This window comes from Picosynechococcus sp. NKBG15041c (genome assembly GCF_055380235.1).
The window spans coordinates 1,433,056-1,490,363 of the sequence record NZ_AP040363.1; the positions used below are offsets into that span (position 1 = coordinate 1,433,056).

Genomic DNA, 57,308 nt, shown 5'->3' on the forward strand with positions numbered 1-57,308 from the left:
GTTCATGGCGAATATCACCTATGTTCCGGCAAATAAGGACGTGATTGCGGCAGATGGTGCCAATTTACGGGAGAAAGCGCTGCAAAACGGCGTCGATCTGTATACTTTCGGCGGAAAGCTGATGAATTGCGGTGGTGTTGGCCAATGCGGAACTTGCATTGTCGAGATTATCGAAGGCATGGAAAATCTTTCGCCAAAAACGCCTTTTGAGGAGCGTCGTCTCAAGCGCAAGCCCCCCAGTTACCGCCTGGCTTGTCAAACCCTAGCCCATGGGGATGTGGTCGTCAAAACGAAGCCTTAGGGACTAATTCTGGAACAAAAAAATATGTTTGGGATTCAGAAGAAAAGGCGATCGCCCCTGGAAACGAGCCAGAGGTGATATTCTTGATATCATTATGATCTAGCTCAGTGAAGAGGCGATTATTTAATGCAAGTTAACGATCTCGGTTTCATTGCAACGATTCTTTTTGTACTCGTTCCCACCGTTTTTTTGTTGATTCTTTATATCCAGACCAACAAAACGGCTTCCTAAAACATTTTTTTTTAAGAAAATCCGATAAAAAAATAGGGGTCTGATCCTTGGCGATCGCCCCTTTTTTATGGCTATTGCTCCCTATGCTGCTCCAATGCAACGCAATGGCGCTAATTTGAGCCTCAAAAGCCTAGTTGCTTTCAGTCCGCGCCAGAAGAACTGGACAAGGGGCATTGACCCGCACATAGTCAGACAGGGAAGTTCCGAGAAGTCGGTCGAGGTCAGGCATACTTTTGGCGATCGAGGGCCGGCGATCGGGGGAACCTAAAACCAGCAGATCGACATTTTGTTCCTCAGCGACGCTACAGATGGTTGCCCCAGGGCGTCCCCCTGTAACCAAAGTTTTAAAGGGAATACCCATTTGTTTTGCCCGCTGTACAGCAGGAGCGAGGGCGGGGTTCGCATCCATTTCTGCTTGGGAAAGAGACAAGTTGGCGGGGAGATCCGGGTTTACCCGCAGTAGCAGTAGTTCGCAGCCGCTGTAATCGCGCATCATCTGGAGGGCGAGATCGAGGCCGTACATCGCCGCTTCGGACTTGTCGATCGCCACCATCACTTTTTTAACGGTGCGCACATAAATGTCATCCTTGACCAGGAGCATCGGGCGGTTAGTGAGCTGGAAGACATACTGGCTCACGGAATTACCGAGGATGGACTGGAGGCGCTTGAGGCCGCGAGAACCCATCAAAATTAAATCTGCATCGATTTCATCGGCCACTTTGCAGACGACATCTTTAGGATCCCCTTGACGCAGGATCGTGTTCACATTGCCGGGGTCGAGCTTCAGGTCTTGGAGCGCCTGGGCGAGGAGTTTACCGCCAGTCTCGTAGCCTTCTTGTTCGGAGTCTGGGGTTAATTCTTTTTTGACAACGTGGAGAATATTAATACTGGTGTCTTTGAACGCAGGGAGCTTGAGCAAGTTTTTCAACATGTCCTGGACTTGCCCGGTACCAGAATCAGCAAAGAGAATTTTTCTAATCATGGGACGACTATTAACGGGGGTTTTTATCTGGGCGTTGATCCCTACAATCCAGCATACTCCCTTCTGAGGGCGGGAAATTTTAAGGCTTATTACATAATAGAGGGTGGCTTTTTTACGGAATTTTCACCACGATGGATTTAATGCGATCGCTGCCCCTTGGGTTGTACCTCGAACAGCCCCAAACTTGGCTCCACAGGCTAGATCCTCGGGTAAAGTTGGCTTGGTTGATGACGTTTTTGTTTGGGCCAATCCTGGCCAATAACCTCTGGCGGGTGGGCCTGGTGGGACTGTTGATCGCCATTACCCTGACGGCCTTGATTCCGCTGCGAGTCTGGAAACAGCAGATGGGCCTGTTGTTATTGTTTTGTTTTGCGCTGTTTGTTGTAACCCTGATTGCCCCCGATGGTCTGGTACTGAGTCACCAACCAAGGCTCCCAGCGGAGGATCTCGACATTCCCCAGAGTTATAACTACGTGGTGTGGCAGTTTCGCTTCATTTCGATTACCCGCCTCAAATTAGACCTCGGAATTAAGCTCAGCACCCAGATTTTTACCCTCCTCTACAGCACCAATCTTTACCTGCTCACCACGGCAGCAGAGGAAATTACCACGGGCTTGGAATTTATTTTTTCTCCCCTGCGGCGCTGGCGAATTCCTGTCACGGAAATTCTCCTCACCCTGACCCTCTCGCTCCGGTTTATCCCCCTCGTGCTGGAAGAAATTCAAAATCTCACCCGTTCTGTACGCACCCGGGCGATCGCCTGGAAGACCTTAGGCTTTAAACAGAGCGCTCAACTGTGGCTGATGGTCTCCGAAAAGTTGCTGGAAAATCTCCTGATGCGGGCCGAACAAATTGCCACTGCCATGGATATTCGCGGGTTCACCAGCCCTAATCGCCACCGGGTCCGTTGGCATCAACTGCGTTTTCATCCTTGGGATTGGTTGATTCTCATCCTGCTCATTCCCTTCTGGTCCCTCCGTTTTCTCTGGGGTTAATAGCGGATTCGGGGGTCGATCAGGGCATTGATAATATCAATTACCAAACTCATCACCACCACGATCGCCCCAAAAAACACCATAATCCCCTGCACCGTCGGGTAATCGCGGAGGGAAATCGCCTCGTACAAGCGATTCCCCAGACCGGGCCAAGAAAAAGTCACCTCTGTCAATACTGCACCGCCCAATAAAGCCGCAAAGGTGAGTCCCAAAACCGTCACCACCGGGATCATCGCATTTTTCAGGGCGTGGTTCCAGAGAATTTTTCGTTCAGGGATTCCCCTCGCTCTGGCTGCTTCCACATAGTCCGACTGCAAAGTCTGCCGTAGGTTGACCCGGACAATCCGCTCAAAAATACCACTCAAGAGAACCCCTAACGTCGTACAGGGCAGCACCAGGTAATACAACGCCACTCTAAGCTGCAAAAAATTCCCCGTCAGTAAACTGTCGAGGGTGTAGAGCCCAGAAATTGCTGGGGGCGGCGGCACATCTACCGGAAAGCGCGTCCCTAGGGGAAACCAACCTAACTGCACTGCAAAAATGAGCTGGACCACCATTCCCATCCAGAACAACGGCAGGGCATAGGTGACAATCCCGAACAGCCGGCCGCCCACATCCCACCAAGTGCCCTGGCGAGAAGCCGCAAACATACCGACCCCAGCCCCCACAACCACCGCGACCAACATCCCAAAAAAGGTCAGCTCCACCGTGGCCGGAAAATGCTGTTGGATCACTTCCCACACGGGCAAGCCACGACTGGTGAGGGAGGTACCGAGATCAAACTGCAGCAAATTCCCTAGATAGCGAAAATATTGTAGCCAGAGGGGCAGATCCAAGCCCAACTGTTCTCGGAGTGCTGTCTTGGCCGCTTCGGGGGCACGATTCCCCAGGATGGCATCGGCTGGATCCCCCGGGGTGGCCCGTAACAGAAGAAACACCACGGTGACAATAGTCAACAACATCAGCGGTGCCAGGAGCAAACGCACAAAAATATAGTACTGGAGAGCTTTACTGCGGGAGGCCATGGATAATTTGGGGGAAAGAAGGAATTGCGACGGACTGGAAAAATTATAAAGAACTGTGCGATCGCCTCAGTATAAAACGCGAATCTCGGGTAACCCTGCGTCATCACATCGAAGCGATCGCCTTGGTAATAATCCCTAGGGGAAAGGCGGTGGAGTTAGGGAACTGAGATACAATACAGTTTCAAAAATTTTTACTTCATCCTTCTTTCAACCAGACCTATGGGCAACAGCTTCGGACATTTATTTCGGATTACAACCTATGGTGAATCCCATGGGGGCGGCGTTGGTGTGGTGATCGATGGTTGCCCGCCCCTCGTCAAAATTTCTGAAGCGGAAATCCAAGCCGAGCTCGATCGCCGTCGCCCTGGCCAAAGCCGGATCACCACCCCCCGCAATGAAGCCGATCGCTGTGAAATTATGTCCGGGGTCTTCGAAGGCAAAACCACAGGTACGCCCATTTCGATCCTGGTACGCAACCAAGACCAGCGCTCCAAGGATTATTCCGAGATGAAGGAGAAATATCGTCCTTCCCATGCAGATTTTACCTATGATGCGAAATACGGCATCCGCAACTATGAGGGGGGAGGCCGTTCCTCCGCTCGGGAAACTATTGGTCGGGTCGCCGCCGGGGCGATCGCCAAAAAAATCCTCCAGCAGGTGGCTGGGGTAGAAATCATCGGTTACGTCAAGCAAATCAAAGACTGTGCCGCCACCGACATTGACCCCAATACCGTCACCCTAGCCCAGGTAGAGAGCAATATTGTCCGCTGTCCCGATGCTGCCGCTGCCGAAAAAATGATCGAGCTCATCGATGAGATTCGTAAACAAAAGGATTCCATCGGCGGGATCGTTGAATGTGTGGCCCGCAATGTACCCGTTGGCTTAGGCATGCCCGTATTTGACAAACTCGAAGCTGACCTCGCCAAAGGAGCCATGTCCCTGCCAGCGAGTAAAGGCTTTGAAATTGGCTCTGGTTTTGCGGGGACGCTCCTCACCGGCCAAGAGCATAATGATGAATTTGCCATTGATGACCAAGGCCAGATCCGCACCAAAACGAACCGTTCCGGCGGGATCCAGGGGGGCATCTCCAACGGCGAAAATATTGTCCTGCGGGTCGCCTTTAAGCCCACCGCCACAATCGGCAAAGAACAACATACCGCTACCCGCTCCGGGGAAGAAACGACCCTCGCCGCCAAAGGCCGCCATGATCCCTGCGTGCTGCCCCGGGCTGTGCCGATGGTGGAAGCAATGGTCGCCCTTGTCCTCTGTGATCACCTATTGCGCCATCAGGGCCAATGCAAAGTTCTCGGCTAAACCCGGAACCACAGTAACCAAATGGGCAGGGTTCCCAGGAGTAGTAAGGTGCCGCTGGCCAGGGAACTGACAGCTAACTGGCGATCAAGGGCGTAGGTTTCGCTGACGATCAAGGTGGCAAAGGCCGGCGGCATCGCGATCTGCAGCACCAGCACCAGGCAAATCACGTTGGGCAGATTGAAAAAGGGCAAAACTAAGCCAAACAGGAGCGGGGCGATCGCCATTTTGATCAACAGACTACCCCCCACTGCGGTGAACTTGTGGCCCGGTTCTAGTTCTCCTAGGCGCATTCCAATCAAGACGATCGCCAAGCCGATCACTGCCCAGGAGGCGATTTCTAAACCCCACTCCAGCGGCGCAGGGAAAACCAGCGGCTTACACAGTAATCCCAACACCAAACTCCAGAGGGAGGGATTGATCCCCACCTGGATGCCCATATTTTTCAGGCGCATCAGCCAGGTTTTATTTTCCCCCTGACCGTAGTAGGTGGCCACCATTACCCCCACGCCATAGCCCCAGAGCAAGCTGCCGAGTAAATCATAAAAAAGTGCCCAGGCAAAGGTTTCTGGTCCGGCGATCGCCAAACTGATCGGATAGCCCAGATAACCTGTGTTGCCGATGCTCGATACCAAAAGAAAACTCCCTTGGGAGGAACGCGACAACCCTTTCGCCCGATAACGCAACCAGAGCCAAGCCGCCCCAAAACAGAGCCCCATCGCCAGCCAAGCCACAACGGGTGCTAGCCATAAAGCGCCTGTCAAATCCACCTGACGCACGAAACCAAACACACTCAGGGGAATCCCAAACCAAAATAATCCTTTCCCCAAACTTTCCCCCAGGCGAGGAGGAAAATATTTTCCCAGGAGCCAACCGCCCCCGATGCCCAGGCCCAATTTGCCATAGATTAGTGCCAATTGCAGTAGCAATTCCGCCATCGCTTTTTTCGCTGTATATTCTTGCCTGAAGCTAACATCAAACCATGATTTTGCTGGATAACTTTCCTATTCTCAGGAAAGCAACTTAAGATAGAACCACGAAATATCTAGGGAGTACAGCGGTAGGAATTGAGCGTGTCCGAAGAACTTAACGACCTTTCCGTCTTGGACGAAATGGACATTCCCGAGGTGCTACGGGATGAACATCCAGACTTCAGTAAAAAGCCGAAAATCAAACCAACAACCAAGCGACTCCTATTCCGTTTGGGGGCATTTTTGTTCGGACTGGTTGCATTTGTGATTCTGGGCCTTGGGGCGATCGCCACCCGTCAAATGTTTACCGCTGCCCCGGAACCAACGGCCCGAGAGGCCATTTCTCCCCCTGAGACCACTGGTAATGGTGCTGCCCCCGAAGCGCAAATTTTAGGCCATTTTCTCTACCCTGAAGCAGCTCCCAGTGATCTAGTGCCGGTCAGTGCCGATGGTCGCTTTCAGTTACGGCCCGCCGCCGCCGAGAAATTCTTGCAGATGCAGGCCGATGCCAGCTCCGCTGGTATTAACTTGGTTTTGATTTCCGCCTTCCGTAGCATCGAGGAACAGCGGCATTTATTTTTTGATGTGAAAGAGCAACGAGCCCAGGATACTAGCCAGAGGGCCGAGGTGAGTGCCCCCCCCAACTACAGCGAACATCACACAGGCTATGCGATCGATATTGGGGATGGCAATGCGCCCGACACGCATCTACAGGAAAATTTTGAGGATACAGCTGCGTTCCAGTGGCTCCAGGCCAATGCAGCCCGCTACAGCTTTGAGCTTTCTTTTCCGCGCAATAATCTCCAGGGTATCGCCTATGAACCTTGGCATTGGCGGTTTGTCGGCGATCAAGATAGCCTCGAAACGTTCTATCGTGCGCGCAACTTTAATCAATAATTTCTTGTTTTTGCGGAACCGGGGAGAGTAGGTAAGGAACAATGCTTGACACAATAGATCAACAGCGCTGGTGGGTACAACGGTGGTTAGAGCTCCTGGATTCTTACCGTTTTAAAAAACGTCTAGAACGGGCCAGGAATTATGCAAAAGCAGGCCATGTTTTGCAAATTGATTTTATTGAAGCCCAGGCGATCGCCCTTGTGCAGGGGACAGAGCCAGAGCCTTACCGGGTGTCTTTAAACCTGGAGCCCTTTAGTGATGAAGCCTGGGGCTATGTGGTGGAAAGCTTGGCTCAGAAGGCGATCTTTTCGGCACAACTCTTGGCGGGAGAAATGCCAGCGGCCATTGAACAGGTCTTTACTGAAAATGGCCTGAATCTCTTTCCTTTTACTCTGACAGATATTCACTCCCACTGCACCTGTCCGGATAAGGCCAATCCCTGTAAACATATCGGCGCGGTTTACTATCAACTGGGCGATCGCTTCAATGAAGATCCCTTTGTGATTTTTCAATTGCGGGGCCGCACGAAAACCCAAATCCTAGAAGCACTCCAAGACTACCGCCGCCAGCATTGCGATGCAGAAACCGCTACTCGCCCCAATGTGGATCTATCAACAGGTCCTGAGGCGCCCACAAGCTCAAAAAAAACCATTGATCTCGAGCAATTCTGGCATTACGATCAGCCCTTGGATCCTGATTTGGTCGTATTGACGCCACCAACTGACGGAAAAACCAGTCTAGATTTATTGGGGGCGATCGCCTTAAATCCCGAAGATGCCCAAGTGTTCCAAAATTACCTGAACTATGTCTATGGCAACGCCAGTCAGCAAGGTTTGATGCAGGCGCTCCAGGGGCTAAATGGCACCTAGTAAGGTCTGAAGAATTTTCCCAGAAATCTAAAAACGACTCCCCAGATGGATGCAAAACAAGCCACAATGGATCTGCTTTTTAGCAATTTTGCGCGGAGGATACTGCAATTATGGTCCCTACTATTATCTCTTTTGTGATTGGTTGTGCTGTCGGTGCCGGCGGCTTTTATTTAGCGAAAAAAGACGACCTTAATCGCCTCAGCACATTAGAAACAGAATTGAGTCAACTGCGACGCGATCTCCAAAATAGCGAAACCCAGCATGAGCAACGGCTGCGGGAGGCGATCGCCCAACTCGAAAAAGATTACCAAGGAAAAATCACGAGTCTTGAAGCAAAACTAGTTAGCCCTGAACCGGCTCCCCAAGAGCTTTCTGCCCCTGCTATTCCGGTTGCTGTTACCTTACCGGATACCATGGAACCACCGATCCTTGCAGCAGAGATCAAATGTGGCGATCGCCCGACTCTCACGTTAAGTAACCCCAGTGGACAAGCTTGCGTACCCCCGATCTTGGCCCAGGGAATCACTGCCACACCTGCTGTCACAGTTACAGTCACCTTTGAGCCGCCGATCCTTGCCGCTGACATCCGCTGTCGTGCCGGAGCGCCTACCCTGAATCTGGCCACCCCCAGCGGCAAAATTTGTGTGCCGCCCATTTTGGCCCAGGCTTAATCTCTATTTGTTTCAATGGCTCTCTGGTTGTTCGGCAAAAATCTAACTCCAGAGGGCATTAAGCCTTGTGAAAAATGGTGACTCCCACAAGGCGATCGCCCCAGGCCAATGTAGAAAACAATAGCCCCCTACCGCAAAGCTCCCGAGACCTAGACCAGTGAGGATTATAAATACTTGCCAAAGCCTTGCCCCCCGGAGTTGTAAATCAAGGTGACAAAGCATTCCCGCCGACAATAAAACAAAAAAACGAATAAATTCTTCTAGCCAAGAGATCAATAAAACCGCTACAAAAGCCCAAGTCAACACCGAAACAAAAGCATTCGCATCCGATCGCAACCAACTACCAAACAATAAGTGCATTAAATGCAGAGGGGCCACCAAAATCAGCATGAGTAGCAACACCGCAAGGCCACCTAAGCCCCAGGCCATCCCAGAGGCGATCGCCGGATTAATCGGCCAAAAAAAGAACGCACGATGATCGAGAATCCAGCTTTCCCATGTCGGTACCATACTGCCGACAAGCCAACCAAACACCCCATAGGCCAGGCAAAAAAGCCCCAAAGAGAGCCAGGGCAAGCCCTGATTTTGAGTTTTGGAAGCGGCCATCTACTTAACTGATTTTTGAATACATGCTACTTCTTAGGATACCCAACAACTATTCTCCCTTGGGAGAGCTGCTGTCAGGTTCCCTTGTTTCGAGAAGGTAGAGGAGAGTGAATCCCTCACCCTAGGCGTTACTTGATATCCATAGAAAAACAACAAAAAATCAGGGCGTCCATACAAACCACCCTGACCTCAGACAAAATAATTAAACCCAAAAAGACCCAGGGTACCTAGGCCATTGACTGGGTAATAAAATCAAAATAAGGTGCAGCGATACTTGCTTCTTCTGCATCAAGCACACCCAAGGCGGCATCTTTCAGGCAGCGGATAGCGTCAATCATCCCTGGTACCGGTACACCAAGGGCGTTGTACATTTCTTTAACACCGATTAGACCGATCCGTTCAATCGGATCTTTGTCTCCGGCGAGGATACCGTAGGTCACCAAACGGAGATACCAACCGTAGTCCCGCAGGCATTGGTTATATTGCTTGGTGGTGGCTGCATTGCCACCGGCTGTCCGGTATTCAGGGTGAATACTAAACAGCTGTTTTTGGGCTTGATCGACGATCTTCTTTTCATTGTCGGCAAGGGTTTCGGCTACGCGAATCCGCACTGCTCCAGTGGCTAAAAAGTTGGCGATCCCCGAGAGTTCACCGCTGCTGGGATAGCGGAGTTCGTCATCGGCTCTCAGGATAACTTGACTAACGACGCTCATATTATTGCTGTTTTAATAAATGGATTCTTGTTTAGTTTAATAGCTTAGACTATTGTCTCACAAGGCATTCAGGCTTTCATGATTGCCTGGTAATTTTAAGAAAAGTAAACTTTCCTGGGAAAGTTCTTCCCAAGTATAGGGGGAAATTCGCCCCTAGGCCCACCGAATTAAGCGCGGCTCGGTGGCATCGGCCAGGTGGGGATGATGGGGCAAAATACGGAGGGCCATCCCTTGGTAGCCACTTTTTTGATATTTGACGACATGTTCATAGATCGCTTTGTGATCAGGGGTCATGCCCTGGAAGACCATGGTGGTGCTTTCGCCGTCTATGAGTTCATCTTTGTCATTGATTGTGCCGAGGTAAATTTGCACAGCGAGATCATCTGGGGTAAGACCGACGAGGTCAAGGATGGCTTGAACATGAATAGGCTGTTGAATATCGATCGCCATCGATTCTGTCACCTCAAAAGCTTCTATGCGGATGTTATACCAAGCCTTAAATAATTCGGATTTCCAGTCAGCTAGGGCTTGGACAGCTTGGTAGTTATCCTGGCTGAGTTCAAAGTGGCGATCGCTCAATTTAAAATAAGCCTGTTGGGCATAATCTCGCAGCATCCGCGAAGTATTAAACATCGGGCAGTTGAGGCGAATCGCCTCCTTCATTTTGTTCACCCAGCCCTCCGGCACATCGAAGCTGTTACGGGTATAGAACAAGGGCACAATTTCCTTTTCGAGCAGTTCGTAAAGAGCGCTGGCTTCCACCCGGTCTTGATAGTCTGGGTCGTCATATATTTCTCCATTGCCGATCGCCCAACCCGTGCGAATATAATCTGCCTCATCCCACCAACCGTCGAGGATGCTCAAATTTGGCAAGCCATTCATCGCCGCTTTCATCCCCGAAGTGCCTGAGGCTTCCCGGGGTCGCCTGGGGGTATTAAGCCATACATCGCAACCAGAAACCATCTTGCGGGCGATGTGGATATTGTAGTTCGGCAAAAACACCACATAATCTTCAATGCCCTCCTCACGAATGGTATGGATAATCTGCCGAATTAACTCCTTGCCAGGGATATCTTCAGGGTGTGCTTTGCCGGCGATCACGAACTGCACCCGTCGCTCAGGATCGGCCAGGATAATTTTTTTGATCCGCTCAATGTCATAGAGAAAGAGGTTGGCCCGTTTGTAGGTGGCAAAGCGCCGGGCAAAACCAATGGTTAAAAAATTTGGCTTGAGGACTTGTCTGGCCTTTTCGATCGCCGCCTCTGTGGCCCCCTGCTGTTGGAGCTGGCTGACGAGATGTTGACGAATATAAACCACCAGATCGGAGCGTTGTCGCTCGTGGTTGCGCCAGAGTTCTTCGTTGGGAATGGTAGCAACTTTCTGCCAAATCGGACTATTGGCCGGGGCTTCGTCCCAGTTGGGGGCTAGGTAGCGGTCATAGAGGTCTTGGGTGGCGGGGGCGGTGACACTCCGGGCATGGACACCATTCGTAATAGCAGTAATCCCCACTTCGGCTAGGGGGAAATCAGGCCAGAGGCTGTGAAACATCTCCCGGGAAACATGGCCATGGAGTTGACTGACGCCATTGATAAAGGCACTGTGTTTGAGGGCAAAGATTGCCATGTTGAAAGGAGCTTCAAAGTCACCGGTATTTTCTCGACCGAGCCCGAGAAAGCGATCGCGGGAGAGGCCAAATTTTTCGGCGTAGTGACCCACATAATGGAGCGTCTGCTCTGGGGAAAACAGGTCAAACCCAGCAGAAACCGGGGTGTGGGTTGTGAACATTTGGGTAGAGAGGGCAAATTGTTTTGCGTGGCGGAAAGTCAAGCCGTCTTCTTGCATCAGCTTCCGGATCCGCTCCAGAATTAAAAAGGCGCTATGGCCTTCATTCATGTGGTAAACCGTTGGTGTATAGCCTAGTTTTTCCAACATCCGCACCCCCCCAATCCCCAAGAGCATTTCTTGGTGGAGCCGCAAATTGCGATCGCCTCCGTAGAGTTTGTCGGTGATGTCGTGGTCGTAGGGGTTCGTATTTTGCTCAATATTGGTATCCAGTAGATAGAGGGGCACATTGCCCACATCGATGCGCCAAACCCTTGCATAAACCAATCGCCCGGGAAATTCCACCTCAATGACCAGCTCATTACCCTGGTCGTCTTTCTCCAGGTGGAGGGGCATATTATAAAAATCATTGATCGGGTATTCTTCTTGCTGCCAGCCGTCGTGGTTGAAATATTGGGCGAAATAACCCTCTTGATAGAGTAAACCCACGGCCACCAGTGGTAATCCTAAATCACTGGCCGATTTGAGGTGATCGCCCGCCAGAATGCCTAAACCCCCTGAATAAATCGGCAGGCAATAGCTCAGGCCATATTCAGCGCAAAAATAGGCATAGCATTCTTTCCCTTTGGTTTCGCCCCGGCTTTTGTGATACCAGGTGTGCTGCTGTAAGTAGTCGTCTAGTTGCTCGATCGCCCGTTCCATGTGGGCAATAAAACCATCATCCTGGGCCAACTCATCGAGGCGGCTTTGGTCCACCTGACCCAACATGGCGACCGGGTTATGGCAGGTCTGTTGCCACAGATCTGGGTCAAGACGCACAAAGAGACTCTTTGCCGCCACATTCCAATCCCAGTGGATGTTGTGGGCAAGGCGGCGCAGGGGTTCCAGGATTGTCGGTAAGATGGGCTTGACCTGGAACTTATAGGTGGGTTTCATAGGGAAATCTTGGGGGACAACAGAGGATATCTGTCTCTAATACATAGCGAATTTCTGGCAAATTTCAGGCGATCGCCAGGGGGGAATTTATATAAATTATTGATAGAATCCCAGCGTGCCCATGGGTCAAATGCAAAAATCCTCCAGGGTTTGTTCAAGATCACTGGAGGGCTGCTTTTTGTTTAATTATTTAGAACGGAGAGAGAGGGATTCGAACCCTCGGAGCCGCGTACACGACTCGGCACATTAGCAATGTGCTGCTTTCGACCACTCAGCCATCTCTCCAGGCTTCGACGATAAATGATTGTAGCAGACCTCCCTAAAAAAAGCTAACCTAAAGTCAGCAATTGTCAGGACGGCGGAACTATGGGCTTTTTCAATGAAGTGGGGCAATTTTTTGAGACGCGTTTGGAAGAATTTCTCAAGGCCCATCCCCAATTGGAACTACAGGCGATCGCCGAACAACTCCAGGAGCAGGAACGGGAAGCAAGTCGTCTCACCCAAGAATTGCAGCGGCAACTGATCCAGGTGGAGCAGCAAATTACCCAGGTTGCTCAGGATATTCAGCATTGGCACAAGCGGGTGCAACAGGCCGAAGCTGGGGGCCGAACTGATCTCGCCAGGGCCGCCCAAGCACGGGAAGCTGCGCTCCTCCGCCAGGGCAATCAACTGTGGGGCAAGATGCAGGGCACAAAAAAACGTCTCGAACAGGCCCAAGCGCTTTTGGTACAACTCCAGCAGAAGCGCCAGGAAGTGAAACAAAAAATGGATGAATTGCAGGCTTCCCAAAAGGTGGAGGATGCTTACAGTAGCAGTTGGGAAAGTTTCACGGGCACAACAGGCGATCGCCAAACCTACAACAGTGCCACCGATCCCCTCGAAGCCCAGTTCCAAAAGTGGGAAATGGACGAACAGATCCGTCAGATGAAGCAAAAAATGGGTCGCTAGTTTTTCGCCAAGCAACTCAGCTTAGATTGAGGAAAATAACGATGATTGCAACACCTCAGTTTCCAGAAAAAATGACTGCTGCGGAATATCTCCAGTGGGAAGAACGACAGGAACTTCGCTATGAATATATTGATGGTGAAGTTATTGCGATGACTGGAGGAACATTGCCCCACAATGATATTGCTATCAATCTATTAGTTGCTTTAAGAGCGCACCTTAAGCCCAGAGGTTGTCGGGTAAATATGTCTGATGTGAAAGTGCAAGGGAAAGCAAATCGGCGTTATTTTTATCCGGATCTGGTAGTAAGTTGTCATCGTGAAGATCTCAAAGCGCGTAAATGGATTCAGTATCCGAAAGTAATTGTTGAAGTTTTATCGCCAAGCACTTCAAGTTATGACAGCAAAGAAAAGTTGAAATATTATCGACAAATTCCTAGCCTAGAGGAATATATTTTGCTTGATTCTGAGCATATTTATGCAGAACTCTATCAACGGCAAACAGGGGAAATGTGGGGCTATCGAGATTTCGGGGTTGACGATACGCTGGTTATTCCAAGTCTCAATTTTGAATGTGCGGTGGCGGATATTTATGCTGATGTGATTTTGGCAGCAGGGGATGATGAATAATTAGGCGATCGCCGCATTGATTAATACACAAAAAAATCCTCCACATGCTTGGAGGATTAATCGTTTTGAGTGTGGGAATTCACTAAAGAACGCGGAGAATACTTGGCACTTCTTTAATTGCCTCTAACCCTTCAATTTCCCGCAGCGCTTCCCGGAAGTTCGCTTCATGGACATCATGGGTGACGACAACAATCTCTGCACAATCATCCTGGAGGCCAATCTGCACCACTGACTCCAAGCTCACTTGGTGCTGCCCGAAACAGGTACCCAGATCGCCGATGACACCGGGTAAATCTTGGGACAAGAAACGTGCATAGAAGCGGGTTTTTAGGGTATCAATGGGCAAAATTTTACTGTAATGCTCGTGGGTGCAGCCGAGGAGAGGGTTGAGTTTTTGGATCACTTGATCCGAATGCAGCAGACCTACCACATGAACAATATCCGAAACCACTGCGCTGGCCGTCGCCCCAGCCCCAGCCCCAGGACCATAGAACATCACCTGACCAAGGGGTTCCCCTTCCACGAGGATCGCATTGAAGACCCCATTGACGCTGGCGAGGGGATGATTTGCGGGAACCAAAGTCGGATGAACCCGCAATTGCAGGGCATCTTCTTCGAGGTCGGGCCGTTCGGCGATCGCCAACAGTTTAATCACAAAGCCGAGCTTGGTCGCAAAACTAATATCCGCTGCGCTGACCGTACGAATTCCTTCGCAGTACACGTGGTCCCGGTTAATCCTGCCGCCAAAGGCCAGGGAGGCGAGAATTGCAATTTTATCGGCAGCATCACCCCCATCCACATCGGCGCTGGGGTCTGCTTCGGCGTAGCCCAATTGCTGCGCTTCAGCCAACACTTCCCCAAAGTCTGCGCCATGTTGGGCCATCTGGGTGAGGATGTAGTTCGTGGTGCCGTTGATAATGCCGATGACGCGGGTCAAACGGTTCACGCCTAGAGATTGCTTCAGGGGTTTAATGATCGGAATGCCCCCGCCGACGGCAGCTTCGAGCATGACGTAGACGCCGGCTTTGTTGGCGGCAGTGTAAATTTCTTCGCCATATTTGGCAATCACCGCCTTATTTGCTGTGACCACATGTTTACCGTTGGCGATCGCCTGGAGAATTAATGTCCGCGCTGGCTCCAAACCCCCCAAGAGTTCAACGACCACCTGAATTTCTGGATCCCTGGCGATCGCCTCTAGGTCTGTGGTGAGACAACCTGCGGGCAGGTCGATGCTGCGGGGCTTGTCGAGAGAACGTACCCCTACTTTTTTTAACACCACTTCTCCTAACAGCGGATGACGACCCTGGGGAGAGAGTAAAATCTCTGCCGTGCCAGTGCCAACCGTCCCTAAGCCAAGTAAACCAATTCCGATAGCCACAACTTTTTCCTTAGCGTAACGTCAAGATAATATTCCATTATCCCCCATTACCTGGACGCCCGAGCCCCGTCGTTGTTACTTCCGGTGCTGAATTTCTAAAATATAGGGGTAATATTGCCGCTGTTGTCGGGAGCCGACCCACACTTCATAATTGCCGACTTTCCATTCGCCCCGAATCTCTGGGTTGTGGCTCGCGGCATCATCATTGCACCAGACACCGCCCGGGCCACGTACGACTAGAACTGTATCACCGACACTTTCTACACTCAGTTCCAGGTCACTAAAAAAATTGTGCAGACTAAGGCGATGGTCGGCGTGGGTATCGATAAAGCCAACACAGGGGCCCGTAGGACTTTCGGCGATGCCGATTAAGTCAGCTGCCCGCTCATCACCGCCACTGACCCCCCGCAAGACCTGGGGGTTGGGGCTAAAACCAGACTTCAAATCGAGATTTTCAAAAATTGCCTGCTTTGGGGCTGGCTGGGCGATCACCGGAGCGATCGCCAATTCCAGACCCACAATACCCACGCAGACCCCAAAAAACCGTTGCCACATAGACCAAATTACTTATTTTTATTGCTAGCCAAGCTTGATCTTGCTAGACGCGACCCAAAAGTCAAGAGTTCCGTGGCAGAGCATCGCCCTAGCGCAGGAGCATCATCAAAATTCCCTGTTGCCCGAGGAGGATTTCCCGCAATAGGGTAACAATCCCCACCCAAATCACCGGGGAGATATCAATACCACCCAGGGGGGGGACTAATTTTCGCGTCGGGGCTAAGAGGGGCTCCGTCGGCAGTACCACAAGGCTAAAGGGTAATTTTGTCAGCTCTGCCTGGGGATACCAAGTTAAAACAATCCGAAAAATAAAAAATAATGTCATTGCACCCAACAACAGGTTGAGCCCTAAACTCGTCGCCGCTAACCAAGCCATGGCAATTTTCCTACAAAATTTTGATGCACCAAAGATTAATTTAGCTTAACTTCGGGCGCGATCTCCAAGAAAGCACTCCAAAATTGGGACACCTAAGCGACGCTGACTGCATCTGTTCCCCCAGGCGATCGCTATTACCCATTACTGGTTCCTACAAAGGAAACACCAGCCGATCAAACATCACCCAAAAACCCAGGATAAAAACCGTGAAAAAACTGATTTTACCCACCTTCTGCCTCATTGCCCTTAGCCTCGGGGGCTGCGGTATGGTTCAAGAAATGATCGTCGAAAAAGTCGTCGAAGTGGGAACTGGCGAAAAAGTGGATATCAACACGGCCCAAGAAAGTGTCACGATCAAATCAGGTGATGAGAGCATTGCCTTTAGTAGCGGCGAAAATGTCAAAATCCCTGCCGCCTTCCCCAACGATATCTATGTTTACAACAATGCTGAGGTGAAGATGGCGATGGATCTCCCTGAAGGGATTTCTGTTTCCTTTGTCACGAATGAGAGCGTTGCTGCTGTGCGCGAAAAATACGAAGCGGAAATGGCCAGGAGCGGTTGGTCAAAAGAAATGAGTATGGATCTCAATGGCCAAGTGATCTTCGGCTTCCAAAAACAAGACCGCGCTTCCCAAATCATGATCTATGAAGATGGGCAAAGTACATTGATTCAAATTACAGCGAAAAAGTAAGCCCTGCCCAAAATTTGTGGGGATGCCCATCTATGGGGGGAGGTTTAATGGCTCCCGGAGAGCCCTAGGGCAACATGTGTTGTTGGATAAAATTCGTATCCACATCCGCCGCTAAAAATGCCGGGTGATTGAGGATCTTTTGGTGGAAGCCAATGGTGGTGGAAACACCAGTAATGGCACATTCCCGTAAGGCCCGGCGCATTCGCCGGATCGCTGTGTCCCGATCTGGCCCCCAGACAATGAGTTTCCCGATGAGGGAGTCATAGTAGGGAGAAACTTCGTAATCGGTATAAACGTGGGAATCCATTCGCACGCCGGGGCCACCGGGGGGCAAATAGCCGCTGATTTTGCCGGGGGTAGGCCGAAAGTCATGGTCGGGGTCTTCGGCATTGATCCGACATTCGATCGCATGGCCATTAAGGACAACTTGGTTTTGATTAAGGCTGAGGCGATCGCCTTGGGCGATTTTGATTTGTTCAGCAATGAGATCTAACCCTGTGATCATCTCCGTAACAGGGTGTTCTACTTGGATTCGAGTATTCATCTCCATGAAGTAAAAATCCCCGTTTTTGTCCACGAGAAATTCCACCGTTCCCGCACCCACATAATCAATCGACTTCGCTGCCTTGACCGCCGCTTTTCCCATTCTTTCTCGCAGGCGGGGGGTGAGGATTGCGCTAGGAGCTTCTTCTAAGAGTTTTTGGTGTCGCCGCTGGATCGAACAATCCCGTTCCCCAAGGTGAATGACGTTGCCATATTGATCGGCCAAGATCTGAAACTCGATATGTCGCGGCCGCTCAATGAATTTTTCGATATAAACACCCCCATTGCCAAAGGCAGCCTCTGCTTCCCCTTGGGCCGCCCGGTACAACCGGGGTAGCTCTTCGGCATTGGGTACGAGGCGCATCCCTCGACCACCCCCACCAGCGGTGGCTTTGATCATCACTGGGTAGCCGATTTGCTGGGCAATGTCGAGGGCTTGTTCTTCGCTGAGGACGAGGCCGGGACTCCCTGGGACCGTTGGGACCTTCGCCGCTTGCATGGTTTTTTTGGCGGTGGATTTATCCCCCATGGCGATCATTGCTTCGGGAGAAGGGCCAATGAAGGTAATTTGGTGGTCGGCACAAATTTCTGCAAATTTGGCATTTTCGGCGAGAAAACCATAGCCGGGATGGATGGCATCGGCATTGCTGCTGAGGGCGGCGGCGATGATATTCGGAATATTGAGATAGCTCTTATTACTCTGGGGTGGGCCGATACAAATACTCTCATCGGCAAGCTGGACGTGGAGGGCTTGGCGATCTACGGTGGAGTGGACGGCAACTGTGGCAATGCCGAGTTCCTGACAGGTGTGAATAATGCGTAGGGCAACTTCTCCGCGATTGGCGATGAGAATTTTTGAAAACTGCATGGTGTTCCGTTGGCGTTTGCATCCCCAGTGTGATGGGTAGCCAACATTATCATGGTAAGGGGGAGTTTAGGGCAAGGGACAGCCTTCGGGATTGGCCATCTTAGGCGATCGCCTTTTTTAAAATGCTGTCTATCTATAAATAAAAAAGGTGAGCCAGTTTTGACCCACCTTGACTGAATCTAATCAATTAATTTATTTCGCACCAACAGGCATACCAAGGAGATCTTCAATCTTCGGCATATCTTCGAGGGCAATGACGCGACCCTCATCCTCAAACCCTGCAATTTCATCAAAGTTGAGGTAACGGTATAGATCGCCCTTAAACGGATCAATCTTTTCAGAGACGATCGCCTGATATTCTTCCACTGTGGGAATCTTACCGAGGAGCGCACAAACTGCCGCCAATTCCGCAGAACCAAGGTACACCTGCGCCCCCTTACCCATGCGGTTATTGAAGTTACGGGTTGAAGTGGAAAAAACTGTTGCATTATCTTCCACACGGGCTTGGTTCCCCATACAGAGCGAACAACCGGGCATTTCCGTCCGCGCCCCTGCCGCTGCAAATACGCCGTACACACCTTCCTCGCGGAGTTGTTGTTCATCCATGCGCGTGGGCGGACAAATCCAGAGGCGACCTTTCACCGTGCCAGCCCCCTCAAGGATTTTCGCAGCGGCGCGGTAGTGACCGATATTCGTCATGCAGGAGCCAATAAACACCTCATCAACGCGATCACCTGCACATTCCGACATCAATTTGACATTATCAGGATCGTTCGGCGCCGCGACAATGGGTTCCTTGATTTCATTGAGATTCACCTCAATCACATCCGCATATTCCGCATCGGGATCAGCCGACATCAGAGAAGGATTCGCCAACCATTCCTCCATCTTGGCAATACGACGGAGCAGAGTACGGGCATCAGAGTAACCACGGGCGATCATGTTTTTCATCAGCACCACGTTGGAACGCAGATATTCCGCCACGGTTTCCTCACTGAGCTTAATCGTCGAACCAGAACAGGAACGCTCAGCAGTGGCATCAGTCAATTCAAAGGCTTGTTCCACCTTGAGATCCGGCAGCCCTTCCATCTCCATGATGCGACCGTTAAAGACGTTAATCTTGTTCTCCTTGCCCACGGTCAATTTACCCTGTTGCAGCGCCACCCAAGGAATCGCATTAACGATATCGCGCAGGGTCACACCGGGTTGCAGTTCGCCCGTAAATTTCACGAGAACCGATTCTGGCATATCGAGGGGCATCACACCCAATGCTGCCGCAAATGCCACCAGACCGGAACCCGCAGGGAAGGAAATACCGAGGGGGAAACGGGTATGGGAATCGCCGCCAGTGCCAACGGTATCGGGCAGTAACATCCGGTTCAGCCAAGAGTGAATAATGCCATCCCCCGGACGCAACGCCACGCCGCCACGGGTGGAGAAGAAATCGGGCAGTTGTTTGTGGGTTTTGATATCGACGGGTTTGGGATAGGCGGCGGTATGACAGAAGGTTTGCAGCACGAGATCGGCGTTGAAACCGAGACAGGCTAATTCTTTCAGTTCATCGCGGGTCATGGGTCCCGTGGTATCTTGGGAACCGACCGTCGTCATGATTGGTTCGCAGGATGTGCCGGGACGAACGCCTTCTAAACCGCACGCTTTACCCACCATTTTTTGGGCCAAGGTAAAGCCTTTGTGGGTATCTTCGGGCAGCGAGGGACGGACAAACAGGGTTGTCGGCTCCATGCCAAGGGCGGCACGGGTTTTATCGGTGAGGGCGCGACCAATCAGGAGGGGAATGCGACCGCCTGCCCGGACTTCATCGAGGATCGTTTCCGGCTTGAGATCGAAGGCGCAAATAGTTTCGCCTGCTTCGTTGGTGATCTTGCCGGCGTAGGGATGGATGGTGATCACATCGCCTGTGTTGAGTTGGGTGACATCGCACTCGATGGGCAGGGCGCCAGAATCTTCGGCGGTATTAAAGAAAATGGGTGCAATTTTGCCGCCGAGAATATAGCCGCCTGCTTTTTTGTTGGGAACGAAGGGAATTTCTTCGCCAATGTGCCAGAGGACGGAGTTGATCGCGGATTTACGGGAGGAGCCTGTACCGACCACATCCCCCACATAGGCAACGGGATGTCCTTTTTGCTTCAATTCAGCGATGGTCGCTAAACCGTCGGGCATTTTCGATTCCAACATCGCCAAGGCATGGAGCGGAATATCGGGGCGGGTCGTGGCGTGGGGCGCAGGGGAAAGATCGTCGGTGTTGGTTTCACCGGGGACTTTAAAGACTGTCACCGTGATGGTTTCGGGGAGTTTCGACTTATTGATAAACCAGGCCGCTTCTGCCCAGGCATCGATCGCCTGTTTTGCGTAGGGGTTGGTTGCCGACAGTTCGAGCACGTCGTTAAACGCGTCAAAGACCAGAATGGTCTTACTCAGGGCATCCGCCGCCGCCTGGGCGATCGCCCCATCCTCAGATTTGAGTAATTCGACGAGGGATTGCACATTGTAGCCGCCGATCATCGTGCCGAGCAGTTCTACGGCCCCTTGGGGACTAATCAATGGACAGGTGATTTCTTTTTTCGCCACCGCTGTTAAAAAGCCAGCCTTCACATAGGCAGCCTCATCCACCCCAGGGGGAATGCGATCGCGCAACAAACTGAGCAATTCTTCCCTGTCGGCTTCAGGGGGATTTTTGAGCAGTTCACAGAGTTCCGCTGTCTGTTCTGCCGTGAGAGGGAGCGGCGGAATGCCTAATTCGGCACGTTCGGCGGCATGGTTGCGGTAGGCTTCTAGCATAGGGAGATTGATCGAATATCTAACGTTTTAGATACTCTATTGTAATGCCCGCTGTGATGGCGCTATGGGTGAACAATCTGATGCTTCGTGAATTCTGCTGAGGTCAGATAGCCCTGGCTAAAGGATTTTTTGCAGCAGTCGATAAATCAGAGTAAACAAGGCGATTGCCGCCACCAAGGCTGCTCCAACTAAAACGGCAATAATCACGAGGGTCGTGAATTCTACTGTTTTCACCAGGAAAAAGGCCGCCCCCAGGGTAATCGCCCCGAGGATAAACATCTCCTTGAGTTCAAGAATTTTTCGGGCGATCGCCAAAATGATCAGACCCATGGCCCCGCCCCAAACACCGATTGCCAAATTTCCCGTCAGGAGACTCCCTGTAACCATAAACAGGAGGATGCCTTCAAAGCCTGTAAAGGCACTCCCAAGCAGCAGTGGGATCACCGAGCCCGACGATTTTTGTGTTGGTGCCGGGTTTTTTTGAGCAGATTTAGGGGGCTTTTGCAGCGCCGTAGGGGGTGACGGTTGAGCCGGGAGCACTGAAGCTGAAGCACTGGGAGCACTTGGGGGCGGAGGTGCTGCTGGTTGCATCGATGCTTGTCCTTGGCTCGGCAAGGCCAAAAGCTTCAGGGCTACCTGGGCTGATTTCGGGCGATCGCCTGGGGTAGCTTCTAGCATCAAATCCAAAAGCGCCCCAAACCGGGGTTCAATTTTTTGGATAAATTTGCGCCAGAGCCACTTATTTTGATAGCCATCAAACAACGCTTCGGGGGTTTCCCCAGTTAACAAGACAACACAGGTTACCGCCAAGGCGTAGAGATCTGTGGCTGGATAAACCTGGGCGCCCCGCATCTGTTCCGGTGGCGCATAGCCTGGGGAATAAATCCCCGTTGAGCGTTGGGACATACTGGTCCCACCAGCCCCGGCGGCCACTTCTTTCACCGCCCCAAAATCCAGCAGATAAAGCGTCCCATCCACATGGCGCATAATATTCGACGGCTTAATATCCCTGTGAATTGTTCCCTGGTCATGGACAAAGGCCAATACCTGCAACATCGATTCGAAAATTGCTCTGACCTCTGTCTCTGGCAACTTACCCCGGGCGGCCAGTTCTTGTTCTAAATCTTGGCCCTCGATATATTCCTGTACCAAGTAGAAGTATTGATCTGTCCCTTGACCCTGGGATTTCGGCACGATCAACGGAAAAAACGCAAACAAATCCGGGATTTGGGGGTGACGGTTGCCAATGCGTTCTAGGACATGGGCTTCCCGCTCAAACAACTCCTGGGCCATGGCCAACTGTTGATCGTCTAAATTACCCATGGGTTGGAACTGCTTCACCACGCATAGACGCATTGTCGGGGTGTAGCGATCGCGCGCTAAAAAAGCCGTACCAAATCCCCCTTGCCCCAAAAGCTTTTGGGGTAAATAGCGCCCACCTAAAATTAAATGCATCCCACAACTGGTGCAATATTTTTGTTGTGCTGTTTTCAGTTGAGTCGGATCGTCGAGATCACTGAACTGATTTTGGGGATGGTGACATCCAGGACGGGTGCAGAGGATCTCCATACCAGGGGATTGTAATCAAAAAGATGAGGTAAAAATTATGTTGCGCTGCTTTGGATCCTAACAGAGAACCCTAGTAGAGTTCGTATTTCAGCAGACGGCATTCGAGGCCGCCATTGTAAACCACAAACCGCCGCGATGCCCGTAGGCCAACTTTTTTGGCGAGCTCTGCGTTGCCCGTCAGGATATAGCCTGTCCAGCCCTTAAACCGTTGTTTGAAAATGTCACCGATGCGTTTATAAAGTAGCCCCAAGTCTTCGTCGGCCCCAAGACGATGACCATAGGGCGGATTACAGATAATCACCCCATGGTCGGCGGGTGCTTCCACGGCTTCTAATTCCCGACAGGCCAGTTGAATTTGCTCGGCAACACCGCAATTTTCGGCATTGGTCCAGGCCTGTTGAATGACCTCTTGGTCGCGGTCTTGGCCAATGATCGCCTGAGAAAGCTGATCTTTGGTGGCATATTCTGCCTCATTTAGGAGAGTTTGCCAAAGATCTGCGTCAAAATCTTGCCAATGTTGGAATCCAAAATCCCCTTGAAACAGACCAGGGGCGAAGTTCAAACTTTTCAAGGCTGCTTCAATGACAAAAGTCCCGGAACCACAGAGAGGATCGACGAGGGGTAGATCTGGCGTCCATTCGGCTAGATCAAGAAGGGCCGCCGCAAAGTTTTCTTTGAGGGGGGCTTTCCCCATGGCGGGTCGATAGCCGCGGCGGTGTAAGCTATGGCCGGAACTGTCGAGGCTGAGGATGCAACGATTGTCATGGATGTGGGCATGGATCTGCACATCGGGGTCTGCGGTATCAATGTTGGATCGATCGCCAAATTGGTCCCGCTGCTGATCGATGATTGCATTTTTGATTTGAAGGGCGGTGAAATGGGTGTGGTTGAGGTTTTTGTTTTTCCCGGTGCAGTGGACGGCGATCGTCTGCTGGGGGGTGAGATATTCAGTCCAGTCGATGCTTTGCACACCGCGATAGAGCTCCTGGACAGTGAAGGCTTTGATTTTTTTAATTTGCACTAAAATCCGGAAGGCGAGCCGCGACCAAAGATTGACTTTGTAGAGCAGTTGGCGATCGCCTTGAAAAGATACACCGCAATATTCTGTTTTAACGACCTGGGCGCCGAGGGCGACCAATTCCTGGGCAGCTAGGTCTTCGATGCCCTGGGCCACCGTTGCAAAATAGGTCTGCATTCTATATTTATCGCCTGAAAATTCAACCCTCAGTTTAACGGATGGGACTAATCTGGTCTATGAAAGTCCTGGGCCTAGTTCCACATACTCCATTGGGATAAATCAGGCGATCGCCCCCTTAAACCGCGATCGGTAACATCGGCTCAAAATGTAACACCATGATTTGTTCGGGTAAGAGGCCAACAGATTCAAAGGTTCTCCCTTGGCGATCATTAAATTCCACCTCAAAAGCATTGCCTTCAGCGAGAATTTCGACCACAGTACCTACCTGTCCTTTTAATAGGTTGAATTCTGGCAAATCAACCATTAAAGCAACAACATCTAATAACTTAATAGGGTTTTTCATTAGATTTGTTCTCCAAATTTATACGGGATAACAAGTGGTTAATTTAGGAATATTTGAGCCGTGTTCGATAATCCAGCCACTACGTACAATCGCCCTTTTATTCTGCCATATCAATTCAAAATCGACAGTATAACGCTGACCAAACCGATCACGGCGACCTACTTGAGCCGCATGGGTTTGCACAATCTCAAAAAGGATCAACCGCAATCGGTCAGCATCTTAATCTGTAATTCCCAATTGAGAACGAAACAATCGCGCTTTATGTTTGCCATCCTTATGGTCTAGATTGAGGCAATAATCTCGCAATTTTCGAATATCAATAGTTGCATTTTCTGCATTAGGAACTTTCATTTCTTAGGCGTGTAAACGACGGGCGATCGCCTCACTCCAGTTGCTGGTCATGTCCTCAACAGAAACAGCGATTATAGCCTGATTATTGACGGTAATTTGTAACTGATTGGTGTCGCTCACGGAACCGATCGCCTGCCAATTGTCCGCCAAGGATTGCGTCAGATGGGCTTCAAATTGGGCTTGTTTGTCGGGAGCCACAGAGACAATAATCTTGCCGCAGGTTTCGCCAAATAGGATGGTATCGAGGCGGTCAGTACCAGCAATCTCAACCGTTGCACCGAGATTCCCGCCAATACAACATTCCGCGATCGCCACAGCTAAACCACCCTCCGCAAGGTCATGGGCAGAGTTTAACAATCCACTGGCGATCGCCTCCCGCACGGTTTTTTGGACGGCTTTTTCGAGGGCAAAATCCACTTGGGGCGGAATACCAGCGACGATGTTATAAATCGTATTCAAGTATTCCGAACCACCGAGGCTTGTGGTTGCTTGAGTACCGAGGAGATAGAGGCGATCGCCCCCATTTTGGAAGGCTAAACCACAGACCTGATTAATATCTTCAACTCGTCCCACCATCCCAATCACAGGAGTCGGATAGATGGGGGTCGGTTTACCATCGCTATCAAGAGTTTCGTTATAGAGGGAAACATTTCCCCCCGTGACGGGCGTATCCAATTCGCGGCAAGCTTCGGCGATCCCTTTGCAAGCATTTGCCAATTGCCAATAACCCACAGGTTTTTCGGGACTACCAAAGTTTAAATTGTTCGTAATTGCCAAGGGTTCAGCACCGACACAACTTAAATTTCTAGCTGCTTCAGCGACGGCTGCCTTTGCCCCTTCCAATGGATTTAAATACACATAACGGGGATTACAATCGGTACAAGCGGCAACACCAATCGTTGAGGCATCGGGCTTGCCATTCACTGGACGAACCCGCACCACAGCAGCATCTGCGCCCCCAGGGAAGATCACCGTATTGTTTTGCACTTGATGATCGTACTGGCGATAAATCCATTTTTTCGAGGCAATGGTTGGCACATCTAACAGGGTTAATAAAATCTCATTCCAAGATTTTTCGGCGATGCCATTCCCATCACAATTTGGCAAACTGTCCACCGACCAAGCCCAAGCCGTTTGTGCATATTCAGGCGCTTCTGCCATTAATTCCCGATGATAAATGGGCGTATTATCTGATAGCGCCGTTGCCGGAACTTCTGCCGCGACTTCACCCTTAAACATGATTTTGACGATGGGTTCCGCGATCACTTCACCCGCAACAACTGCCTGTAAACCCCAACGATGGAAGATATCAATTAACTCTTGTTCCCGTCCTTTATGGGCAACAAAAAGCATCCGTTCTTGGGATTCGGAGAGCAGATATTCGTAGGGAACCATCCCCGTTTCTCGCACCGGAATTTTATCGAGATCGAGTAACACACCGACCCCGCCTTTGGCTGCCATTTCCGCCGTCGAACAGGTTAAACCCGCCGCGCCCATATCCTGCGCCGCCGCCACTGCCCCTGTTTTAAAAGCTTCGAGACAGGCTTCAATCAGAGATTTTTCGGTAAAGGGATCGCCAACTTGCACCGCCGGGCGATCGTCCATAGATTCATCGGTTAATTCGGCACTGGCGAAACTTGCACCCCCCATGCCATCCCGTCCGGTGGTGGAGCCGACATAGAGAACGGGATTACCGATGCCATAGGCGCCTGATTTAATAATTTCCTCGGTTTCCATCAAGCCCAACGCCATCGCATTGACGAGGGGATTTCCGGCATAGGCTTTATCAAAATAGACTTCGCCGCCCACTGTTGGCACACCTACGCAATTGCCGTAGTGACTAATCCCTTCCACAACCCCCTGAAAGATGCGGCGCGTTTGGGCATTGTCGAGGGTACCGAAACGCAGGGAATTTAACAGGGCAATGGGACGCGCCCCCATGGTGAAGATATCGCGGAGAATACCGCCGACTCCGGTTGCTGCGCCTTGGAAAGGCTCGATCGCCGACGGGTGGTTATGGGATTCGATTTTAAAGGCGAGGTGCAGACCATCCCCCATATCGACCACGCCCGCATTTTCACCGGGGCCGACGAGGACGCGATCGCCTTTCGTTGGGAAACCAGACAGCAACGGGCGGGAATTCTTATAACAACAATGTTCTGACCACATCACGCCAAACATCCCCAGTTCCGCCTTGTTGGGATGGCGACCTAAACGGCTCACAATTTCGTCGTATTCTTCGGGTTTGATACCTTCGGAGGCGATTTCTGCGGGGGTGAAAGGGCAAGTGGTCATAGTTTTGCGTCGATTTCTTTGTAACAGCGTTATTGTAAGGCTTCAAGGGAAAGATGGTGTATGTCAATAGGCGATCGACGAAATTCACCAGCAATATCCCTTGGAAATTAATGTTCTTGTTTTATTGCCCGATTATTTTTATTGTCGATGAGGATTACTAAAAAGAGATAAGCAAAAAGTCATGTTAGGTATTCTTAACGTGCTCTAGAAGATTGATAATCGCCACGTTAATGATGATGTTCTTCCTCGTGATGCTTCCGACATAAAAGCTTTAGATCTTCAAATTTTTCACAACCTAAATTTCGATAATGTAGATGATGAACATGAATTTCGGTTTCCCAATCATCACCATAAAATGAATCATCAGTAGGGCAGGCAGAACATCTTGCTTGCTCAATAAGCAACATAGCTGCTCTAACTTTTTTCCAATGAGATGTTTTTAAATATTCACTATATGGAAGTGCTCTCAGTTCAGTAAGACTGCTGGATGAATTTTGATTAATATTTAACTCGAACCACAATGCTTTTGCTACATCAATATTCCATCCCTGTCCTTGTTCAAATCTATTGCGAATTTTTCTATCCGCTCTGACATTGATATCCATTCCGTTTGCTTTCTTGAATATTCAAGAAGAGGGCTTACAACTTCCAAGTGTTCTTGCAGAGCATTGTTAGAGGATTTCCATTCCTTCCAAAGGTCACTGTAGTGCATAGAGTCTTCAACTATTCCTAAATCTTCTGGGTAATTCAAACCAAGAGAATAAGCTCGACTAAATTTTCTAAACTCTATTAATTTGTGTCGTTGATATTGTGCGGTGTAAAATCGCCAACTCAGATGATCATATGCTTCTAACCACCAATTAAACCAAATCTTTGCTTTCTCAGAAGGTACCGGAAACAATTTCTGAAATTCCTCAAAATTCAGAGGATCAAATACGAACCACTCAAAGATCATCATGGATAAACATACTTTTTAGTATTATTTAGTATTATAGAGCCTAACAACATATTGGTAGCTTGCTCAGTTTTTTATAAGTACAAGAAATTTTCTACTGTAAGTTGATTAGAGAGTAATTTTAGGCGATCGCCACCAGTCTCTCTCCAGAAGATCTACGGAATGTCACAATAGGTGCAGTAAAGTAAAAATTCTTTGTAAACGCATATCTACTGTGCTTTCTGTCTTGAGCGGCAGTGAAATCCGGTCTAAATTTCTCAACTTCTTTAACGAGCGGCAACACTCGATTCTACTCAGTGCTTCCCTTGTACCGGAAGACCCGATGGTGCTGTTAACGATCGCCAAAATGTTACCCTGTTAAACCGATTTTTTTCTTGGACAAGAGAGGCCTACGAGTCCCCGTGCCACTACGTCCCAGAAATGTTTCCACACCATCGAAAACGTCGAATGTACTGCTCGTCACCATACCTTTTTTGAGATGCTCGGCAACTTCAGTTTTGGCGATTATTTCAAGGAACAGGCAATACCCTTTATCAAGGCGATTGACGGAACCGAACTTCAAACGGCGGCTTTCAACACTCTCAGGCGTCAAGCGCAAATTTACATTTTGTTACAATGTGAAGAGTAGAGGCCCACAAAAAAGCTTGCAGTAGTGCTCATCATTAGTTTTTTTCGGCCTCAGCAACGACTTGGGAGGTTCATTTTATGAACGGCAATTTTCGCATCGGGAATTTGTTTGGGATTCCTTTCTACATCAATATTTCTTGGTTTATCGTCCTGGTGCTTGTCACCCTAAACTTTGGGGGTGGACTGGCAGCCCAATTCCCGAGCCTTGGCATTGGTGCTTTATTGTTGGGATTTGTGGCCGGCTTAATGCTATTTGCCTCTGTATTGCTTCATGAATTGGGCCATAGCTACGCAGCAATTCGCCAGGGAATTGGCGTCAACTCCATTACCCTATTTCTCTTCGGGGGACTGGCGAGCCTTGATGAAGAAGCGAAGACTCCCGGTGGTGCGTTCTGGATTGCTGTTGCTGGGCCGCTTGTGAGTTTGGCTCTATTTATCGCACTCTTTTTCTTAACAGGTAGTGGTGTCCTGAGTGGGCCGCCAGCGGCGATCGCCGGATTGTTGGCTTACATCAACTTGATCTTAGCGACCTTTAACATGATTCCTGGGTTGCCCCTCGATGGTGGGAACGTGCTAAAGTCCATCGTTTGGAAACTGACGGGGAATCGTTTTACTGGCACCATTTGGGCGAGCCGCGTCGGTCAGTTTATCGGTTGGACGGCGATTATTCTCGGTGTATTATCTATCCTTGGGATTTCTAACGTAGGTAGCTTCTGGACACTGATTATCGGTTGGTTCCTGTTACAAAATGCGGGACGTTCAGCCCAGTCAGCCACTATTCAATCGGCCCTTTCTGGTCTGACAGCAGCGGACGCGGTGCTTAAAGATAGCCCAATCATCGCGGCAGAGACGACATTACGGGATTTGGCCAATAGTGTGATTCGCTCTGGTAACCAATGGAAACGCTTCTTGGTCCAAGATGAAGCGGGTCAACTGCTTGGGGAGATCCATCTAGATGTGCTCAAGACAGTGCCTACTAACGAATGGCCCCACGAGCAAGTGAGTGCTTTCATCAAACCTGTGCCTGCTGAAAATCAAGTGTCGTCTGATTTATCACTCTTGGATGTGGCTGAAAAATTAGAACGCCAAGGTTTACAGGCCCTCGCTGTGATCCAGACGAATGGTACGCTCGTGGGCCTGCTAGAGAAGTCGGCTATTATTAAACGCCTCCAGGAAAGTCGTCAAAATCCGGAAATGCAATCTGCTTAAGCACCATTTGCTATTGCAAAAATTATGAATATCAGGCGATCGCCTTTCAGAAATCTTAAGGGAACTGGGGCGATCGCCTTTTGATTTTGAAATCGCTCAGATTGGGTCTGACTGGGCGGCACAAAGTGGTAGGCGCACCGTAAATGCAGTACCACGATTCACCTGACTTGCAAGATGAATGCTCCCCCCCAAGAGATCAACCGATTGTTTAACAATGCTCAAACCGAGCCCAGTACCGGGGATATTACTAACATTGCAGCCACGATGGAAGGGTTCAAACAGATATTTTTTATCTTTTCTGGTGATCCCAATTCCCTGATCTTCTACTTTGATAATCACAGTATTTTTCCACTTGCGCACCCTGAGGGCGATCGCCTCAGTTTCGGCAGTATAGTGAATCGCATTAATTAATAGATTGCTGAGAATTGAGCGGAGCAAACGTTCATCGATTTCTGCCAAAATTTGACGACTAGAACAGATAAATTGGATGGGATTGATTGCACGGACAAATTCTCCCTCCGTGAGTAAATTGCGGCAAAAATCCACAATATCGATTGTTTCTAAGTTCACCTCTAAAACTTTGGCTTCAATGCGGCCGAGCACCAAAATATCATCAATAATTTGGGTCATGCGCTCAACGTTTCCGTTGATATTCGCCAAATAATCTGCCTTCTCCTCAGGAGACAGATGTTCGTTATAACGTTTTAGAGAAGAAATCGAGAGGGTAATATTATTTAGAGGATTGCGAAATTCATGGCAGACCATCGCAATAAAGCGCGATCGCATTTCGTTTAATTCCTTGAGCTGCTGATTGGCCTGCCGCAGCTTCTGGGTCCGTTCCTGAATTTTTAGCTCCAAATCTTCATTGGTCTGCTCTAGTACCTTTTCGGCCCAACGCCGCTGGCTAATGTCCCGGAAAGTGACGACCGCTCCAATCAATGTGCCTGCTTCATCACGCATCGGCGTACTGATATATTCCACCGGGAAATGGCTACCATCTTTGCGCCAAAATACCTCGGTCATCACCCGATGGGTACTGCCATCTTTCAAGGCGGCATAAATCGGGCAGGCCTCCCGGGGATAGGCGCTGCCATCGGCGTGGGAATGGTGGAGCACAGCATGCATCGATTTGCCCACGAGTTCCTCTAGGGGCCAATCAATCATTTGTGCTGCTGCCGGATTCACAAAGGTGACATTACCCTCTAAATCCAGACCATAAACCCCTTCCCCAACGGCATTGAGAATCAGCTGATGCTGGCGGCGGAGTTGACTTAGCTCCTGTTCGACAGGCTGAGCAAGGGAATGGTCTTTTTTTTCGGTGGCCATCATGGCAACGGGGTGATTAATGGGCAGAGTCAAGGGGCTATCGGTCGTCATGCTTTGTAAAAATGCGATCGCCTAAAGCGTTCAACTGAATTATGTTGCTTTAAAAAATAACGAATTCTTAAAGTAAAGAAGCATCATGCCTTCATTCTTATGGTGTTCAAGGGAGCCTTTAAAGCTAGGGCTTACATTTTATCGAACAACAACGATTCACTTTTGTTTCGTATATTTAATTACATTTGATCAATCACATATCAGATATTCATAAGACAAGCAAAAAAATATAATTTCCTAACCAAACAGCCCTAGATTGCGACTTATCGCTATTTTCAGAATACAAGTAAAGCATTAATAATTCTGAAGATAGCCTATCAAGGTGCAGTAGGACTAAAAATATCGAGCAATGACACCAACCAAAATTCTAATTATTGATGATGAAGCACAAACCCGTAATGTTTTTCTTAAATGTTTAGAATTTGAAGGCTATAAAACCTGTGCTGCCAGCAATGCCTTAGATGGGATTCAACTGGCCCTAGAGGAACGGCCTGATTTAATCATTTGTGATATTTTGATGCCCGATATGGACGGCTATTCTGTCTTAGCAAAATTAAGGCGATCGCCCCAAACCAAAGGAACACCTTTTATTTTTCTAACAGCGAAAGTCACCATGCCTGAGTTGCGCCAGGGGATGCAACTGGGAGCCGACGATTATCTCACGAAGCCCTGTACTGTAGATCAGTTACTCGATGTTATTGCTGTGCGTTTGCAACGTCACCAAGCCATTTTAGAATGCCAATCTAGCCAGGTTCACAACCTCGCTATTCTGTCGCAACAGCACCAAGGTCTTAATTCAATCTCTTCCGAAGAATACGACTTTAGTTTTCCAGAAAGTGAACATTTAGCCCCTGTTTTTCACTTTATTGAAATGAATTATAACCAGACCCTTAGGCTAGAAGATATCGCCAAAGAAGTTGGTTATTCTCCCACTTATTTGAGCAACTTAGTCAAAAAAGAAACAGGACAAACCATAAAGCAATGGATCATCGCTCGCCGCATGGTGCAGGCGAGAAGGCTCTTACGCACAACAGCAAGAACCGTTCGAGAAATCGCAAATTGTTGCGGCTATCCTGACCCCGGTTATTTTACAAGTCAGTTCCAAAAAATTCACCAAAAGACGCCCCTGGGATGGCGCAAAAAAGTAGTGAGCGTTACAGAAAAACCCATGCGACTTTCTGAAAAACACTAGAAGATATCAATCGCCCACTGATGCTTCTGTAGCTAATTTAACAAAAACAATTTTTTGGGGTAGATCTCCAAAAAAATCATTAAAAAACATCATTTTTATCTTAAAAAAATCCATAGGTCATTCTAAATTCGACTGTTAATATGTTGGGCATCTTGAAGCGGTTTTCGTAGAAATTCAAGGCGCGATAGTAACTGCAGATTCCTTTAGTTACATCTGTCGATTTTTTAGTAGGCGCGGATTATGACTTTGATTTCAGCACAGCACACTCTCCAGGGATTAGGACAATCTGCCGGTAGGCATTCTAACTTGCAATCTCTCTGCAGCACTTGCGGAAAATATCACGCAGGTAATGACCATTGGCAGTTTATGCAAACCATGCCCCAAGATCCCCTAGATCTAGTAGACGATCTCGTCAAAATGGGGATTTATAAAGAAAATCAATTACGGGCAGCGGAAGGTGTCAATGCCTATGAGCTCAGAAAAGCCCTATTTCTGAAGCGTGTTGGCCGTGATGATCCCCAACGGGAAAAGTTGATTTTAGCTTTATGTCAACAGGCGGGTGGATTAGAAAATGCATTTGCTGCGGCCTTTGGCCCCCAGGCTGGTCTATTCTTTGGAGATGCTATTCGCAACAGTCGGCAAACCCGCCGGGAATTTTTACGAAACATGGCTGTGGGGGCGGCATTGGTCAGCTTAGCTAGCTGTGGCACCGGTCAAACACCTCCGGCGGAAGACGCTCCCACTGGCGCAGATGTCCCCAGCAACCTCGAAAAAACAGATCTTCAAATTGGTTTTATCCCGATCACCTGTGCTACACCGATCATCATGTCTGAGCCTTTGGGCTTCTATGAAAAGTACGGTTTTAACGCCAAGGTAGTCAAAATGCCCAGCTGGGGGGCGGTTAGAGATTCGGCGATCGCCGGGGAATTGGACGCCTACCATATGCTTGCCCCCATGCCCATCGCCATGACCCTCGGTTTAGGCTCCGCCGCCTTTGGGGTGAAACTCGCCAGCATCGAAAATGTGAATGGTCAGGCGATCACCGTTGCCGAACGTTATAAAGGCCAGGTGAATGGGCCAGCCGATTTTAAAGGCTTTACCATTGGTGTGCCCTTCCCTTATTCGATGCACAACCTACTGTTGCGTTACTATCTCGCGACGGGCGGTCTCAATCCTGATGTGGATGTCCAAATCCGTCCTGTGCCCCCGCCAGACAGTATTGCCCAGTTGATAGCCGGAGACATTGACGCCTATCTCATGCCCGATCCCTTTAACCAACGGGCTGTCTATGAAGGGGCTGGCTTTATCCATATGCTCACCAAAGAGATTTGGCCAGGACACCCCTGTTGCGCCTTTGCTGCCAGTGACCAGTGGATCGAAGCCAATCCCAATACCTTCCGTGCTTTGAATAAATCGATCATTGAAGCTGCTGGCTATGCACAGAACCCCGCAAACCGACCCGAGATCGCCAGAGCAATTTCCGAGCGGGCATTTTTAAATCAACCCGTTGAGGTGGTCGAAGCGGTCCTCACAGGCAACTTTGAAGACGGTAATGGTAACACCCTCAATGTGCCCGACCGGATTGGCTTTGAACCTTACCCTTGGCAGAGTTTTGCCAATTGGATTTCTTCCCAACTGGTGCGTTGGGATCTCCAAGGGGATGGTTTAGCACCGCAGATTATCCCTGAAACGGGCTATGACACCGTGGGCACCGACATTTTCTTGACGGATCTCGCCCGGGAACTGGCGACGGAATTAGGTCAAGAGGCGCCCAGTGAGATTTATCGGGAAGAAACCTTAAAATTCGACACCTTCGACCCTGCGGATCCTGCCGCCTATGTCGAACGACAAATTGAAGAATATGGCGTTTAAGTAAGGAGAAAGATCCGATGGCTGTTAGTAGTAAACCTTTACCAAAATCAATTTACAGTAGACCAAAAGAGTCTTTTTTTCAGAATGCAAATGTCCGGGCTGCATGTTTATTTATTGCTTCCCTCATTCTGTTTCTTGCCCTCTGGGAAATTGGTGCCCGGATGGAGCTATTTGCGAAGGGTATGCCTACCGCTTCGACGACGATTAAAGAATTATGGTGGTGGATTACCAATCCTTTTTTTGATAATGGGCCGAATGACCTCGGCATTGGCTGGAACCTTCTCATCAGCCTGCGACGGGTGGCGATCGGTTATATTGCGGCATCTTTAGTCGCTGTTCCCCTGGGGATCTTAATTGGGATTTCTCCGGCGGCGAGGATGGGGTTTAATCCTTACATCCAACTTCTCAAGCCGATTTCTCCCTTGGCCTGGTTGCCCCTGGGACTTTATATCCTGCGGGATTCGGAACAAACGGGGATCTTTATTATTTTTATTTCGAGTATTTGGCCGACGCTGATCAACACTTCCTTTGGGGTTGCCAATGTCAGTAAAGAATATCTCGATGTGGCGAAAACCTTAGGTGCCTCGCGTTTTCGCACAATTTTTAAGGTCATTATTCCAGCGGCTCTGCCAAATATTCTCGCAGGATTACGCATCAGTATGGGGATTGCCTGGTTGGTGATTGTAGCAGCGGAAATGCTGTTGGGCACTGGCCTGGGCTATTTCATCTGGAATGAATGGAATAACCTCTATATTCCGAATATTTTGGTGGCGATTTTCATCATTGGCCTGGTTGGTTTAATCCTGGATAGTTGCTTTGCGGCTGTCGAAAAGTTTGTTGTATTTGGTCGTAAATAATGAGTGTTACTCCTGTGAATTATGTAACTCCCCTCACACCAGAAGATACTTTTTCGGATACGGCGCAATTGTCGATTCGCAATGTCACAAAGGTCTTCCATGGTCAACAAAGTTTGTTGGGTAAGGTGACCGGGAAAAAACCAAGGGATTATGTGGCGATCGAGGATATTAGCCTAGATATTGAGCCGAATACCTTTGTCTCCATCATTGGCCCTTCTGGTTGTGGGAAATCGACATTGCTATCGATGATTGCGGGGCTGTCTTCTGTGACCTCCGGTGAGATTCGCCTCAATGGGATGCCAATTACGGGGCCGGGGCCAGACCGGGGCATGGTGTTCCAAAGTTATGCGCTGATGCCCTGGATGACGGTGGAGGATAATCTCTATTTTGCGGTGGAAACGGTTTATCCACAGATGCCGAAGCAGCAAATCAAACGCACGATCAAGGAGCACATTCAGCTCGTGGGTTTGACGGGGGCCGAGAAGAAGTATCCCCATCAAATTTCTGGGGGGATGAAGCAACGGGTGGGAATTGCCCGGGCCTTGGCGATTAATCCACAAATTTTGCTGATGGATGAGCCGTTTGGGGCACTGGATGCTTTGACCCGTGGGTTCTTGCAGGATGAGATCGAGCGCATCTGGGAGCGGGAACGGAAAACGGTGATCATGATTACCCACAGTATTGATGAAGCACTGTTGCTGTCTGACCGGATCATTATGATGACTCGGGGGCCAGCGGCGCGGGTGGACGAAATTTTGGAGGTGCCTTTCCCCCGGCCTCGCAACCGTGAGGAGTTGGATCAGTATCCGGCTTACCACGATCTGAAGGTGGAAATGGAGCGCCATTTATCTCGGGAAACGAGGGCGGTTGAGGCGGCCAGAATTGGCGCTTAACTTCACCTGATGCAGGCGATCGCCTTTGCAAAACTTTACACACTCACACCATTTATCACCATTAAGAGAGGAATAATTCCATGGCAATTTCTACAGTGACCGAAAAGTTGTTGGCCGCGAAAAAAGCAGCGGGTTTGAGCTTCGCCGATCTAGAAGCAAAAGTTGGTTGCGATGAGGTCTGGATTGCGGCGGTTCTGTATGGCCAGGCCAGTGCTTCGGTGGAAGAAGCCACAAAGATTGTCCAAGCGCTCGGGGCGGATGAAGCTTTAATTGAAGCGCTCACGGAATATCCGGTGAAGGGTTCCCTCGAACCCGTGATTCCGACCGACCCACTGATTTACCGTTTCTATGAAATTATGCAGGTTTATGGGATGCCCATGAAGGCGGTGATCCACGATAAGTTCGGCGATGGGATCATGAGCGCGATTGATTTCACTCTCGATGTGGAAAAAGTCGAGGATCCGAAAGGCGATCGCGTCAAAGTGATCATGTGCGGTAAGTTTTTGCCCTACAAAAAATGGTAAGACGGGCAGCAACTGAGCTGTAGGCAATCAAGGCGTTTGTTTGGGCTGTTGGTATTTAGACCGACAGCTCTTTTGTAGAACAAGATTTTGGAGAATTAAGAAAATGACCACCCCAGCACAGAAGTTAGTACCCCCTTTTACGAGAGAAACGGCGATCGCCAAGGTGAGAATGGCCGAAAATGCTTGGAATAGCCGCGATCCAGAGCGGGTTTCTATGGCCTACACCGAAGATAGTTTTTGGCGAAATCGGGCTGAGATCTTCCAAGGTCGTGACGTTATTCGCGAATTTCTGCGGCGCAAGTGGGACAAAGAATTAAACTATCGCCTCGTCAAAGAGATGTGGGCCTATGGCGATAACCGAATTTCGGTGCGTTTTCAGTACGAATGGCAGGATGATGCAGGCCAGTGGTATCGCGCCTATGGTAATGAAAATTGGGAATTTGCGGAAAATGGTTTGATGCGGCGGCGGGAAGCGAGCATTAACGATAAGCCCATTGCCGAATCGGAACGGCGATTTTTCTGGGATGCCCCAGGCGATCGCCCCCTAGATCACCCTGGTTTGATCAATTCGCCTGTCTAAAATGCTTGGTTTTTCCACCCTTGCTAAGTAGATTTTGCTGCTCTTTTTTTGAAGCTTCAACCTGTTACAAGTCGCCGAAATGTCACAATAGATGCAGTAAAGTTTGTAAAGCAAGAATCTTCCTGAAAATCCTATGTCTAGTGTGCCTCCTGTCCTGAGCGGAAGTGAAATCCGGTCGAAATTTTTAGAGTTTTTCAACCAGCGGCAACACCCCATTCTTCCCAGTGCTTCCCTTGTGCCGGAAGACCCCACAGTGCTTTTGACCATTGCGGGGATGTTACCGTTTAAGCCAATTTTCCTCGGACAGCAGGAACCCCCCGCCCCCCGGGCCACCACTTCTCAGAAATGTATCCGCACCAATGACATCGAGAATGTGGGCCGCACCGCGCGCCACCATACGTTTTTTGAGATGTTGGGGAATTTTAGCTTTGGAGATTATTTCAAAGAGCAGGCGATCGCCTGGGCCTGGGAACTATCCACAAAGGTTTTTAAAATTGACCCGAAAAATATCGTCGTCAGTGTGTTCCGTGAAGATGACGAAGCCTTTGAACTCTGGCGTGACAAGGTGGGGGTCAATCCGAAGCGCATTATCCGCATGGGCGAAGAGGATAACTTTTGGGTGTCCGGCCCCACCGGGCCCTGTGGTCCCTGTTCAGAGCTGTACTACGACTTCAAACCAGAACTAGGGGATGACAATATTGACCTTGAAGATGACACACGTTTCATTGAATATTACAATCTCGTGTTCATGCAATATAACCGCGACGCAGAGGGCCATTTAACACCCCTTGCCAAGCAGAATATTGATACTGGAATGGGCCTAGAACGGATGGCCCAGATCCTCCAGCAAGTGCCCAACAATTACGAAACAGATCTGATTTTTCCGATCGTAGAAACCGCCGCTAAATTAGCAGGAATCCACTATGAAAAATCTGACGAAAAAACGAAGATTTCTTTAAAAGTCATTGGTGACCATGTGCGTTCCGTTGTCCACATGATTGCCGATGGTATTACTGCTTCCAATACCGATCGTGGTTACGTGTTGCGGCGTTTAATCCGGCGGGTCGTGCGTCATGGTCGCCTGATTGGCATTGAAGGAAATTTCATTAACCAAGTCGCCGAAACAGCAATTCAACTGTCTGAAGTGGCCTATCCCAATACCCGCGATCGCGCTACGTTTATTAAGCAGGAACTCGAACGGGAAGAAAACAATTTCCTCAAGACCCTAGAGCGGGGTGAGAAGCTTCTCGCAGACATTATTGCCAAGGAAGAAAAACAAATTTCTGGGGTAGATGCTTTTACCTTGTTTGATACCTTTGGTTTCCCCTTTGAACTGACCCAGGAGATCGCCGAAGAGAGTGGTTTAACTGTTGATGAAGTGGGATATAAAGCGGAAATGAAAAAGCAGCAGGAACGCTCCAAAGCTGCCCACGAAACCATCGATCTCACCGTCCAAGGTAGCCTCGATGAATTGGCCGAACAGATCCACCCAACAGCCTTCGTCGGTTACGCAGCCCTGCAATCCCAAGTGAAAATTGAAGCGGTTTTGGTGGCAGGTCATCGCGTCGAAACGGCCGAAGCCGGGGCCGAAGTGCAACTCATTTGTGATCAAACCCCCTTCTATGCCGAATCTGGGGGACAAATTGGCGATCGCGGTTATTTCTCTGGGGATAATCTCGTCGTCCGCATCAACGATGTGCAAAAAGAATCAGGCTTTTTTGTCCACTATGGCAAAGTGGAGCGGGGCAGCTTGACGGTCGGGGAAACGGCCACTGCCACCATCGACCGGGCCTGTCGCCGTCGCGCCCAAGCAAACCATACGGCCACCCACTTGCTCCAGGCAGCTTTGAAAAATATTGTGGATGAAGGTATTTCTCAGGCAGGTTCCCTGGTGGATTTCGATCGCCTGCGGTTTGACTTCAATTGTCCCCGGGGCCTCACTGCCGAGGAACTGACCCAAATTGAAACACAGATCAATACCTGGATCGCCGAGGCCCATGATGGCCAGGTGGCAACCATGCCGATCGCCGAAGCCAAGGCCAAGGGAGCCGTGGCGATGTTCGGGGAAAAATACGGCGCAGAAGTGCGGGTCGTGGATTTCCCTGGGGTATCGATGGAGCTCTGTGGTGGCACCCACGTGAAAAATACCGCCGAAATTGGTCTATTTAAAATTATTTCTGAAACAGGTATCTCTTCGGGCATCCGTCGCATTGAGGCCGTTGCTGGCCCAGCGGTATTGGAATACCTCAAGGTGCGCGATCAAGTGGTGAAAGAGCTCGGTGATAAATTTAAAGCCAAGCCCGAGGAAATCACGGAACGGGTGGAAAATATCCAAGCAGAACTGCGCAACACCCAAAAGGAACTGGAAAAAGTTAAAGGTGAATTGGCGATCGCCAGGTCCGAAGCCCTCGTTAGCCAGGCCGAAACCGTTGGCGCATTCAAGATCCTCGTGGCAAACATGGGCGATCTTGATGCCAAAGCCCTCCAGACGGCGGCCGAACGCTTACAGCAAAAACTTGGCGAAGCGGCTGTGGTTCTAGCTTCGGTGCCAGAAGAGGGGAAAGTTTCCCTGGTGGCCGCCTTTAGTGAGAGCATCTACAAAGGTAAACAACTGCAAGCCGGTAAGTTCATCGGTGGCATTGCCAAACTCTGTGGTGGTGGCGGTGGTGGTCGCCCGAACTTGGCCCAGGCCGGAGGGCGGGATGCCAGCCAGTTACCCGAAGCCCTGAGCACCGCCAAGCAGCAACTCCAGGAGGCTCTCCGCTAGGAGGCACTTCCTGGTCACCCCCCCCATAGCTCACTCGTTGAATAGACAATGACAGTGCCCGATCCTGCCCAGATATCCCCTACCCAGGCAACGATTCTCCTGGTGGAAGATAATCTCTCCAACATCACAACGATAGTGGATTATCTTCAGGCGAAGGGTTATGCAGTCTTGGTGGCGATGAACGGTCGGGAAGGGGTGGCAATGGCTCGCCAGCAGCAACCGGATTTAATTTTGATGGATATTCAAATGCCGGAAATGGATGGCCTAGAGGCGATCGCCCGGATTCGTCAAGATCCGGCGATCGCCACAACGCCGATCATTGCCTTGACCGCTTTAGCGATGAAAGGCGATCGCGAACGGTGTCTCCAGGCAGGGGCCGATGAATATGTCAGCAAGCCAGTGCGCTTAAAGGCTCTCCTTCAGTTGATGCAGGGGTTTTTGCGGCCATAAATAATTCCCCGCCAGCCAAGCTCAGGCTTGGATCATTTCAAGGTGGCGTTCGATCAAGAGAATTGCCACTAGGTCATCGATGGGGCGGGGCGGCAAACGCAGACCCTCAGGAATTAATCTTTGGAACAAATTGGGGGGATACATCTGCCAATAGCGGTCGCGGGCTTCAAGGGTGCTATTGCGTTCATTAACTAAGGTGACCGACAGTTGCGGCGGAAGGGCGGCCGTTAATTGAGCCTGCCACTGTTGGGCGGTGGTTTGATTGCCCATGACCACCTGGGAAACATTGTAGGTGTTGCACCATTGGGAGACGGTCGCGATCGCCGCAGCAGCAGGGATAACCGCGTGGGTAAAAAGTTGCCCCTGGTCATCCATTACGGCGACCCCACATTTATCGCGGCCCGGGTCAAACCCCAAGTAAACGGTCATTGCGTTTCTCTGCTCTCTTTTTCTAGCTTCTAATCACGATTCTACCGTTACTAAAAGCGATTAATTCTAACCGGAGCGGCCCCGCCGTAAAGGTATTTTCTGTGGCGATCGCCCGAATCTCAGTAATGGGCTCAGGGGAACTATTGATGGCCTCTGCAAAACTGATAATGCGACTAACATTGCCATCTTCGACCTGGATATCCCCCAGAATCCCTGCACGACGAGCCCGAAACTGGGCCGCACCCAAGAGAAAGTCCACAGGACGACGGGCGGCATTGGGATTTTGTAAACTCAATTCTTCTAGGGATAATGTGGCGATCACTTCCCCCTCCCGGAAAATCTGCTCATTCAGCACGGCATCGGCAAACACCTGCACGGCCGCTTCCCCCTGGAGATAGTTCCCTGCCGACAGAAGACGCACCACATAATCGCGGCCATCGGCAATTTGGTCCAAGAGTTGCTCGACTTGGGCATTGGTGATTTGGGCCACCCGGGCCTCGAAATCAGGGTTGGTGCCGCCAGTGGCCATGACCGCGTTACGATTGGCCTCCCGGAGGAGCTGGTCAATCGCTTGGTTGGCGGCGCTGGGGTCGAGGATGCGCACCACCCCAAAGGCGAGCACTTGACCCGTTGTAAGAGCAACATTGCCACTCCGGAAGTTGATATAACTGGCTTCGAGAATGTTGACCTGTTCTTCGAGGGTGCCAATTTGACCTTCTAGCCCCGTGAGAATTTGATCTTTTTGGGCGATCGACTGGTCTAGTTGAGCAATGCGATTATCGCGGTCATTGATCTCTGCTTGGAGCTGACTCTGTTGATTTTCCAGGGCGACGATTTGCTGAGAACGTTCCTCAATTACTGTATTTTGACGATTTAATTGAGCCCGGAGAGATTCACTCTGGGTTTGGAGGCGATCGCGCTGTTCCCGGAGCGTTCTTTGCTCCGTGGTGAGGGCGGTGATATCTGCTTGGAGATCTGCGGCTTGGCTCCGAAACCGCTCTAGTTGGGTCTGGGCCTCTGCAAATCTTCCTTCAATTTCTTGGAGCTCCTGTTCTGCTTCGAGGCGATCGCTGCGAGCGGTTGCCAACTCCTGTTCAATTTGTTCCTTTTCCGCCGTCACATCCAACAATTCTTGACGCCGCTGGGCCAAAATTTCATCCAACTGAAAAACCCCTTGGCGCAAGGATTTGCTTAAGCCAAACAACAGTCCCAGGGTGCTTGCTGCGATCACGGTTCCCGTCATCACTGTCACCACTACCGCCGTCTGTTTTGGCCGCAGATTAAACAGCGTCAACCGCGCTTTGCCGACCTTGCTCCCCAGGCGATCGCCCAATGCCGCCAAAATGCCCCCCAAAATGAGCACCGAAAATATTAGTACAAAAGCACTAGTCATTTAACACCAGGCGATATCTAAACCCAAAAGTACCACCCATCTACTGTAACGTTAAGCGAACTGTTGGCTCAGGTTTACCGGATCATGGACAGTAATTTTCTTTTTGTAGATCGAAATCATGTTCTCCTCCCGGAGTTCCCCCAAAAGGCGTGTCACTGTTACCCTGGTTGAGCCAATCGCCTCGGCGATCGCCTGGTGCGACAACTTGAGGTCAATGCGAATCCCTTCATCGGTCGGCACCCCAAAATCCCGACAGAGAATCAACAAGAAACTGACCAAGCGTGAACCCATATCCCGGTGAGCCAGGGTTTCGATCATCATCTCCGTCTGCAAAATTCGCGACGATAGTCCCTTGAGCATCAACATCGCCAGCTCAGGGTGCTCATTCAAAGCCTTCTGTACCTGCTCAATGGGGGCCGACAACAATTCCACTGGCGTAAAAGCCACCGCATGGTAAAACCGGTCTGACTTTTGCCCCGTCAACAGCGATAGCACCCCAAACACACTATTTTCCCGTAGGAGTGCTACCGTAATTTCTTCCCCAGCCTCATAAACCCGTGATAGTCGCACCGCCCCCTTGAGGAGAAAGTAAACCCGCTCCGCTGGATCGCCTGGGAAGAAAATTGTTTTGCCCCGGTCGTAATTTTCCACCACAGGCGGGAAAGGGCCGCTATGAAACTGACGAAATGCCGTCGCAAGATCCGTAACTTGAGTTGCAGGTGATTCAGACACAGGATTGGCAGAAAAAGGAGGTTGGTTGAAATCGGGGTTATACATAGATTCTGTTGGGCAAGGTTTTTTCACCAAGGTGGGTACAACATCCGTGCTCAGTGTGCAGAGACCATAAGCATTCCCCTTAAACTAAATCTTATCCTGGTATAGTATTTTGTACTTTTTGCTTCAAAATAATTATGGATTTCTGGGTCAGTCTCGCGTAATTTTCTAAAATTTCCCGTGATTTGCCCTAAAGCAGCCATTTGCACAGAGGCCAGCGGCAGGCGAAGATGATAAGCGCTGTCTGCCTGGCTCGAATTTTTATACCTTTTGGGAACCCATATGCTTGATTTAACTGGAAAAAATGCCCTGGTGACGGGGATTGCAAATAATAAATCCATTGCCTGGGGCATCGCCCAACAATTGCACGCCGCTGGAGCAAATATCGGCGTTACCTACCTCCCCGATGATAAGGGCCGTTTTGAGAAAAAAGTGGGTGAATTGGTTGCCCCACTGAACCCGAGTCTTTTCCTCCCCTGCAATGTGCAGGATGATGCCCAGGTGGATCAAGTATTTGAGACAATTCAAAAAGATTGGGGCAAACTCGATATTCTCATTCACTGTCTTGCTTTTGCGAACCGAGAAGATTTGACTGGTGATTTTAGTGATACTTCTCGGGATGGTTTTAATACGGCCCTCGATATTAGTGCCTATTCCCTGACCCGTTTGGCTCGGGGCGCAAAAACAGTGATGACCGAAGGGGGGGCGATCGTGACCCTGACTTATTTAGGGGGGGTGAAAGTCATCCCCAACTACAATGTGATGGGTGTGGCTAAGTCTGCGTTGGAAATGAGTGTGCGTTATCTCGCCGCCGATCTTGGCCCCAGTAATATCCGGGTGAACGCTATTTCTGCAGGCCCAATCCGCACCTTGGCTTCTTCGGCAGTGGGCGGCATCCTCGATATGATTCACCATGTGGAGGCAACGGCTCCCCTACGACGGACGGTAACCCAAAAAGAAGTGGGTAATGCGGCGGCGTTCCTCTGCAGTGATCTTTCCAGTGGGATTACGGGCCAAGTGCTCTATGTGGATTCTGGCTACGAAATTATGGGAATGTAATGGCCTAGCTTTCGGGTCCGCGTCCTTTGGGTTCCCCCTCAGTGCTAGGGGGATTTTGTTTTTTTATTGGGTGAAATCATCATGCCTGAAGATTTTGTGCATGTTTCGGTACTGCGGGAAGAATTGGTGGCGGGGTTAGGGGTGAAACCGGGGGGGCATTATTTAGATGTGACCCTGGGCGGTGGTGGCCACACGGCACTGATTTTGCAGCAGGGTGAAGATGTGCGGGTCACTGGGGTAGACCGGGATGGTCAGGCGATCGCCGCCGCCTCAGAACGGTTAAAAGAATTTGGCGATCGCTTCCGGGCAGTGCGGTCAAATTTTGGTGAGTTTCAGCCTCAGGGAGAAAAATTTGACGGGATTATCGCTGATCTCGGGGTGAGCTCGGTGCAGTTTGACCAAGGCGATCGCGGCTTTAGTTTTCGCTTTGATGCCCCTTTAGATATGCGTATGGACCAGCAGCAGACCCTGACGGCGGCGGACATTATTAACCACGATGATGAAACAAGTCTTGCCAATCTTTTTTATGAATATGGCGAAGAGCGTTTTTCTCGCCGTATTGCCCGCAAGATTATAGAGCGCCGCCCCCTCCACACCACAAAAGAGCTCGAAGAAATCATTTTTTATTGCTATCCACCGAAAAGTCGGAAAGGCAGAATTCATCCGGCAACCCGGGTGTTTCAAGCTTTACGCATTGCCGTTAATGGTGAGCTAGATGCTTTGCAATATCTCCTCGCCCAAGCGCCCCAATGGTTAAAGTCAGAGGGGAGATTAGGAATTATCAGTTTCCATAGCCTCGAAGATCGCCTGGTCAAAAATGCCTTTCGGCAGCGAGAGATTTGGCGCGTCTTGACCAAAAAACCAATTATTGCCAGTGAAGCGGAAATCGATCAAAATCCCCGGGCTCGGTCAGCGAAGTTGCGCTTTGCAGAATTGAAAGCAAATCTCATCGAGCAGAGCAGTTCAGTTTAATAGCGACAAAAGAATCATCTGTTATTCTCCCGATGCAACCTGGGAGAAAGTCCTCCCTTTGTTCGGAATTCACCGGTTAACGTTAACCCCGCTGTTTTAGGGTGATATCAACAGGCGATCGCCCTCAGGAAAAGCCTGCTAAAATAAGCTTACGAAAAGTATGATTATCGTAAGCTTGTGTTCTAAAACCTAGATAACACAAGTATTTGAGAGCATGGTATTTATGGAAACATCCTTGGCCCAACCGAGCCCATTTTCAGTCCCTACAGACAATCCTGATATCCTGAGCCAGCTTCTCGAAAATCAAAAATCTCCCCATACCTGGCGCGCTTATAAAAAAGATATCCGCGACTTTTTCCGCTTTGTCGCTGATGCCAATGAACCGACCCCAATTCTGATTGAGGCACTGCTTAAACTAGAGCAACCCCAAGCTTTGGCCCTGGTTCTGCGCTACAAAAATCATCTGCGGGATGTCCGTTGCCTCAAGGAAGCCACCATTAACCGCCGCCTCGCCGCCCTCAAAGCCCTCGTGCGCTTAGCCAATCAGTTGGGTCAGTGCCGCTATACCCTAGATGGGATTCGGGGAGAAAAGGTCATCCATTATCGAGATACCACAGGCGTTTCACAAAATATATATAGACAAATTTTAAAAATGCCCGACCAAAGCACCACAAAGGGCAAACGAGACTACGCCATTTTAAGGCTGCTTTGGGATAATGCCCTGCGGCGTAACGAAGTTGTCCAAACGAATTTAGGTGATCTAGATCTAGAACGGCGATCGCTTGACATTTTAGGCAAAGGGAAAGGCAATCAGAAAGAGCAGATTACCCTCTCCCGAGCCACGGTCACAGCCCTGGAAAGCTGGTTAACAGTGCGCCCTGGCCCCAAAGAAAAAAACCAGCCGCTTTTTGTGGCCCTAGATCGCGCTCACCAAGGCCATCGTTTAACGGGCACAGCCATCTATCAGCTCGTGCGCAGTACGGCCAGAGCCGCAGGGGTGCAAAAAGTTTTATCACCCCACCGCATTCGACATGCCGGAATTACGGCGGCCCTGGATGCCACCAACGGTGATGTGCGCAAGGTGCAAAAATTTTCCCGCCACGCGGATCTCAACACCTTGATGATTTACGATGACAACCGCCGGGATGTACAGGGGGAAATTACCGACCTGCTGGCGGGCTTAATTTAGACGTGCACGGGGCAAATTTAGTCAGCTAAATCTGGAAACACTTCCCGCACTGCCGGATGAATTAAACGCCGTTCCGCTACGTTCAACCCCTGGGCGATCGCCGGATTTTGTTTAATGGCACCGATGCCCTGGTTGGCCAGCTGGAGGGTATAGGGCAAGGTGCTGTTATTGAGGGCTTGGGAGGCAGTCCAGGGTACGGCCCCAGGCATATTCGGCACCCCAAAATGAATCACCCCTTCTTCTACATAGGTGGGCTGACTGTGGGAGGTGGGCCGGAGGGTTTCGATGCAGCCCCCCTGATCGACGGCCACGTCAATAATCACTGAGCCGGGTTTCATGGTTTTGATCGCCTCCCTAGACACCAAAAGCGGTGCTCGCTTACCTGGTAATAACACCGCCCCAATGACGAGATCTGCGAAGGGGAGCCACTGTTGGATCTGGCTGGGGGTACTGTAGAGGAGCTCTACCCGTGAGCCAAAGAGGGTTTCTAGATAGCTTAGGCGATCGACATTGATATCGAGAATTTGCACCTGGGCTCCTAAACCCACCGCCATTTTTGCGGCCTCTGTGCCCACACTGCCACCCCCGAGGATCATCACCCGACCCGGTGCAACCCCAGGTACACCGCCCAACAAAACACCCCGGCCTCCCTGTTGTTTTTCGAGGTAGCGGCTCCCAAATTGCACCGCCAAGCGACCAGCGATGACACTCATCGGTGCCAGGAGCGGTAAATTGCCCTTACCGTCGGTGATGGTTTCGTAGGCGATCGCCGTAATGCCCGATTGAATTAACTGGGCAGTTAACTGACGGTCAGCGGCGAGATGGAGATAGGTAAACAAAATTTTGCCGGCCTGCAAAAACGGATATTCCGTCGGGAGGGGTTCTTTGACCTTGACGATTAGTTCCTGCTCCCAGGCGATCGCGGCGCTAGAGACAATGGTTGCCCCAGTCTGCTGGTATGCCCCATCGGTAAAGCCAGACCCGAGCCCGGCATTGGTTTCGATAAAAACTTGGTGGCCAGCATTCACAAGCACCTGCACACTACTCGGCGACAACCCGACCCGAAATTCTTGGTCCTTGATTTCCTTGGGAACACCGATTTTCATAGAAAGCCTCGCTGTTGGCATGGGGAGAGATGTCCATTCAATTTAAAAGCTTTTAGGCCGTCCTGTCAGCACCTTAGATTTCATCAAAGATTACCCGGACAGCGGCTTTAAAAAACAAAATTAACTTAGACAAATATGCTTGTCTAAAAGTTTTTGGGGGTGCATTTGAGCAAAATGGCACAATAAACTTCACTCCCTATTGATAGAAAAAATCCATGGCCCATTCCATCACTGCCCTGATTGCCACCCTCCAAAAACCAGATATTTATCCCCACGACACCAATGGGGCGATCGCCCTGGTACAGACCCATGTATCCTACGTTTTTTTGACTGGGGACTATGCCTACAAATTGAAAAAAGCCGTGAATTTTGGCTTCCTTGATTTTTCGACTCTCTCCCAGCGCCAACATTTCTGTGAGGTGGAACTGGAGCTCAATCGCGCCCTCACCCCCGATCTTTACCTAGATGTGCTGCCCATTACCTACGACGGTCAAACCTATGCCTTTAACGGGGCAGGGGAAGTGGTGGAATATGCAGTTAAAATGCGCCAGTTTCCCCAGGAAAATCTCTTGAGTGAGATGTTTGCGGCCGGTACGCTCACCGAAGCCCACATGGTGCAATTGGGGGAAGCCGTGGCGAATTTCCATCAGAGCGCCATCACCAACGACTACATTCTCAGCTTTGGGGAAATCGCAAAAATTCGCCAGGCGATCGACGAAAATTACGCCCAGACCGAAAAATATATTGGCCCAGTGCAGACGACAGGCCGCTTCGAGCAAACCAAAGCCTTTACGGATAATTTCTTTGGGAGCCGGGAAGACATTTTTGCCCAGCGCCGCCAGGACAAAAAGATTAAAGAATGCCACGGCGATCTTCATCTGCGTAATATTTGCCTCTGGCAGGACAAGATCCAGCTCTTTGACCGCATCGAATTCAATGAGCCTTTCCGCTTCGTCGATACGATGTACGATGTCGCCTTTACGGTGATGGACCTCGATGCCCGGGGTGCTGGAGCACTGGGAAATGCCTTCCTCAATACCTATGTCGAACGTACTGGCGATTGGGAAGGGCTCCAGGTGCTGCCCCTCTATCTCAGTCGCCAGGCCTATGTGCGCGCAAAGGTGACATCTTTTCTTTTGGATGACCAGGCGATCGCCCCCGATGCCAAGGCAGCAGCAGCTCAAACGGCCAATGAATATTACGAACTGGCTTGGCAATATACCCAGCGGCCCCAGGGAAAAGTGATTCTGATGTGCGGTTTGTCCGGCTCTGGAAAGTCTACGGTGGCCCAGGCTGGGGCGCGGCGCTGGGATGGGATTCAAATTCGCTCCGATGCGGTGCGCAAACATTTAGCGGGTCTCCCCCTTGACGAAAAAGGAGATGAAACGCTCTACAGCGCTGCGATGACCGAGCAGACCTATGACCGCCTCCAGGCGCTGGGTTTACTGTTAGCTAAACAGGGCTTTACGGTGATCCTCGATGCCAAGTATGACAAAGTTGTCCAGCGTAAAAATGTAATTAATGCCTGCGCCACTGCTGGTATCCCTTGTCAAATTCTCCACTGCCAAGCGCCCCTGCCCGTTTTGGCTCAGCGGGTAACAGCTCGCACCGCTGATATTTCCGATGCGACGGCGGATTTGCTTGCGGTCCAACAGCAAGATTTTGAGCCCTTTACCTCTGAGGAAATGGCTTTTGTGAAAACCCTAGATACCACCCAAAGCCCCGAGGCGATCGCCCAGCAACTCTAAAACCTCATCAGTTGCAGCATTATTTCTTTTAAGAAGGCGATCGCCTTCTTTTTTTGTCCATGACGGCAGAAAGTTAACGGTTCTAAACATTTCGAGCCCATCCCGTAACAAATCCCACGGAAATCCTGGGGGTCCTCCGCAAAATGAATAGTTATAAATACTCATTGTCCACCGCAAATTATTAGGAGTAACGACAATGCTACAAACAGCTGGTCAAATGACATGGAGTCCCAATGGCGGCCCTTCCGAAGGCGTGCTGCACCTTAGGTTAAGGGCATTCGATCCTTGGCGCCCCTACACGGAGTTTCCGGAATACTGCAAGCCAGATTTTCCCGCCACCTCCCCTGGTTATGCCACTTTTGTCACCTTGATTCGGAACCAGTGGCAGTACGTAAAACCGTAATCTCCCCTAGATTGCCTGGGCGGGGCGATCGCCACCGCCTTGCCCAGCACCCGCCATGATGTAACAATATGTAAATAAGGGTTGACAGAATTCTGGCTTTTAAATGGTTTCACCTATGAATCTCACCGCGACTTTTTCTAGTGCAAGTACAGCTTTTTTTCAACGGTCTGCAGGTCGCTGGCATTCCCAACGCCGCTACTACACCCTCAACGGTGAGCAGGAGCCCCTAGAAGCCGTTTCGGAGTTAGCCGTCATTTTTCTCCCAGGAGATCACCCTGATTTAAAACCCCTGGCGATCGCCCACCAGTTCACCACCCCGCAACCCTTTGAATGTGGGGCAAAAATCACCTGGGCAAGCACCTACACCAATGGCCAACGCAAACCCCTCCAAGGGGCAACGGTTTTGGGCATTCAAGGCAGCTTGATGTACCGAGACCGAGGGTTTTCGACAGCAGCGCCAGTCATCGCCACCTTTGAGTTGATCCATAATGCCCAGGGGATGCGTCTCCAGACCGCCTACGATGGAGCAAGCTTTGAGGAAGAAATTAAATTTGTCGGCGATCGCCACCGTACCCGCCAGACGATTATTTCCCGGGCTGGCCAGGAAGTGATGATCGGTCAATATTTAGAAACTCGGCTTTAGGGACAGTCGCTAAAATCCCTTCAAAAATGTTTGGATCGGCCCACCACAGACCGCACCCGATAGATGGGTCGCCCCTGGGATTCGTGATAGGTGCGCATCAACAGTTCCCCCAGGAGGCCGAAGCCAAACAGTTGCACCCCGGCCAGTAACAAGATTGCGACCAGTAGCAGCAACGGGCGATCGCCAATGGCCTGACCCAAGAATAATTTCAAAAATGAGAGATAACCTCCCAGGCCGAAGCCCACCATCACAAAAATAATGCCGAGGTAGCCAAAAACATGCATTGGGCGCGTGAGGAATTTTTTCATAAACCACACCGTTAATAAATCCAGGAGTACCCGGAACGTGCGGTCTAGACCATATTTACTATTGCCAAACTGTCTCGCGTGATGACGCACCGGAATTTCGGCGATCGTTGCCCCTTCGATAAAAGCGAGGGCCGGAATAAAGCGGTGCAGTTCCCCATAGAGATTTAGATCTGCCACAATTTCCCTGCGATAGGCCTTGAGGGAGCAACCATAATCATGGAGATCAACCCCTGTCACCCGACCAATCAGGGCATTCGCAATTTTTGAAGGGAGCAGCCGCGTCCATTGATTATCCTGTCGCTCTTTACGCCAGCCGCTCACGAGGTCATAGCCTTCATCCATCTTTGCGAGCAGGTTTGGGATATCTGCCGGATCATTTTGTAAGTCAGCATCGAGGGAAACAAGCACCTCCCCCTGGGCATGCTGAAACCCCGCCGCCATTGCCGGGGTTTGGCCATAGTTACGTCGGAGGATAATCGCCCGCAGATCATCTCGCTCGGTAGCGAGTTGCTTCAACAACGCCGTAGAACCGTCCTTGGAGCCATCATCAACGCAGATAATTTCGTAGGCATAATTATGGGACTGCATCACCGAGGCGATCGCCTGGATCAAATGGGGCAAACTTTCCACCTCGTTATAGATAGGAACCACAATCGATAGGGGGTGGGAGGTTGTCGGCGCTTTGATGGGAGCAGTGGCACTAGACATGAAATTGCGATGGTAAAGCTTCAATCTGATGGGTAAAAACGGTACGTAATGTTCCCTGGTGCGGCCAAAACCACAGAGAGTCTGGTAGATCGATCGGCCTCTTCAGGGGCCAGGATTCTCCGGGGCGATCGCCTCCATCAAACAATTATTTCCTAGAACGGTTAAGAGGCGATGATCGGTCAATATTTCGGTCAATATTTAAAAATATGGCAAGCAAATCAACAAAAAATAGACAAAAGGTCAGCCAAATAAAACCCAGCATATAACCGCCTAAAATATCGCTGGGCCAATGTACACCCAAGTAGAGACTCCCCAGGCCAATTCCAGAAAGAAATAGTACCACAGCCCCGAAAACCAACCATCTCAATCGAGATATGTTTTGTGTTACCAAGAGCGCCAAGATTAAATACAGAACTAAGTTTCCCGTTGCGTGACCACTAGGGAAAGATGCCCCGGCAATGTCTGGAACAGAGCCATACTCTCCCATAAAATAAGGGGGACGAGGGCGGCCAATGATCGGCTTAAAAACCTTGTCGACTAATAGTAATGCCCCCCCTGAACCCAGGATCATCAATAGGACTGATTTCCATTGTTTTTTCCAAATAAACAGCCCTAGACTGATGCCCACAACCGGGCCTGAGATTTCTTTGTCACCCAAATCATACAAAAATGACAAGAGAGTTCCTAACCAAGGAGGAACATTATCTCGTAAAAAAAACCAGAAATTCTTTTCAACTAAAAACCCTGCTTCATGACTGACTTGGGTTTCGGGAATATTACTAAAGAGCCAAACAGCAGGAATTAATATGAGCAGACTTAAGACTAAAAATATTTTGTTAAAAAAATGGTCTTTCTTCAAGGGCTTTACTGCAATAGATAATAGATCTGAGATCAAAAAACAAAAAATTTGTAAGTGATCAAATTTCCCCCCGCACTGCGAGAGCAATTAATTGTGAGATAGGTTCTCCTTGTTTGCAATCTTGACAATGCTGTTTCTTGATTACAATGAATTGGTGTAATCAGATGAATAACATTTGTTTTTTGCCTTTATTGTTTTCTTCCCAAATCTCGGCTCACAGGATTGCTCACATTAGAGGAACATAATACTAGACATTTAAAAAGGTAGTGGCATCCTTCTGGCGCTGAACCCTACTCGAGAGACAGCACAGGCCCCATCCGCTCCCCGAACCCCCCAAAAGTTAAATTTGACAGGCTAAAGAGGGGGGAGCGTAACTTTCCATAACGCGGCCAAAGCCACAGAGGGTCTGGTGATAGGCACGACTAATCATGTCCCAAGGTTCCCAGAGGCGATCGACCCCGATACCATTGCGTCCCATCTCAATGCCGGAACTATGGATGTAATAGCCCTCTCCGAGATACAGAGCGACATGGTCGATCCGTTGCTCCTTAGCAAAAAAGATTAAATCGCCCAACTCTAAATCTTCTTGGGCGATCGGTTCGACGAAATCCCCCTGCTGGTAAGAGTTTCGGGGCAACCAAATCCCCTGGGAGGCGTAGGCTGCTTGGATAAAGCCGGAACAATCGTAGTTCGGCGCCGTCGTACCACCCCAGAGGTAAATATTATTCACTCGTTTAGCGGCATGGGCAAAAATCAAAATACTTTCCATCCGTGCTTCGATTTCGGCGCGGTTGACTGGGACAAATTCATAGGGGTCTTCAGCCACTTGGAGATGCTTTAAATCCGTTTTTTTTAGCCATGCTCCATATCCATCCTCGACGGTCATCACCCGGAGGGCTTGGTCGGTTTCTTTGTTTAGTATTTGCACCCGGCGACCGATGGCAGCCTGGCTCCCGAGGGCTTGGCATTCGGGATCGTCGTACAAATCCAGAGGTTGTCGGCAAAAGTATTCACCGCTGGGGGAAGGGGGCAGTTGCATAGGGGCTTCAAGCGGGGTAGGGGATAGGAAAATCTTGGGTTATGGGCAACCGTCTTTGGGGCTCATTCTACCGTGACTTCTGTGGGGAGGAGCGATAACCTGAGGCGATCGCCATAGGTGAGATTTGGGATCCATGGGGCGAGCACTTCGAGGGTAGAGTCGTCTTGAAAATGGCCTAACTTTGTTTCGGGGTGCGGGTAATAAATTAGGCCATCATAGCGCCGTTGGTGGTGTTCGATTTGACAGGGGCTAAAGGAAAAAGTCTCTGGGGCGAAATCAGGATGCCATTGCACATGGGCGAAGGTGTAACGGGGCTGTGTGGGTCGAAAGGTCTTGGGGGCAATGGAAATATTGAGGGTTCCCGGAAAATAGAGGGAAAGATCTAGGCCGAGCTGCTGAAAGTGGGGCGTTTGTAAGGTGATTGTCCCCGCTGTATAGGGGCTATTCTTTGCTTGGCCAGAAGCGACTTGGTGGCCCCGCTTGAGAATCCCAATGACGGTCTGCCATGCCATGACCTAATCCCGCTGGTGGGAAAATTGGTAAGCGCCAATAAAGGCTAAGGCGATCGCCACCCCTGCCAAAATGGGAATCGAGTGCCAGGGAAATTCCGAGAGAGGCAGATAGGCCGCTGCCCGTAGTCCAGTGGTGGTGTAGGTGAGGGGGATGCAGTAGACCACCGCCCGGAAAAGACGGGGTAAAGTTTCTGGGTCAAAGAAGGTCGCCCCCAAAAAAGACATGGGCACAATCAAAAAGTTATTAAAAATTCCTACACTTTCGAGGGACTTGACCCGTAGGCCCACGATTACCCCTAGACCCGCAAATACAGCGCAGTTCAGGATTAACAACAGAAAAAAGAGGGGATTGATAAAGCTAAAAATTTTTCCTGTGAAGAGGATTGCCACAATTAACACAGAACCAGCCGTCATTAAACCCCGGAGAATCCCGGCCAGCATTTTCCCTAAGTGCAGCGCAAGGGGATGCACCGGCAATAACAATAGCTCTTCAAAGGTTTTGCTGTAGAGGCGATCGCCGCAGATCGAAAAAGTCGTCCCCCCAAAACTAATGGTCATGGAGGAGAGGGCGACCATCCCTGGCAGGATAAATTCCAGGTAAGTATCACCAGCAGAAGGGGTAATGGTTTCATCGAGGGCACTGCCTAGGCCTAACCCAAAGGCAAGAATGTAGATGAGGGGCGAAACCAAACCTGTGGCGGCCACCTGTTTGAGACGTACCCGGAGTTTGAGCCAATCTCCCCAAAACACCCCCAAAGTATCCGCCCAAATATTGGCCAGTTCAGACCGCTGACGGGGCGAAGGGGCATCAAGACGGGATTGGTCAGAGCGAGCTTCTAGGTTGATCACGGCGTTTTGGGATGGCGTTACATTCCTTAACATTATAGGGTTTCGCCGCAATTTTCCATGGCTATTTAGGGGTTTGTGGTAGGGAGTAATTTACCGACAGTGCGATTTTCGGCGGTAAAGGTTTTTTGGGCAACCCGTTGGACATCAGCAGCGGTGATCGCGGCAATGCGGTCTAACTCCGTAAAAAGTTCTCGCCAGTCACCGGTTTGTTCTTCATAGGTGGCCAGTAAACGGGCCATGCCCATATTGGAGTTGAGCGATCGCAACATGCTTGCTCTTGCCTGGGTTTTCACCCGGTCTAATTCTTCTGGGGTCACCAGTTCAGTTTTCAGCTTTTCTAACTCTGCTTCAAAGGCCACAGCCACCTCATCCACCGTGTGCCCGGGGGCAGTGAGGGCATAGAGCAACATCAAGTTTGGATGCTTATCCCCAGGGAAACCGTTAAATCCTTCGGCATTGAGAGCCAATTGCTGGTCTTCGACTAAGGACTTGTACAGGCGCGAAGTGCGCCCTTCACTCAAAATCGCAGCAATGAGTTGGTACACCACATAGTCTGGATCAGTGAGGCTCGGCGCGTGGTAACCCTCGAGGTACCAGGGCTGGGTCTGCATTTCTAAGGTGACAAAGCGGGTCGCCGTTTGAGGAGGCTCTACGGGTAAGGGAAATTGGGCAGCACCTGAGCCCTGGGGGAAGCGACCAAAATAGACCTCCGCTAGACGTCTCACCTGGGCTGGATCGACGTCGCCAACGATGGCGATCGTTAGATTGTCGGGGCTGTAATGGGTCTCAAAAAAGTCCTGGACATCCTGACGGGTCAGGTTGCGGATATCTTCGTCATAGCCAATCACCGGGCGGCGGTAGGGGTGGGTGGTAAAGGCTGTATCTAAGAAAACTTCCACCATTTTACCGATGGGAGAATTGTCAGTCCGCATGCGCCGCTCTTCGAGAATCACTTCTTTTTCTTTAAAAAATTCCCGGAAGACTGGATCTAAAAAGCGCTCTGACTCCAAAGACATCCACAGTTCCAGTTTATTGCTCGGGAAGCTGTAGAAATATTGGGTATAGTCGGCGGAAGTAACCGCATTGAGGCCGACCCCCCCGGCGGATTCCACCACCTGCCCCAGGGCATTTTGCACCACATATTGGTCGGCTTCGGCTTGGAGTTGCTCAAATTCGGCTTCGAGGGTCTGGAGTTGGGCCGTATCTCCATTTTGTCGGGCGGCTTGAATCTGATCAAAGAGCACATCAAGGCGATCGAGGAGGACTTTTTCGGCTTCATAATCCGTGGTGCCGAGGGTGCTGCTGCCTTTGAAAGCGAGGTGTTCGAGGAAGTGGGCAACCCCTGTTTTACCCTCGGGTTCATCGGCCCCGCCCACATCGGCATAGGTAACGAAGGAAACGACCGGGGCACTGCTGTCTTTGAGGACGATGAATTTTAGGCCGTTGTTGAGGGTGAATTCGGTAATGTTTTCAATGACTTGGTCCAGGTAGGGTTGGATCGACGGGGTGACACCGGGAGCCTGGGCAAGGCTGGTGGGAATGACGGCTTGCCAGATGATAATGGCGATGAGGCAACCGGTGAAGAATGTGTGACGAAACAACCCTTTGAACATGGAAGCTTAGGTAGTGATGGTTTTGGCAAATATCTCGTCCCATTGTAAAGGAAAGTTTTTGGAATGCCCGACACATCTGAGAAGACGGCAAAGGGCGATCGCCCAATTTGTCCCTCATGGCGATCATTCTGCCCCCAAGCAAAAATTACGATGTGACTACCGAATCCACATCCTCACAAATTGTCAGCTCTTTCGGTGAAAATTGGTCGATGACAACCTGAATTCCTTGGGCATTTTCTGTTTCTAAATCTTCTATATAACCAAATTGAGCCATCAGCGCTTCTATCTTGGTATCGAAGGGGCCAAAATAATAAGTACATAGGGGATCAAGGGTTTGAATTCTGACCCACCAGGGTTTTTGAGCCATAGACAAAAAAATGATAATTTAACTCAAGTTAAAAAGCGTCATCACAATAAAGCCTCTATTTTTTCTCTAAAGGAGTAGAAAAGAGCATTTTTTATGAGGTAAATAAGTTTAATTTTGCTCGTTTTTGATGCCTTAAATCAACTGAAAATTTTTACAGGAGGTCACACGCAATAATCGCTAATTGTTAAATTGTTTTTGATGTGCCTTAAGAAAAACAGAGGAAATCCTTTCAAAATCAGATATTTTTCGGGCAAAATAGCTTTTCAAAAGAATAAAAGGAAATATTTGAGATTCGAAAAACCCGATCTTGTCTCATATGGTTAATATGGGGTCAAATCATTTTTGATCCTAAAAATGCTTAATAAAAATCATAAAAGCAGGAAATAGATAAATTAACAAATAATTATTTAGATGGTGAAATAAGACAACATGATTATTGTTTAATTGGATTTTTTGGGCTGTTCAATTGCTTGATGAATTGTCGATAAATATTGACAAAGCGCAATTTTTCTGTGTTTTCCTGGGGTCTATGGGGTTGATTTTTTAGGGTAGTCTGTTTCTGTTTAAGAATTATGGCAAAATAACCATGAGGAAATTATGAAGAGTAAAATTGAGGGCAATAAAATTCTTGAGATCTAGTCCAAGAAGTCTACCTTAATTAAATCGTTGAGGCTTTAGGGTGTCTGTTTCTATGTCGTAAAGCTAGACGAATAGTTGCTCTAAGGTAGCTGCCATGAAAATTTTGGTTGTTGAAGATGAGTCGACGGTTGCCAAAACCATAGAAATGATTTTGCTGAGTCAGCACTATGCCGTGGATCTTGCTGCCCATGGTTTAGCCGGCCTAGAAATGATTGAGGCCTATAGTTATGACTTGATTGTGTTAGATATTGGTTTACCGCAAATAGATGGTGTAAGTCTTTGTCAAAAGCTCCGTGATCGGGGCATACAAACACCTATTTTGTTACTCACGGGTCAGGACGCTACGGCACAGGCGAAGGCGATCGCCCTCAATACTGGAGCCGATGACTATATGACGAAACCCTTTGATGCAGAGGAATTGGTGGCCCGTATCCAAACCCTATTACGTCGGGGTGATTTAAAAACGCTGCCCGTGTTGCAATGGGGGGCCTTATCTTTAGATCCCAGTCGTTTGCAGGTGAGCTATGGAGAGACTTTATTACATCTGACCCCCAAGGAATATAG

Annotated in this window: 53 protein-coding genes, 1 tRNA gene and 2 pseudogenes (1 of these 56 running past the window's edge); 26 read left to right on the forward strand and 30 right to left on the reverse strand. The window is 49.9% G+C overall.

The window, feature by feature from the left end:
* The first annotated feature begins 4 nt into the window (after positions 1–4).
* Entirely contained in the window at positions 5–301 is a 297-nt protein-coding gene (locus tag ACZ45B_RS06950; RefSeq protein ID WP_024545606.1) for a 2Fe-2S iron-sulfur cluster-binding protein, read from the forward strand.
* 126 nt (positions 302–427) lie between these two features.
* Positions 428–532, forward strand: a complete 105-nt coding sequence (psbM, locus tag ACZ45B_RS06955; protein WP_012307751.1) for a photosystem II reaction center protein PsbM — start codon at positions 428–430, stop codon at positions 530–532.
* Positions 533–662: 130 nt separating this feature from the next.
* On the opposite strand, the gene ACZ45B_RS06960 is transcribed toward psbM, so the two are convergent.
* Positions 663–1,514 carry a universal stress protein gene (locus ACZ45B_RS06960; protein WP_024545605.1) on the reverse strand — a complete coding sequence of 284 codons (852 nt, stop codon included), beginning with the start codon at positions 1,512–1,514 and terminating at the stop codon, positions 663–665.
* 131 nt (positions 1,515–1,645) lie between these two features.
* Between ACZ45B_RS06960 and ACZ45B_RS06965 the strand changes: the two genes are divergently transcribed.
* Positions 1,646–2,509, forward strand: a complete 864-nt coding sequence (locus ACZ45B_RS06965; protein WP_024545604.1) for an energy-coupling factor transporter transmembrane component T family protein — start codon at positions 1,646–1,648, stop codon at positions 2,507–2,509.
* Here ACZ45B_RS06965 and ACZ45B_RS06970 read toward each other — a convergent pair.
* A complete protein-coding gene (locus ACZ45B_RS06970; RefSeq protein ID WP_024545603.1) occupies positions 2,506–3,534 on the reverse strand; it encodes an ABC transporter permease in 1,029 nt (342 codons plus the stop codon). The genes ACZ45B_RS06965 and ACZ45B_RS06970 overlap by 4 nt on opposite strands.
* Before the next feature lie 219 nt (positions 3,535–3,753).
* Here ACZ45B_RS06970 and aroC point away from each other — a divergent pair, with 219 nt between their 5' ends.
* Complete coding sequence (gene aroC, locus ACZ45B_RS06975) at positions 3,754–4,848, forward strand: chorismate synthase (RefSeq protein WP_024545602.1); 1,095 nt, start codon at positions 3,754–3,756, stop codon at positions 4,846–4,848.
* Here aroC and ACZ45B_RS06980 read toward each other — a convergent pair.
* Positions 4,845–5,783, reverse strand: coding sequence for an AEC family transporter (locus tag ACZ45B_RS06980; RefSeq protein WP_024545601.1), 939 nt, complete (start codon positions 5,781–5,783; stop codon positions 4,845–4,847). The two genes, aroC and ACZ45B_RS06980, sit on opposite strands and share 4 nt — an antisense overlap.
* A gap of 135 nt (positions 5,784–5,918) precedes the next feature.
* On the opposite strand from ACZ45B_RS06980, the gene ACZ45B_RS06985 reads away from it, so the two are divergent.
* The 3 genes from ACZ45B_RS06985 (at position 5,919) to ACZ45B_RS06995 (ending at position 8,253) form a co-directional block, all read left to right on the forward strand.
* Positions 5,919–6,713, forward strand: coding sequence for a M15 family metallopeptidase (locus ACZ45B_RS06985; RefSeq protein ID WP_024545600.1), 795 nt, complete (start codon positions 5,919–5,921; stop codon positions 6,711–6,713).
* A gap of 41 nt (positions 6,714–6,754) precedes the next feature.
* Positions 6,755–7,582, forward strand: coding sequence for an SWIM zinc finger family protein (locus tag ACZ45B_RS06990; RefSeq protein WP_024545599.1), 828 nt, complete (start codon positions 6,755–6,757; stop codon positions 7,580–7,582).
* Between the two features lie 110 nt (positions 7,583–7,692).
* Complete coding sequence (locus tag ACZ45B_RS06995; protein ID WP_024545598.1) at positions 7,693–8,253, forward strand: hypothetical protein; 561 nt, start codon at positions 7,693–7,695, stop codon at positions 8,251–8,253.
* A gap of 42 nt (positions 8,254–8,295) precedes the next feature.
* Here the strand turns inward: ACZ45B_RS06995 and ACZ45B_RS07000 are convergent, their stop codons facing one another.
* From ACZ45B_RS07000 to ACZ45B_RS07015, 4 genes are all read right to left on the reverse strand, one after another.
* The gene (locus tag ACZ45B_RS07000) at positions 8,296–8,859 is read right to left on the reverse strand and encodes a hypothetical protein (RefSeq protein ID WP_464674836.1); all 564 of its coding nucleotides are present in this window, start codon (positions 8,857–8,859) and stop codon (positions 8,296–8,298) included.
* 227 nt (positions 8,860–9,086) lie between these two features.
* Positions 9,087–9,572 carry an allophycocyanin subunit alpha-B gene (apcD, locus tag ACZ45B_RS07005; RefSeq protein ID WP_024545597.1) on the reverse strand — a complete coding sequence of 162 codons (486 nt, stop codon included), beginning with the start codon at positions 9,570–9,572 and terminating at the stop codon, positions 9,087–9,089.
* A gap of 153 nt (positions 9,573–9,725) precedes the next feature.
* Positions 9,726–12,290 (reverse strand): alpha-glucan family phosphorylase, encoded by a 2,565-nt coding sequence (gene glgP, locus ACZ45B_RS07010; RefSeq protein ID WP_024545596.1) that lies wholly within the window; start codon positions 12,288–12,290, stop codon positions 9,726–9,728.
* Between the two features lie 196 nt (positions 12,291–12,486).
* Positions 12,487–12,575 (reverse strand) — tRNA-Ser (locus tag ACZ45B_RS07015).
* Between the two features lie 81 nt (positions 12,576–12,656).
* Here ACZ45B_RS07015 and ACZ45B_RS07020 point away from each other — a divergent pair.
* Positions 12,657–13,238, forward strand: coding sequence for a TIGR04376 family protein (locus tag ACZ45B_RS07020; RefSeq protein WP_024545595.1), 582 nt, complete (start codon positions 12,657–12,659; stop codon positions 13,236–13,238).
* 41 nt (positions 13,239–13,279) lie between these two features.
* Complete coding sequence (locus ACZ45B_RS07025) at positions 13,280–13,864, forward strand: Uma2 family endonuclease (protein WP_024545594.1); 585 nt, start codon at positions 13,280–13,282, stop codon at positions 13,862–13,864.
* 82 nt (positions 13,865–13,946) lie between these two features.
* On the opposite strand, the gene ACZ45B_RS07030 is transcribed toward ACZ45B_RS07025, so the two are convergent.
* From ACZ45B_RS07030 to ACZ45B_RS07040, 3 genes are all read right to left on the reverse strand, one after another.
* The gene (locus ACZ45B_RS07030) at positions 13,947–15,242 is read right to left on the reverse strand and encodes a homoserine dehydrogenase (RefSeq protein ID WP_024545593.1); all 1,296 of its coding nucleotides are present in this window, start codon (positions 15,240–15,242) and stop codon (positions 13,947–13,949) included.
* Positions 15,243–15,317: 75 nt separating this feature from the next.
* Positions 15,318–15,797, reverse strand: a complete 480-nt coding sequence (locus ACZ45B_RS07035; protein WP_024545592.1) for a hypothetical protein — start codon at positions 15,795–15,797, stop codon at positions 15,318–15,320.
* Between the two features lie 88 nt (positions 15,798–15,885).
* Positions 15,886–16,173, reverse strand: coding sequence for a YggT family protein (locus ACZ45B_RS07040; protein WP_096417859.1), 288 nt, complete (start codon positions 16,171–16,173; stop codon positions 15,886–15,888).
* Positions 16,174–16,379: 206 nt separating this feature from the next.
* Here ACZ45B_RS07040 and ACZ45B_RS07045 point away from each other — a divergent pair, with 206 nt between their 5' ends.
* Positions 16,380–16,865, forward strand: coding sequence for a hypothetical protein (locus ACZ45B_RS07045; RefSeq protein ID WP_038027846.1), 486 nt, complete (start codon positions 16,380–16,382; stop codon positions 16,863–16,865).
* Between the two features lie 64 nt (positions 16,866–16,929).
* Here ACZ45B_RS07045 and accC read toward each other — a convergent pair whose 3' ends face one another.
* The 8 genes and pseudogenes from accC to ACZ45B_RS07085 form a co-directional block, all read right to left on the reverse strand.
* Positions 16,930–18,276 (reverse strand): acetyl-CoA carboxylase biotin carboxylase subunit, encoded by a 1,347-nt coding sequence (accC, locus tag ACZ45B_RS07050; RefSeq protein ID WP_024545589.1) that lies wholly within the window; start codon positions 18,274–18,276, stop codon positions 16,930–16,932.
* A gap of 192 nt (positions 18,277–18,468) precedes the next feature.
* Positions 18,469–21,075 (reverse strand): bifunctional aconitate hydratase 2/2-methylisocitrate dehydratase, encoded by a 2,607-nt coding sequence (gene acnB, locus ACZ45B_RS07055; protein WP_024545588.1) that lies wholly within the window; start codon positions 21,073–21,075, stop codon positions 18,469–18,471.
* Positions 21,076–21,192: 117 nt separating this feature from the next.
* Positions 21,193–22,644, reverse strand: a complete 1,452-nt coding sequence (locus ACZ45B_RS07060) for a serine/threonine-protein kinase (RefSeq protein ID WP_024545587.1) — start codon at positions 22,642–22,644, stop codon at positions 21,193–21,195.
* Between the two features lie 70 nt (positions 22,645–22,714).
* Positions 22,715–23,839, reverse strand: coding sequence for a THUMP domain-containing class I SAM-dependent RNA methyltransferase (locus ACZ45B_RS07065; RefSeq protein ID WP_024545586.1), 1,125 nt, complete (start codon positions 23,837–23,839; stop codon positions 22,715–22,717).
* Positions 23,840–23,957: 118 nt separating this feature from the next.
* On the reverse strand, positions 23,958–24,185 hold the full coding sequence (locus ACZ45B_RS07070) for a DUF4926 domain-containing protein (RefSeq protein ID WP_024545585.1): 228 nt from the start codon (positions 24,183–24,185) through the stop codon (positions 23,958–23,960).
* Between the two features lie 18 nt (positions 24,186–24,203).
* Positions 24,204–24,536, reverse strand: a pseudogene (locus ACZ45B_RS07075) (DUF6883 domain-containing protein).
* 3 nt (positions 24,537–24,539) lie between these two features.
* Positions 24,540–26,831 carry a phosphoribosylformylglycinamidine synthase subunit PurL gene (purL, locus tag ACZ45B_RS07080; RefSeq protein ID WP_024545584.1) on the reverse strand — a complete coding sequence of 764 codons (2,292 nt, stop codon included), beginning with the start codon at positions 26,829–26,831 and terminating at the stop codon, positions 24,540–24,542.
* A 227-nt stretch (positions 26,832–27,058) separates the two neighbouring features.
* Positions 27,059–27,436, reverse strand: coding sequence for a hypothetical protein (locus ACZ45B_RS07085; RefSeq protein ID WP_148293419.1), 378 nt, complete (start codon positions 27,434–27,436; stop codon positions 27,059–27,061).
* Positions 27,437–28,000: 564 nt separating this feature from the next.
* Between ACZ45B_RS07085 and ACZ45B_RS07090 the strand changes: the two are divergent.
* A pseudogene (locus ACZ45B_RS07090) lies at positions 28,001–28,414 on the forward strand (alanine--tRNA ligase-related protein).
* 77 nt (positions 28,415–28,491) lie between these two features.
* Positions 28,492–29,622, forward strand: a complete 1,131-nt coding sequence (locus ACZ45B_RS07095; protein WP_024545582.1) for a site-2 protease family protein — start codon at positions 28,492–28,494, stop codon at positions 29,620–29,622.
* A gap of 96 nt (positions 29,623–29,718) precedes the next feature.
* Here the strand turns inward: ACZ45B_RS07095 and ACZ45B_RS07100 are convergent, their stop codons facing one another.
* The gene (locus ACZ45B_RS07100; RefSeq protein WP_024545581.1) at positions 29,719–30,999 is read right to left on the reverse strand and encodes a PAS domain-containing sensor histidine kinase; all 1,281 of its coding nucleotides are present in this window, start codon (positions 30,997–30,999) and stop codon (positions 29,719–29,721) included.
* A 349-nt stretch (positions 31,000–31,348) separates the two neighbouring features.
* On the opposite strand from ACZ45B_RS07100, the gene ACZ45B_RS07105 reads away from it, so the two are divergent.
* The 8 genes from ACZ45B_RS07105 to ACZ45B_RS07140 all read left to right on the forward strand — a co-directional run bounded on the left by ACZ45B_RS07105 (position 31,349) and on the right by ACZ45B_RS07140 (position 40,134).
* On the forward strand, positions 31,349–32,191 hold the full coding sequence (locus ACZ45B_RS07105) for a response regulator transcription factor (protein WP_024545580.1): 843 nt from the start codon (positions 31,349–31,351) through the stop codon (positions 32,189–32,191).
* Positions 32,192–32,431: 240 nt separating this feature from the next.
* Positions 32,432–34,063, forward strand: coding sequence for an ABC transporter substrate-binding protein (locus ACZ45B_RS07110; protein ID WP_024545579.1), 1,632 nt, complete (start codon positions 32,432–32,434; stop codon positions 34,061–34,063).
* A 17-nt stretch (positions 34,064–34,080) separates the two neighbouring features.
* Positions 34,081–34,920 (forward strand): nitrate ABC transporter permease, encoded by an 840-nt coding sequence (gene ntrB / locus ACZ45B_RS07115; RefSeq protein ID WP_024545578.1) that lies wholly within the window; start codon positions 34,081–34,083, stop codon positions 34,918–34,920.
* Positions 34,920–35,813, forward strand: a complete 894-nt coding sequence (locus ACZ45B_RS07120; protein ID WP_024545577.1) for an ABC transporter ATP-binding protein — start codon at positions 34,920–34,922, stop codon at positions 35,811–35,813. Before ntrB ends, ACZ45B_RS07120 begins: the two co-directional genes overlap by 1 nt.
* Before the next feature lie 80 nt (positions 35,814–35,893).
* On the forward strand, positions 35,894–36,337 hold the full coding sequence (cynS, locus tag ACZ45B_RS07125) for a cyanase (RefSeq protein ID WP_024545576.1): 444 nt from the start codon (positions 35,894–35,896) through the stop codon (positions 36,335–36,337).
* Between the two features lie 103 nt (positions 36,338–36,440).
* Positions 36,441–36,917, forward strand: a complete 477-nt coding sequence (locus tag ACZ45B_RS07130) for a nuclear transport factor 2 family protein (protein WP_024545575.1) — start codon at positions 36,441–36,443, stop codon at positions 36,915–36,917.
* A gap of 133 nt (positions 36,918–37,050) precedes the next feature.
* Entirely contained in the window at positions 37,051–39,684 is a 2,634-nt protein-coding gene (alaS, locus tag ACZ45B_RS07135; RefSeq protein ID WP_024545574.1) for an alanine--tRNA ligase, read from the forward strand.
* A gap of 48 nt (positions 39,685–39,732) precedes the next feature.
* A complete protein-coding gene (locus tag ACZ45B_RS07140; protein ID WP_024545573.1) occupies positions 39,733–40,134 on the forward strand; it encodes a response regulator in 402 nt (133 codons plus the stop codon).
* A gap of 21 nt (positions 40,135–40,155) precedes the next feature.
* Here ACZ45B_RS07140 and ruvX read toward each other — a convergent pair whose 3' ends face one another.
* Genes ruvX through ntcA form a run of 3 tightly spaced genes read right to left on the reverse strand, consistent with a single transcriptional unit; the run spans position 40,156 to position 42,733 of the window.
* The gene (gene ruvX, locus ACZ45B_RS07145) at positions 40,156–40,563 is read right to left on the reverse strand and encodes a Holliday junction resolvase RuvX (RefSeq protein ID WP_024545572.1); all 408 of its coding nucleotides are present in this window, start codon (positions 40,561–40,563) and stop codon (positions 40,156–40,158) included.
* 22 nt (positions 40,564–40,585) lie between these two features.
* Positions 40,586–41,956: a DUF3084 domain-containing protein gene (locus tag ACZ45B_RS07150; protein WP_024545571.1), complete on the reverse strand. Its 1,371-nt coding sequence runs from the start codon at positions 41,954–41,956 to the stop codon at positions 40,586–40,588.
* 51 nt (positions 41,957–42,007) lie between these two features.
* Entirely contained in the window at positions 42,008–42,733 is a 726-nt protein-coding gene (gene ntcA, locus ACZ45B_RS07155) for a global nitrogen regulator NtcA (protein WP_236612430.1), read from the reverse strand.
* 279 nt (positions 42,734–43,012) lie between these two features.
* Between ntcA and fabI the strand changes: the two genes are divergently transcribed.
* The 3 genes from fabI (at position 43,013) to ACZ45B_RS07170 (ending at position 45,950) form a co-directional block, all read left to right on the forward strand.
* Positions 43,013–43,789 (forward strand): enoyl-ACP reductase FabI, encoded by a 777-nt coding sequence (gene fabI, locus ACZ45B_RS07160; RefSeq protein WP_024545569.1) that lies wholly within the window; start codon positions 43,013–43,015, stop codon positions 43,787–43,789.
* Between the two features lie 81 nt (positions 43,790–43,870).
* Positions 43,871–44,761, forward strand: a complete 891-nt coding sequence (gene rsmH / locus ACZ45B_RS07165) for a 16S rRNA (cytosine(1402)-N(4))-methyltransferase RsmH (protein ID WP_024545568.1) — start codon at positions 43,871–43,873, stop codon at positions 44,759–44,761.
* A gap of 223 nt (positions 44,762–44,984) precedes the next feature.
* A complete protein-coding gene (locus ACZ45B_RS07170; RefSeq protein WP_024545567.1) occupies positions 44,985–45,950 on the forward strand; it encodes a tyrosine-type recombinase/integrase in 966 nt (321 codons plus the stop codon).
* Between the two features lie 17 nt (positions 45,951–45,967).
* On the opposite strand, the gene ald is transcribed toward ACZ45B_RS07170, so the two are convergent.
* A complete protein-coding gene (gene ald / locus ACZ45B_RS07175) occupies positions 45,968–47,056 on the reverse strand; it encodes an alanine dehydrogenase (protein WP_024545566.1) in 1,089 nt (362 codons plus the stop codon).
* A 215-nt stretch (positions 47,057–47,271) separates the two neighbouring features.
* Between ald and ACZ45B_RS07180 the strand changes: the two genes are divergently transcribed.
* Together ACZ45B_RS07180 and ACZ45B_RS07185 are read left to right on the forward strand one after the other, a co-directional pair.
* Positions 47,272–48,804: a bifunctional aminoglycoside phosphotransferase/ATP-binding protein gene (locus ACZ45B_RS07180; RefSeq protein WP_024545565.1), complete on the forward strand. Its 1,533-nt coding sequence runs from the start codon at positions 47,272–47,274 to the stop codon at positions 48,802–48,804.
* Positions 48,805–49,322: 518 nt separating this feature from the next.
* Entirely contained in the window at positions 49,323–49,850 is a 528-nt protein-coding gene (locus ACZ45B_RS07185; protein WP_051352916.1) for a phycobiliprotein lyase, read from the forward strand.
* Positions 49,851–49,870: 20 nt separating this feature from the next.
* Here the strand turns inward: ACZ45B_RS07185 and ACZ45B_RS07190 are convergent, their stop codons facing one another.
* The 7 genes from ACZ45B_RS07190 to ACZ45B_RS07220 form a co-directional block, all read right to left on the reverse strand.
* Positions 49,871–50,866, reverse strand: coding sequence for a glycosyltransferase family 2 protein (locus ACZ45B_RS07190; RefSeq protein WP_024545563.1), 996 nt, complete (start codon positions 50,864–50,866; stop codon positions 49,871–49,873).
* A 145-nt stretch (positions 50,867–51,011) separates the two neighbouring features.
* Entirely contained in the window at positions 51,012–51,725 is a 714-nt protein-coding gene (locus ACZ45B_RS07195; protein ID WP_148293418.1) for a phosphatase PAP2 family protein, read from the reverse strand.
* Between the two features lie 340 nt (positions 51,726–52,065).
* Positions 52,066–52,764, reverse strand: coding sequence for a C40 family peptidase (locus tag ACZ45B_RS07200; RefSeq protein WP_024545561.1), 699 nt, complete (start codon positions 52,762–52,764; stop codon positions 52,066–52,068).
* 62 nt (positions 52,765–52,826) lie between these two features.
* Positions 52,827–53,276, reverse strand: coding sequence for a hypothetical protein (locus ACZ45B_RS07205; protein ID WP_024545560.1), 450 nt, complete (start codon positions 53,274–53,276; stop codon positions 52,827–52,829).
* A gap of 3 nt (positions 53,277–53,279) precedes the next feature.
* A complete protein-coding gene (locus ACZ45B_RS07210; protein ID WP_236612429.1) occupies positions 53,280–54,158 on the reverse strand; it encodes an ABC transporter permease in 879 nt (292 codons plus the stop codon).
* Between the two features lie 32 nt (positions 54,159–54,190).
* Positions 54,191–55,738, reverse strand: coding sequence for a M16 family metallopeptidase (locus ACZ45B_RS07215; RefSeq protein WP_024545558.1), 1,548 nt, complete (start codon positions 55,736–55,738; stop codon positions 54,191–54,193).
* Between the two features lie 145 nt (positions 55,739–55,883).
* Complete coding sequence (locus ACZ45B_RS07220; RefSeq protein WP_051352915.1) at positions 55,884–56,105, reverse strand: DUF1816 domain-containing protein; 222 nt, start codon at positions 56,103–56,105, stop codon at positions 55,884–55,886.
* Positions 56,106–56,838: 733 nt separating this feature from the next.
* Between ACZ45B_RS07220 and ACZ45B_RS07225 the strand changes: the two genes are divergently transcribed.
* Positions 56,839–57,308, forward strand: the beginning of a protein-coding gene (locus ACZ45B_RS07225) for a response regulator (protein WP_024545557.1). It continues 3,649 nt past the right edge of the window; 470 of the gene's 4,119 nt are visible here — the first part of the coding sequence; its start codon is at positions 56,839–56,841; the stop codon falls past the right edge of the window.

What these genes read in the sequence shown, in the direction of transcription:
- ACZ45B_RS06950 (WP_024545606.1), top strand. Translation starts at nt 5, where the DNA reads ATGGCGAATATCACCTATGTTCCGGCAAATAAGGACGTGATTGCGGCA.
- ACZ45B_RS07130 (WP_024545575.1), top strand. Translation starts at nt 36,441, where the DNA reads ATGACCACCCCAGCACAGAAGTTAGTACCCCCTTTTACGAGAGAAACG.
- ACZ45B_RS07100 (WP_024545581.1), bottom strand. Translation starts at nt 30,999, where the DNA reads ATGACGACCGATAGCCCCTTGACTCTGCCCATTAATCACCCCGTTGCC.
- acnB (WP_024545588.1), bottom strand. Translation starts at nt 21,075, where the DNA reads ATGCTAGAAGCCTACCGCAACCATGCCGCCGAACGTGCCGAATTAGGC.
- fabI (WP_024545569.1), top strand. Translation starts at nt 43,013, where the DNA reads ATGCTTGATTTAACTGGAAAAAATGCCCTGGTGACGGGGATTGCAAAT.
- ACZ45B_RS07025 (WP_024545594.1), top strand. Translation starts at nt 13,280, where the DNA reads ATGATTGCAACACCTCAGTTTCCAGAAAAAATGACTGCTGCGGAATAT.
- accC (WP_024545589.1), bottom strand. Translation starts at nt 18,276, where the DNA reads ATGCAGTTTTCAAAAATTCTCATCGCCAATCGCGGAGAAGTTGCCCTA.
- ACZ45B_RS07150 (WP_024545571.1), bottom strand. Translation starts at nt 41,956, where the DNA reads ATGACTAGTGCTTTTGTACTAATATTTTCGGTGCTCATTTTGGGGGGC.
- ACZ45B_RS06960 (WP_024545605.1), bottom strand. Translation starts at nt 1,514, where the DNA reads ATGATTAGAAAAATTCTCTTTGCTGATTCTGGTACCGGGCAAGTCCAG.
- ntrB (WP_024545578.1), top strand. Translation starts at nt 34,081, where the DNA reads ATGGCTGTTAGTAGTAAACCTTTACCAAAATCAATTTACAGTAGACCA.
- ACZ45B_RS07020 (WP_024545595.1), top strand. Translation starts at nt 12,657, where the DNA reads ATGGGCTTTTTCAATGAAGTGGGGCAATTTTTTGAGACGCGTTTGGAA.
- ACZ45B_RS07105 (WP_024545580.1), top strand. Translation starts at nt 31,349, where the DNA reads ATGACACCAACCAAAATTCTAATTATTGATGATGAAGCACAAACCCGT.
- cynS (WP_024545576.1), top strand. Translation starts at nt 35,894, where the DNA reads ATGGCAATTTCTACAGTGACCGAAAAGTTGTTGGCCGCGAAAAAAGCA.
- ruvX (WP_024545572.1), bottom strand. Translation starts at nt 40,563, where the DNA reads ATGACCGTTTACTTGGGGTTTGACCCGGGCCGCGATAAATGTGGGGTC.
- ACZ45B_RS07205 (WP_024545560.1), bottom strand. Translation starts at nt 53,276, where the DNA reads ATGGCATGGCAGACCGTCATTGGGATTCTCAAGCGGGGCCACCAAGTC.
- ACZ45B_RS06970 (WP_024545603.1), bottom strand. Translation starts at nt 3,534, where the DNA reads ATGGCCTCCCGCAGTAAAGCTCTCCAGTACTATATTTTTGTGCGTTTG.
- ACZ45B_RS07120 (WP_024545577.1), top strand. Translation starts at nt 34,920, where the DNA reads ATGAGTGTTACTCCTGTGAATTATGTAACTCCCCTCACACCAGAAGAT.
- apcD (WP_024545597.1), bottom strand. Translation starts at nt 9,572, where the DNA reads ATGAGCGTCGTTAGTCAAGTTATCCTGAGAGCCGATGACGAACTCCGC.
- ACZ45B_RS07110 (WP_024545579.1), top strand. Translation starts at nt 32,432, where the DNA reads ATGACTTTGATTTCAGCACAGCACACTCTCCAGGGATTAGGACAATCT.
- ACZ45B_RS07170 (WP_024545567.1), top strand. Translation starts at nt 44,985, where the DNA reads ATGGAAACATCCTTGGCCCAACCGAGCCCATTTTCAGTCCCTACAGAC.
- ACZ45B_RS07085 (WP_148293419.1), bottom strand. Translation starts at nt 27,436, where the DNA reads ATGGATATCAATGTCAGAGCGGATAGAAAAATTCGCAATAGATTTGAA.
- ACZ45B_RS07180 (WP_024545565.1), top strand. Translation starts at nt 47,272, where the DNA reads ATGGCCCATTCCATCACTGCCCTGATTGCCACCCTCCAAAAACCAGAT.
- ACZ45B_RS07215 (WP_024545558.1), bottom strand. Translation starts at nt 55,738, where the DNA reads ATGTTCAAAGGGTTGTTTCGTCACACATTCTTCACCGGTTGCCTCATC.
- ald (WP_024545566.1), bottom strand. Translation starts at nt 47,056, where the DNA reads ATGAAAATCGGTGTTCCCAAGGAAATCAAGGACCAAGAATTTCGGGTC.
- ACZ45B_RS07185 (WP_051352916.1), top strand. Translation starts at nt 49,323, where the DNA reads ATGAATCTCACCGCGACTTTTTCTAGTGCAAGTACAGCTTTTTTTCAA.
- ntcA (WP_236612430.1), bottom strand. Translation starts at nt 42,733, where the DNA reads ATGTATAACCCCGATTTCAACCAACCTCCTTTTTCTGCCAATCCTGTG.
- purL (WP_024545584.1), bottom strand. Translation starts at nt 26,831, where the DNA reads ATGACCACTTGCCCTTTCACCCCCGCAGAAATCGCCTCCGAAGGTATC.
- ACZ45B_RS07210 (WP_236612429.1), bottom strand. Translation starts at nt 54,158, where the DNA reads ATGTTAAGGAATGTAACGCCATCCCAAAACGCCGTGATCAACCTAGAA.
- alaS (WP_024545574.1), top strand. Translation starts at nt 37,051, where the DNA reads ATGTCTAGTGTGCCTCCTGTCCTGAGCGGAAGTGAAATCCGGTCGAAA.
- ACZ45B_RS07095 (WP_024545582.1), top strand. Translation starts at nt 28,492, where the DNA reads ATGAACGGCAATTTTCGCATCGGGAATTTGTTTGGGATTCCTTTCTAC.
- ACZ45B_RS06990 (WP_024545599.1), top strand. Translation starts at nt 6,755, where the DNA reads ATGCTTGACACAATAGATCAACAGCGCTGGTGGGTACAACGGTGGTTA.
- psbM (WP_012307751.1), top strand. Translation starts at nt 428, where the DNA reads ATGCAAGTTAACGATCTCGGTTTCATTGCAACGATTCTTTTTGTACTC.
- ACZ45B_RS06980 (WP_024545601.1), bottom strand. Translation starts at nt 5,783, where the DNA reads ATGGCGGAATTGCTACTGCAATTGGCACTAATCTATGGCAAATTGGGC.
- ACZ45B_RS07140 (WP_024545573.1), top strand. Translation starts at nt 39,733, where the DNA reads ATGACAGTGCCCGATCCTGCCCAGATATCCCCTACCCAGGCAACGATT.
- ACZ45B_RS07035 (WP_024545592.1), bottom strand. Translation starts at nt 15,797, where the DNA reads ATGTGGCAACGGTTTTTTGGGGTCTGCGTGGGTATTGTGGGTCTGGAA.
- ACZ45B_RS07060 (WP_024545587.1), bottom strand. Translation starts at nt 22,644, where the DNA reads ATGGAGATCCTCTGCACCCGTCCTGGATGTCACCATCCCCAAAATCAG.
- ACZ45B_RS07220 (WP_051352915.1), bottom strand. Translation starts at nt 56,105, where the DNA reads ATGGCTCAAAAACCCTGGTGGGTCAGAATTCAAACCCTTGATCCCCTA.
- ACZ45B_RS07040 (WP_096417859.1), bottom strand. Translation starts at nt 16,173, where the DNA reads ATGGCTTGGTTAGCGGCGACGAGTTTAGGGCTCAACCTGTTGTTGGGT.
- ACZ45B_RS06995 (WP_024545598.1), top strand. Translation starts at nt 7,693, where the DNA reads ATGGTCCCTACTATTATCTCTTTTGTGATTGGTTGTGCTGTCGGTGCC.
- ACZ45B_RS07190 (WP_024545563.1), bottom strand. Translation starts at nt 50,866, where the DNA reads ATGTCTAGTGCCACTGCTCCCATCAAAGCGCCGACAACCTCCCACCCC.
- ACZ45B_RS07065 (WP_024545586.1), bottom strand. Translation starts at nt 23,839, where the DNA reads ATGCAGACCTATTTTGCAACGGTGGCCCAGGGCATCGAAGACCTAGCT.
- rsmH (WP_024545568.1), top strand. Translation starts at nt 43,871, where the DNA reads ATGCCTGAAGATTTTGTGCATGTTTCGGTACTGCGGGAAGAATTGGTG.
- ACZ45B_RS07200 (WP_024545561.1), bottom strand. Translation starts at nt 52,764, where the DNA reads ATGCAACTGCCCCCTTCCCCCAGCGGTGAATACTTTTGCCGACAACCT.
- ACZ45B_RS06965 (WP_024545604.1), top strand. Translation starts at nt 1,646, where the DNA reads ATGGATTTAATGCGATCGCTGCCCCTTGGGTTGTACCTCGAACAGCCC.
- ACZ45B_RS07000 (WP_464674836.1), bottom strand. Translation starts at nt 8,859, where the DNA reads ATGGCCGCTTCCAAAACTCAAAATCAGGGCTTGCCCTGGCTCTCTTTG.
- ACZ45B_RS07070 (WP_024545585.1), bottom strand. Translation starts at nt 24,185, where the DNA reads ATGAAAAACCCTATTAAGTTATTAGATGTTGTTGCTTTAATGGTTGAT.
- aroC (WP_024545602.1), top strand. Translation starts at nt 3,754, where the DNA reads ATGGGCAACAGCTTCGGACATTTATTTCGGATTACAACCTATGGTGAA.
- glgP (WP_024545596.1), bottom strand. Translation starts at nt 12,290, where the DNA reads ATGAAACCCACCTATAAGTTCCAGGTCAAGCCCATCTTACCGACAATC.